At 71.7% G+C, this 57,160-nt stretch carries 49 protein-coding genes (2 of these 49 only partly in view); 20 read left to right on the top strand and 29 right to left on the bottom strand.

From position 1 onward, the window contains the following. From ASG45_RS00745 to ASG45_RS00705, 9 genes are all read right to left on the bottom strand, one after another. Positions 1-938, bottom strand: partial view of an ABC transporter substrate-binding protein gene (locus tag ASG45_RS00745; protein WP_055832049.1) — the 5' portion only. Its footprint begins 40 nt before the window's first position; 938 of the gene's 978 nt are visible here — the first part of the coding sequence; its start codon is at positions 936-938; the stop codon falls past the left edge of the window. 177 nt (positions 939-1,115) lie between these two features. Beyond that, positions 1,116-1,898, bottom strand: coding sequence for an amino acid ABC transporter ATP-binding protein (locus ASG45_RS00740; RefSeq protein WP_055832047.1), 783 nt, complete (start codon positions 1,896-1,898; stop codon positions 1,116-1,118). After that, a complete protein-coding gene (locus ASG45_RS00735; RefSeq protein WP_055832044.1) occupies positions 1,895-2,941 on the bottom strand; it encodes an amino acid ABC transporter permease in 1,047 nt (348 codons plus the stop codon). Before ASG45_RS00735 ends, ASG45_RS00740 begins: the two co-directional genes overlap by 4 nt. A 347-nt stretch (positions 2,942-3,288) precedes the next feature. Beyond that, the gene (locus tag ASG45_RS00730; RefSeq protein ID WP_055832043.1) at positions 3,289-4,605 is read right to left on the bottom strand and encodes a M20/M25/M40 family metallo-hydrolase; all 1,317 of its coding nucleotides are present in this window, start codon (positions 4,603-4,605) and stop codon (positions 3,289-3,291) included. Positions 4,606-4,613: 8 nt separating this feature from the next. Further along, on the bottom strand, positions 4,614-4,967 hold the full coding sequence (locus ASG45_RS00725) for a carboxymuconolactone decarboxylase family protein (RefSeq protein ID WP_055833105.1): 354 nt from the start codon (positions 4,965-4,967) through the stop codon (positions 4,614-4,616). Positions 4,968-5,297: 330 nt separating this feature from the next. Next, positions 5,298-6,482, bottom strand: a complete 1,185-nt coding sequence (hpxO, locus tag ASG45_RS00720; RefSeq protein ID WP_055832041.1) for an FAD-dependent urate hydroxylase HpxO — start codon at positions 6,480-6,482, stop codon at positions 5,298-5,300. Positions 6,483-6,490: 8 nt separating this feature from the next. Beyond that, positions 6,491-6,811 carry a hydroxyisourate hydrolase gene (uraH, locus tag ASG45_RS00715; RefSeq protein ID WP_055832040.1) on the bottom strand — a complete coding sequence of 107 codons (321 nt, stop codon included), beginning with the start codon at positions 6,809-6,811 and terminating at the stop codon, positions 6,491-6,493. Then, the gene (gene uraD / locus ASG45_RS00710) at positions 6,808-7,335 is read right to left on the bottom strand and encodes a 2-oxo-4-hydroxy-4-carboxy-5-ureidoimidazoline decarboxylase (RefSeq protein WP_055832038.1); all 528 of its coding nucleotides are present in this window, start codon (positions 7,333-7,335) and stop codon (positions 6,808-6,810) included. Before uraD ends, uraH begins: the two co-directional genes overlap by 4 nt. Positions 7,336-7,547: 212 nt before the next feature. Next, entirely contained in the window at positions 7,548-8,207 is a 660-nt protein-coding gene (locus ASG45_RS00705; protein ID WP_055832035.1) for a helix-turn-helix domain-containing protein, read from the bottom strand. 159 nt (positions 8,208-8,366) lie between these two features. On the opposite strand from ASG45_RS00705, the gene ASG45_RS00700 reads away from it, so the two are divergent. The 8 genes from ASG45_RS00700 (at position 8,367) to ASG45_RS00665 (ending at position 19,341) form a co-directional block, all read left to right on the top strand. Beyond that, positions 8,367-10,139 (top strand): NCS1 family nucleobase:cation symporter-1, encoded by a 1,773-nt coding sequence (locus ASG45_RS00700; RefSeq protein ID WP_055832034.1) that lies wholly within the window; start codon positions 8,367-8,369, stop codon positions 10,137-10,139. Then, positions 10,136-11,014 (top strand): aspartate/glutamate racemase family protein, encoded by an 879-nt coding sequence (locus tag ASG45_RS00695; protein WP_082516395.1) that lies wholly within the window; start codon positions 10,136-10,138, stop codon positions 11,012-11,014. Before ASG45_RS00700 ends, ASG45_RS00695 begins: the two co-directional genes overlap by 4 nt. A gap of 51 nt (positions 11,015-11,065) precedes the next feature. After that, the gene (gene allB / locus ASG45_RS00690; protein ID WP_235561536.1) at positions 11,066-12,400 is read left to right on the top strand and encodes an allantoinase AllB; all 1,335 of its coding nucleotides are present in this window, start codon (positions 11,066-11,068) and stop codon (positions 12,398-12,400) included. 89 nt (positions 12,401-12,489) lie between these two features. Beyond that, on the top strand, positions 12,490-13,644 hold the full coding sequence (locus ASG45_RS00685) for an acetamidase/formamidase family protein (RefSeq protein WP_082516394.1): 1,155 nt from the start codon (positions 12,490-12,492) through the stop codon (positions 13,642-13,644). Positions 13,645-13,807: 163 nt separating this feature from the next. Further along, a complete protein-coding gene (locus tag ASG45_RS00680) occupies positions 13,808-15,553 on the top strand; it encodes an AtzH-like domain-containing protein (protein WP_082516393.1) in 1,746 nt (581 codons plus the stop codon). Positions 15,554-15,809: 256 nt separating this feature from the next. Continuing rightward, positions 15,810-16,997, top strand: a complete 1,188-nt coding sequence (locus ASG45_RS00675) for a pyridoxal-phosphate-dependent aminotransferase family protein (protein ID WP_200943386.1) — start codon at positions 15,810-15,812, stop codon at positions 16,995-16,997. A 76-nt stretch (positions 16,998-17,073) separates the two neighbouring features. Beyond that, positions 17,074-18,357, top strand: coding sequence for an allantoate amidohydrolase (locus ASG45_RS00670; RefSeq protein ID WP_055832029.1), 1,284 nt, complete (start codon positions 17,074-17,076; stop codon positions 18,355-18,357). Between the two features lie 126 nt (positions 18,358-18,483). Beyond that, on the top strand, positions 18,484-19,341 hold the full coding sequence (locus tag ASG45_RS00665) for a PhzF family phenazine biosynthesis protein (RefSeq protein WP_055832027.1): 858 nt from the start codon (positions 18,484-18,486) through the stop codon (positions 19,339-19,341). Positions 19,342-19,563: 222 nt separating this feature from the next. On the opposite strand, the gene ASG45_RS00660 is transcribed toward ASG45_RS00665, so the two are convergent. The 3 genes from ASG45_RS00660 to ASG45_RS00650 form a co-directional block, all read right to left on the bottom strand. After that, positions 19,564-22,509: a molybdopterin-dependent oxidoreductase gene (locus ASG45_RS00660; protein ID WP_055833097.1), complete on the bottom strand. Its 2,946-nt coding sequence runs from the start codon at positions 22,507-22,509 to the stop codon at positions 19,564-19,566. Between the two features lie 67 nt (positions 22,510-22,576). Beyond that, on the bottom strand, positions 22,577-23,410 hold the full coding sequence (locus ASG45_RS00655; RefSeq protein ID WP_055832026.1) for an FAD binding domain-containing protein: 834 nt from the start codon (positions 23,408-23,410) through the stop codon (positions 22,577-22,579). 1 nt (position 23,411) lies between these two features. Beyond that, complete coding sequence (locus tag ASG45_RS00650) at positions 23,412-24,026, bottom strand: pyridoxine/pyridoxamine 5'-phosphate oxidase (RefSeq protein ID WP_055832024.1); 615 nt, start codon at positions 24,024-24,026, stop codon at positions 23,412-23,414. 107 nt (positions 24,027-24,133) lie between these two features. On the opposite strand from ASG45_RS00650, the gene ASG45_RS00645 reads away from it, so the two are divergent. Then, positions 24,134-25,156 carry a methylenetetrahydrofolate reductase C-terminal domain-containing protein gene (locus ASG45_RS00645; protein WP_082516392.1) on the top strand — a complete coding sequence of 341 codons (1,023 nt, stop codon included), beginning with the start codon at positions 24,134-24,136 and terminating at the stop codon, positions 25,154-25,156. Between the two features lie 392 nt (positions 25,157-25,548). Here ASG45_RS00645 and ASG45_RS00640 read toward each other — a convergent pair whose 3' ends face one another. From ASG45_RS00640 to ASG45_RS16340, 4 genes are all read right to left on the bottom strand, one after another. Beyond that, on the bottom strand, positions 25,549-26,544 hold the full coding sequence (locus ASG45_RS00640; protein ID WP_055832023.1) for an antibiotic biosynthesis monooxygenase: 996 nt from the start codon (positions 26,542-26,544) through the stop codon (positions 25,549-25,551). A gap of 2 nt (positions 26,545-26,546) precedes the next feature. Next, entirely contained in the window at positions 26,547-28,040 is a 1,494-nt protein-coding gene (gene guaD / locus ASG45_RS00635; protein ID WP_200943378.1) for a guanine deaminase, read from the bottom strand. Positions 28,041-28,143: 103 nt separating this feature from the next. Next, positions 28,144-28,851, bottom strand: coding sequence for an SDR family NAD(P)-dependent oxidoreductase (locus tag ASG45_RS00630; protein WP_055832021.1), 708 nt, complete (start codon positions 28,849-28,851; stop codon positions 28,144-28,146). A gap of 126 nt (positions 28,852-28,977) precedes the next feature. Further along, complete coding sequence (locus ASG45_RS16340) at positions 28,978-29,463, bottom strand: pyridoxamine 5'-phosphate oxidase family protein (RefSeq protein WP_055832020.1); 486 nt, start codon at positions 29,461-29,463, stop codon at positions 28,978-28,980. A 193-nt stretch (positions 29,464-29,656) separates the two neighbouring features. Between ASG45_RS16340 and ASG45_RS16680 the strand changes: the two genes are divergently transcribed. The 3 genes from ASG45_RS16680 to ASG45_RS00610 all read left to right on the top strand — a co-directional run bounded on the left by ASG45_RS16680 (position 29,657) and on the right by ASG45_RS00610 (position 33,392). Next, a complete protein-coding gene (locus ASG45_RS16680) occupies positions 29,657-30,754 on the top strand; it encodes an alpha/beta hydrolase (RefSeq protein WP_055832018.1) in 1,098 nt (365 codons plus the stop codon). A 190-nt stretch (positions 30,755-30,944) separates the two neighbouring features. After that, a complete protein-coding gene (locus ASG45_RS00615; protein ID WP_055832016.1) occupies positions 30,945-32,321 on the top strand; it encodes an amidohydrolase family protein in 1,377 nt (458 codons plus the stop codon). 276 nt (positions 32,322-32,597) lie between these two features. Continuing rightward, positions 32,598-33,392 (top strand): alpha/beta fold hydrolase, encoded by a 795-nt coding sequence (locus ASG45_RS00610; RefSeq protein ID WP_055832014.1) that lies wholly within the window; start codon positions 32,598-32,600, stop codon positions 33,390-33,392. A 75-nt stretch (positions 33,393-33,467) separates the two neighbouring features. On the opposite strand, the gene ASG45_RS00605 is transcribed toward ASG45_RS00610, so the two are convergent. The 11 genes from ASG45_RS00605 to ASG45_RS00555 all read right to left on the bottom strand — a co-directional run bounded on the left by ASG45_RS00605 (position 33,468) and on the right by ASG45_RS00555 (position 45,364). Continuing rightward, the gene (locus tag ASG45_RS00605; RefSeq protein WP_055832012.1) at positions 33,468-34,691 is read right to left on the bottom strand and encodes an MFS transporter; all 1,224 of its coding nucleotides are present in this window, start codon (positions 34,689-34,691) and stop codon (positions 33,468-33,470) included. A 103-nt stretch (positions 34,692-34,794) separates the two neighbouring features. Beyond that, entirely contained in the window at positions 34,795-35,574 is a 780-nt protein-coding gene (locus ASG45_RS00600) for a creatininase family protein (protein WP_055832010.1), read from the bottom strand. Next, entirely contained in the window at positions 35,571-36,902 is a 1,332-nt protein-coding gene (locus tag ASG45_RS00595) for an FAD-binding oxidoreductase (protein WP_055832008.1), read from the bottom strand. Before ASG45_RS00595 ends, ASG45_RS00600 begins: the two co-directional genes overlap by 4 nt. 142 nt (positions 36,903-37,044) lie before the next feature. Continuing rightward, positions 37,045-38,223, bottom strand: a complete 1,179-nt coding sequence (locus tag ASG45_RS00590) for a hypothetical protein (protein WP_055832007.1) — start codon at positions 38,221-38,223, stop codon at positions 37,045-37,047. A gap of 132 nt (positions 38,224-38,355) precedes the next feature. After that, positions 38,356-39,246 (bottom strand): ABC transporter permease, encoded by an 891-nt coding sequence (locus tag ASG45_RS00585; protein WP_055832005.1) that lies wholly within the window; start codon positions 39,244-39,246, stop codon positions 38,356-38,358. Continuing rightward, positions 39,243-40,019 (bottom strand): ABC transporter ATP-binding protein, encoded by a 777-nt coding sequence (locus tag ASG45_RS00580; protein WP_055832004.1) that lies wholly within the window; start codon positions 40,017-40,019, stop codon positions 39,243-39,245. Before ASG45_RS00580 ends, ASG45_RS00585 begins: the two co-directional genes overlap by 4 nt. A 29-nt stretch (positions 40,020-40,048) precedes the next feature. Further along, positions 40,049-41,317, bottom strand: a complete 1,269-nt coding sequence (locus ASG45_RS00575) for an amidohydrolase family protein (protein ID WP_055832001.1) — start codon at positions 41,315-41,317, stop codon at positions 40,049-40,051. Between the two features lie 213 nt (positions 41,318-41,530). Next, complete coding sequence (locus ASG45_RS00570) at positions 41,531-42,478, bottom strand: PDR/VanB family oxidoreductase (protein WP_055831999.1); 948 nt, start codon at positions 42,476-42,478, stop codon at positions 41,531-41,533. Further along, a complete protein-coding gene (locus ASG45_RS00565) occupies positions 42,475-43,107 on the bottom strand; it encodes an XRE family transcriptional regulator (protein ID WP_055831998.1) in 633 nt (210 codons plus the stop codon). Before ASG45_RS00565 ends, ASG45_RS00570 begins: the two co-directional genes overlap by 4 nt. Then, entirely contained in the window at positions 43,104-44,402 is a 1,299-nt protein-coding gene (locus ASG45_RS00560) for an amidohydrolase family protein (protein ID WP_082516446.1), read from the bottom strand. Before ASG45_RS00560 ends, ASG45_RS00565 begins: the two co-directional genes overlap by 4 nt. Further along, on the bottom strand, positions 44,399-45,364 hold the full coding sequence (locus tag ASG45_RS00555) for an XdhC family protein (protein WP_055831996.1): 966 nt from the start codon (positions 45,362-45,364) through the stop codon (positions 44,399-44,401). Before ASG45_RS00555 ends, ASG45_RS00560 begins: the two co-directional genes overlap by 4 nt. Positions 45,365-45,415: 51 nt before the next feature. On the opposite strand from ASG45_RS00555, the gene ASG45_RS00550 reads away from it, so the two are divergent. The 5 genes from ASG45_RS00550 (at position 45,416) to ASG45_RS00530 (ending at position 51,604) form a co-directional block, all read left to right on the top strand. Next, positions 45,416-45,985: a nucleotidyltransferase family protein gene (locus ASG45_RS00550; protein WP_055833085.1), complete on the top strand. Its 570-nt coding sequence runs from the start codon at positions 45,416-45,418 to the stop codon at positions 45,983-45,985. 193 nt (positions 45,986-46,178) lie between these two features. Further along, a complete protein-coding gene (chvE, locus tag ASG45_RS00545; RefSeq protein ID WP_055831994.1) occupies positions 46,179-47,300 on the top strand; it encodes a multiple monosaccharide ABC transporter substrate-binding protein in 1,122 nt (373 codons plus the stop codon). Between the two features lie 189 nt (positions 47,301-47,489). Next, entirely contained in the window at positions 47,490-49,019 is a 1,530-nt protein-coding gene (mmsA, locus tag ASG45_RS00540; RefSeq protein WP_055831992.1) for a multiple monosaccharide ABC transporter ATP-binding protein, read from the top strand. A gap of 5 nt (positions 49,020-49,024) precedes the next feature. Next, positions 49,025-50,245 carry a multiple monosaccharide ABC transporter permease gene (mmsB, locus tag ASG45_RS00535; RefSeq protein WP_055831990.1) on the top strand — a complete coding sequence of 407 codons (1,221 nt, stop codon included), beginning with the start codon at positions 49,025-49,027 and terminating at the stop codon, positions 50,243-50,245. Between the two features lie 147 nt (positions 50,246-50,392). Beyond that, entirely contained in the window at positions 50,393-51,604 is a 1,212-nt protein-coding gene (locus tag ASG45_RS00530) for an ROK family protein (protein WP_055831988.1), read from the top strand. Positions 51,605-51,678: 74 nt separating this feature from the next. Here ASG45_RS00530 and ASG45_RS00525 read toward each other — a convergent pair whose 3' ends face one another. Further along, on the bottom strand, positions 51,679-52,782 hold the full coding sequence (locus ASG45_RS00525; protein ID WP_055831986.1) for a glycosyltransferase family 4 protein: 1,104 nt from the start codon (positions 52,780-52,782) through the stop codon (positions 51,679-51,681). 257 nt (positions 52,783-53,039) lie between these two features. Between ASG45_RS00525 and ASG45_RS00520 the strand changes: the two genes are divergently transcribed. Together ASG45_RS00520 and ASG45_RS00515 are read left to right on the top strand one after the other, a co-directional pair. Beyond that, positions 53,040-54,269 (top strand): glycosyltransferase family 4 protein, encoded by a 1,230-nt coding sequence (locus ASG45_RS00520; RefSeq protein WP_055831984.1) that lies wholly within the window; start codon positions 53,040-53,042, stop codon positions 54,267-54,269. Continuing rightward, positions 54,266-55,261, top strand: coding sequence for a glycosyltransferase family 2 protein (locus ASG45_RS00515; RefSeq protein WP_055831983.1), 996 nt, complete (start codon positions 54,266-54,268; stop codon positions 55,259-55,261). The genes ASG45_RS00520 and ASG45_RS00515 overlap by 4 nt, the downstream gene beginning before the upstream one ends. A gap of 73 nt (positions 55,262-55,334) precedes the next feature. On the opposite strand, the gene ASG45_RS00510 is transcribed toward ASG45_RS00515, so the two are convergent. Next, positions 55,335-56,738 carry a hypothetical protein gene (locus tag ASG45_RS00510; RefSeq protein WP_055831981.1) on the bottom strand — a complete coding sequence of 468 codons (1,404 nt, stop codon included), beginning with the start codon at positions 56,736-56,738 and terminating at the stop codon, positions 55,335-55,337. A 176-nt stretch (positions 56,739-56,914) separates the two neighbouring features. On the opposite strand from ASG45_RS00510, the gene ASG45_RS00505 reads away from it, so the two are divergent. After that, on the top strand, positions 56,915-57,160 hold the start of the coding sequence (locus ASG45_RS00505; protein WP_055831979.1) for a lipopolysaccharide biosynthesis protein. It continues 1,215 nt past the right edge of the window; only the first 246 of its 1,461 coding nucleotides appear in the window; it begins with the start codon at positions 56,915-56,917; its stop codon lies beyond the right edge, outside the window.

The following is a 57,160-nucleotide window of genomic DNA, read 5'->3' as shown; positions in this document are numbered from 1 at the left end:
TCGATGCCCTCGGACTCGAGGTTCCACACCTTCAACACGTCGGCGTACTTTCCATTCCGGATGAGCTCCTCGAGCGCGACGTTGACCGGCTCGACGAGCCCGTTGCCCTTCTTCGTGCCCGCAGCGATGTCGGCCTGCAGCGGCCAGCCGCCGGGGACGATCCCGACGATCTTGGTCTCGCCGGTTTCTTTCGCCGCCCACGCGGCGGTGGCGTTCGGACCGAAGGTCGCGTCGACACGGCCCGACTGCAGGGCGAGGGTCGCTGCGGCATTGTCGTCGTAGTAGTTCAGCTCGGCGGGGGCCTTGCCCGCGGCCGTCAGCTCGGCGTTCCAGCTCAGCAGCACCTTCTCTTGGTTCGTGCCCGAGCCCACGACGACCTTGAGGCCCGAGATGTCGTCGGCCTTCTCGATCTTCTCGATCGCGCTGTCGGAGCGCACGGCGAAGCCGAGCAGGTCCTGCCGGTAGCTGGCGAAGTCGTACAGCTCCTTGCGCTCCTCGGTCACGGTGACGTTCGAGGTGATGAGGTCGTACTTGCCCGATTGGATGCCGAGGGGCCAATCCGCCCACGCCACCACGACGGGGTTGTACTCGAGGCCGAGGCTCTCGGCGATGAGCGAGCCGATGTTGGGCTCGGTGCCGGCGGGCAGCGTCTCGCCGTCGGGCACGTAGCTGAGCGGCGGCACGAAGGCTCCGACCGCGACGGTGAGCTTGCCCGGCTCGATGGGCGCGAAGCCGCTGGCTTCGAGCGCGGCGACGGCGTCGGGGATCGGATCGGTGTGCACCCACTCGACGGCGGGGGCGGATGCCGAGGGCTCCGGCGCCGCGACCGCTTCGGCCGGGCGGTTGATGCCGAGGGCGACGCCGCCGCCGCCGACGACGGCGACGACCGCCGCGGCGATCACGCCGATCGCGATGCTCTGCTTCTTGCTGAGGGCCATGCTGTGTCTCCTTGTGAGGGGTGGATGCCGTGGCGCCGGTGTCGCGTCACGGACGGCGGTGTGATGCCTCCGGCGGGCGCCGGACGGCGTTTCGGGTACGGGTCGGAGCGAGCGCGCGGGCGGCGCGGGTCGGAGCGAGCGCGCGGGCGGCGCGGCTCGGGGGGGGGCGGAATGGGCTCAGCCGAGGACTTTGGCCAGGAACTCGCGCGTCCGCGGATGCCGAGGGTGCTCCAGCACCTCGTCGGGCGTGCCCTGTTCGACGACGCGTCCCTGGTCGAGGAACACGACGCGATCGGCCACCTCGCGGGCGAAGCCGATCTCGTGCGTGACGATCACCAGCGTGGTGCCGAGCTTCGCGAGGTCGCGGATGACGTCGAGCACCTCGCCGACGAGTTCCGGATCGAGCGCGCTCGTGGGTTCGTCGAAGAGCAGCACCCGAGGTGTGAGGGCCAGCGCTCGAGCGATGGCGACGCGCTGCTGCTGGCCGCCCGAGAGCTGCCTCGGGTAGGCGTCGGCCTTGTCGGCGAGACCGACCCGGTCGAGCAGGCTCCGGCCGAGCCCGCGCGCCTCGTCTCTCCCCAGCCGTTTCAGGGCCAGGGGCGCCTCGGTGATGTTCTCGAGCGCGGTGAGGTGGGGGAAGAGGTGGAAGTTCTGGAACACGATCCCCACCCGCGTCCGCCGCTGCAGTACCTCGCGCTCGTGCAACTCGTGCAGCCTGCCGTGGCGCAGCTCGTAGCCGATGAACTCGCCGTCGACCGTAATCGAGCCGGCATCCACCGTCTCGAGGTGGTTGATCGTGCGCAGCAGCGTCGACTTGCCGGAACCGCTGGGTCCGAGCAGCGCCACGACCTCGCCGGGCTCGACCGTGAGGTCGATGCCGTTGAGCACTTCGACGCCGTGAAAGCTCTTGTGCACGTTATGGATCTCGACGAGCCCGCGCGTCGCGGTGACGGCGGTCATGCGCGGCCGCCCGTCGACGTCGCGGCGGGCTCGGTGGCATCCGTTCGCCCCGGCGGCGCCGGGGTGTCGCCGAGGCGCGCCCACTGCACGCCGGCCCAGGTGCGCGCCCGCTGCACCGGGGTCGGCGGCAGGGGCCGAGCCGCGCCCCGGGCGTAGTGGCGCTCGATGTAGTACTGGGCGACGCTGAGGATCGTCGTGATGAGCGTGTACCAGACCACCGCCACCAGCAGCAGCGGGATCACCCGGCTGTTGCGGTTGTAGATGACCTGCACCGCGTAGAAGAGCTCGGGGATGGCGATCACGAAGACCACCGACGCGCCCTTCACCAGACCGATCACCTCGTTCGTGGCGTTGGGCACGATCGAGCGCATGGCCTGCGGGAGGATGATGCGGAACAGCCGACGGGATGCCGGGATGCCCAACGCCGCCGCCGCCTCGTGCTGACCGGGGTCGACCGAGACGAGACCGCCGCGGATGATCTCGGCCGAGTAGGCCGCCTGATGAAGACCCAGCCCCAGGATCGCCGCCGCGAACGCGCTGACCAGCTGCACCGTCGGGAACTCCACGATCCAGAAGTCGGTGGTGAACGGGGTGCCCAGGCCCAGTGTCGGGTACAGGTAGCCGAGGTTGTACCAGACGATGATCTGCACCACGAGGGGCACCGAGCGGAAGAACCAGATGTAGCCCCACGCCGCGGCGTTGAGCAGCGGCGACGCCGACAGGCGGCCGAGGGCGAGGACCGTGCCGAGCGTGAACCCCACGACCGTCGAGATGGCGGTGAGCGAGAGCGTGTAACCGATGCCGATGAGCACGGGCTCCGAGAAGAAGTACTGCGCGAAGGTGTCCCACATGTAGCGGTCGTTCGTGACGAGGCTCCACGCGAACTGTGCGACGACGAACACCAGCAGCGCGCTGAAGATCCAGCGCCACCAGTGACGCGTGGGGACGACGGCGATGGTGCCGAGGTCGATTCGGGCGGAGGCGGGCGTGCCGGTGGGTTCGGCGTTCGGGCGGGCGGCGGACGCCGGCGCGGTGGTGGTCATGGGTGCTCCTCGGACTCCGGACCGGCGGGGACGCCGGTGGGTGACCGAAACGCTATGACGGGGTCGGAGGGCGCGTGCGGCGCGGTTTCACACGCCGCAACGCCCCGATACGCACCGCAACCCCGCGCCACGCGGGGTAACAGGCTGGCGCGTGACGGCTCGTCGAGGTACGGCTGGGGCGGGCCGGGTTACCGGGCCGGGGCGGGCCGAACTCCTGAGGATCGCGACGGCGGCGCGGCGCGCGGCGCGTCGTTTCGCGGCGGAGTCGGCCTCGGCATCCGGTTCCTCAGGAGTTCGGCCCGCCGCAGCGGGGGCCCTGCGGCGACCTCGCCGCCGCCCGGCCGACCTCATGCCTCGCGCAGGATCCGCGCCGTCACCCGCGTGCCGAAGTGCAGCGCGTCGACGGGCACGCACTCGTCGGCGGCGTGGAACTGCCCGAACACGTCGAAGTCGGCGGGCACCCGCAACGGCACGAAACCGTAGCCCCGGATGCCGAGGTGCGCGAGGTGCTTGTTGTCGGTGCTGGCCGGCAGCAGGTACGGCACGACCGTGCCCTCGGGGTCCTCCGCGGTGATGGCGTCCTGCAGCACGTCGACGAGCCGCGCGTCGACGGGCGACTCGATCGCGTGCACCGCGCGTCCCCACGCGATCTCGATGTCGGGTCCGACGAGCGCCGTGAGCTCGTCGCGCAGGGCGTCGTCCTGCCCGGGCAGCACGCGGATGTCGAGGCGCGCCGAGGCCGACGAGGGGATGACGTTCGTCTTCGTGCCCGCCTCGAGCACGGTGGGCGAGGCCGTCGAGCGGGTGCTCGCGCCGATCAGCGAGGCGGCGAAACCCAGCCGCTCGAGATCGTCGTCGAGGTCGGCGCCGTCGAAGGGACGACCGCTGGCGCGTCCGTAGACCTCGAGGAAACGCTCGAGGGTGGCCGTGCGCACGAGGGGGAAGCGGTGCGCGCCGACGGCGGCGACCGCCCGCGACAGCCGCACGATGGCGTTGTCGGCGGTGGGCCGAGAGCCGTGGGCCGCGTGGCCGCGCGCGGTGAGGGTGGCCCAGGTGACGCCCTTCTCGGCGGTGGCGACGAGGTAGGCGCGGCGGTCGTCGGGCAGCGGCAGCGAGAAGCCGCCCACTTCGCTGAGCGCTTCGGTCGCTCCGGCGAACAGCTCGGGGCGGTTGTCGACGATCCACCGTGCGCCCCAGACGCCCCCGGCCTCTTCGTCGGCGAAGAACGCGAAGATCAGGTCGCGCCGCGGCACGATGCCGTCGCGGCGGAAGGCGCGGGCGATCGCGAGCAGCATCCCGGCGAAGTTCTTCATGTCGACGGCCCCTCGGCCGTACAGGACACCGTCGTCGATCTCGGCCCCGAAGGGCGGGTGCGTCCAGTTCTCGGCCTCGACGGGCACGACGTCGAGATGGGCGTGGGCGACGAGGGCTCCGGCATCCGGATCCGACCCCGCCAACCGCGCGATCACGCTCGCGCGTCCCGGCACCGGCTCGACCAGCGTCGTGTCGTACCCGGCGTCGCGCAGCTGCTCCTGCACGAACAGCGCGGCCCGGGTCTCGCCGTCGCCGATGGTCGCGGCCTCGCCCGTGTTGACGCTGTCGATGCGGATCAGGGCGCGGATGAACTCGAGCGCTTCGGCCTCGAGGGGGGATACGTCGGCCACGGCGCGGGTCAGTGCTGGTGGTCGGGACGGGCGTCGTCGGCGAGTTTGAACGCCAGGCGTCCGTGCGCGTAGCCGCCGCCGGCGCGGATGGCGGTGGCGACCCACGCCGCCTCGGCGAGCTCGGCCTCGGTCGCGCCGGCCTTCACGGCGTTCTGCGAGTGCCCGTCGATGCAGTACACGCACTGCGTCGTGATGCCCACCGCCAGCGCGATCAGCTCGCGGTACTTCAGCGGGATCGCGCGCCCGTCGGGAGCGAAGACGGCCTGGTCGAAGGCGGCGAACGCGGCGAGGATGTCGGGCGTCTCGGCCTTGTAGACCTTGGTGTAGGTCTTGTCGGCGGTGCGGTCGAAGTACTCGGACATGGTGCCTCCCGAAGGCAGTGCGGGGTCGGTGTGCGTCGGTCCCACGGTGCCACGGCCCTCCGCGCTCGTCCCCGTCCCGCCGTCACGCGAGGTCACACGCGCGGCTCGGCTTCGCGTCGCGTCCGTGCGGCCCGCGTCCCGCTTTTGGTGGATCGTGTCCCAGAAGTGGCTGCCTGCGCGGCTCCCAGGCCGCCGAAAGTGGGACGAGGTCGCGGGCGTCGGCCGCGTCGGCGGCGGATCGATGTCCCGCTTTCGGTGGACCGTGTCCCAGAAACAGCTGCCTGCGCGGCTCCCAGGCCGCCGAAAGTGGGACGAGGTTCGTGGCGAGGCTCAGCCCAGCACGCTCGCCCCGAGTTCCACCGGGCTGCCCTCGATGTTGCCGACGATGCCGCGGATGACGCCCGTGCCGTCCTCACGGCGCAGTCCGTCGTACCAGGCCTGGGTCGCGTCGATGTCGAAGGCGTGCGTCTCGTGGGCGCGTTTGCGGGCGCGCAGCACCAGGTCGCCCGCCCGCTCGGTGCGGATGCGCTCGTACCGCTTCAACGCGTCCTCCACGCCGAGGGTCGAGGTCGCGAACACGATGCCCAGGGCGAAGCTGTCTTCCAGGGCCGAGCAGGCGCCCTGACCGATGTCGGGGGCGGTGTTGTGCGCCGCGTCGCCGAGGATGGCCACGCGACCGCGCACCCAGGTGTCGAACGGGTCGATGTCCCAGATCTCCACGCGGTTCAGGGACTCGTCGGCGTCGATGCCGTCGAGGAGCGCGCGCACCCCGGGGGCGCCCCACGAGCCGAACGCGGCCTCGAGAGCCGACATGCGGTCTTCGACCACGCCCGAAGGCCCGGGCACATCGACGAAGAAGTAGAAGCGGTCGCCCGCGACGGGCATGACGGCGCACCGTTTGCCGTCGCCGACGTAGGTCGTCCACTGGTCGAGCGGCCCGATGCGCTCATCGGCGGCGACGAGGCCGTTGTAGTTGACGTAGCCCGAGTACGAGCGTTCGGGGCGGATGCCGGTGGGCTCGGTGACGTAGTCCCGCACGAGCGAGCGTGCTCCGTCGGCGCCGATGAGCAGGTCGGCGGTGTCGGTGGTCCCGTCGGCGAAGGTGGCCGTCACCGTCTCGCCGTCGTCGGACACCCCGACCAGCTGACGGCCGAGGTGGATGTTCGCGGGTCCGACGGCATCCATCATCAGCTGCTGCAGGTCGGCGCGCGCGACCGGGTACGGACGCTGACCGGTCTGGGTGGTGACGGGGGCGAGGCTGAAGCGGCAGAGCTCGTCTCCGGTGTGGCCGTCGTAGTAGGCCATGTCGTCCATCTGCCCGCCGAGGGCGGCGACCTGGGGTCCGAGGCCGAGCCAGTTGAGCACCTTGACGCCGTTGGACCACAGCGACAGGGCTGCTCCGACCGGGCGGTTCTCGCGCATCCGGTCGTAGACGACGACGTCGTGGCCGAGCTTCTGCAGGGCGAGGGCGGCCGAGGTGCCGCCGACGCCCGCGCCGATGACGATGACTCTCATGGTGCTCCTCAGCTGCCGCGGTAGGTCGAGTAGGCGAACGGGCTCAACAGCAGCGGCACGTGCAGGTGCGCGTCGCCCGCGACGGTGAACGCGACGCTCGCCACGGGGTGGAACGACGCGACACCCCGGGATCGGAAGTACGCCCCGGTGGCGAAGGTCAGGCTGTAGTCGCCGTCGTCGAGGCGGTCGGGACCGAGGGCGAGGCGGCCGTCGGCGTCGGTCTCGGCCGCGTCGATCGTCGCGCCGTCGAGATGGGCCAGCGTCACGGCGACGCCCGCGGCGGGGGTGCCCGCCGTGGCATCCAGGATGTGGGTGGTGAGGTGGCTCATTCGGCGGCCTCCGGTTCGGCGGGGGCGTCGTCGGCGAAGGTCGTGCGCAGGCGCAGCAGGGCGATCTCGGCGAGCTGGCGCGTGGCTTCGATGGTCTCGCCGTCGGGGTCGTTGCCGAGGCGGCGCTCGAGTTCGGCCCGCAGCTCGCCCGGGGTGCGGCCGGCGGCGCGGATGAGGAAGACGCGACCGAAGCGTTGCTCGTACGCGGCGTTGCCGGCGGCGATCGCGGCGACGTCGTCATCGGCGGCGGCGGCCATCGAGCCCTGTTCGCGACGGGATGCCGCGGCCTCGGCCCCGTCGCCGGAGACGTTCGCGCCGATGCGGGGGTGGGCGTGCAGGGCGGCCTCGAGGTCGGCGGGCGACCAGGCAGCGGCGAGGTCCGCGGCGTAGGCGGCGAGGGCGTCGACGCTCGCGTACGGGCGGCCGTCGACGACGGCGTCGACCCAGCCGGGCACGTCGGCCCAGACGCGGACGACCGCCGTGGCATCCGCGTCGTCGAGGGCATGGAAGTCGTGCAGGTGCATGTCGGCCAGGTTAGGGGTGCTGCGTTACGGGGCTGTGGCGCGATGTGTCGGCGATGTTGCTGTGGGGAACATTCCGGTGGCGGAGGCGGGCCGGACGCGCCGCTGCGGGGCGCGTTCCGTGCACCGGGGCGCGCAACGACCGCCCCGGTGCACGCATCGCGCCCCGGACCCCACCCGGCCGCGACCCGGCCGCGCCCGGCCCCGCGGCGGACTCAGCCGTGCACGATCAGCCAGTGCGCCACGGCATCCGCGTCGCCGGTGTTGTGCAGGCGGTGGGGGACCGAGCAGGGGTAGCTGATCGCGTCGCCGGCGCGCAGGATCACGCGCTCGGCCTCGAAGTCGATGGTGAGCTCGCCCGCCACGACCGTGCCGACCTCGTACCCCTCGTGATGGAAGAGGCCGTCGGCGCCGTGGGCGGCGGCTCCGGGCGGGTAGATCGATTCGAAGTAGTCGATGCCCGGTGACGAACCGGGGGTGAGGCGGCGGAACGACACCCCGCTGTCGAGCACGATGTCGGGCGTCTGCCCCGCGCGCTGCAGCGTGAATCCCGAGGGGCCGGCGGGTTCGACGGGGCGGTCGGATGCCGGGTCGAAGGCCGCCACGAGCGGAACCCCGAGGGCGTCGGTGATGGCGATGAGGCGCGAGACGCTCGGCTGCATCACTCCCCGCTCGATCTGAGAGACGGCGCTGGGGGAGATGCCGAGGGTCTTCGCGAGAGCGCGTGCGGAGATGCCGCGGGACTGGCGCAGGTCGCGGATGCGTCCGCCGACGGATGCCTCGGCGGGTACTCCCGCGTCCGTCGTGGGCGCGACGTCGGTGCGGGCGGCGGTGGGCGTGGCGCGGGCGTCGTCAACGGCGGCGGGCTGCGTCATGCCCCGAGTCTAAGGACGCCTCGCTCGTGAAGACCTGACTTCACATGTCTGTTACATGAGCGAAACCCAGCGCACGATGTGAACCCATAACTTCACATCAGAGCTCCACTCCGGCCGCGGACTCCACGTCGTGGCAGCCATCGTCCTGAGAGGAATGACATGACCACGACGCCGCTCACCGGTCCCCACGATCTCGTGGAGGCCGCCGGCCACCCCCACGGCGGGGGCAACATGAAGCCGCACTACGACGACCGTCTCGCCAACGAGGACCTCGCGCCGCTCCGCAAACAGAAGTGGTCGAGCTACAACATCTTCGCGTTCTGGATGAGCGACGTGCACTCCGTCGGCGGCTACGTCACCGCGGGCTCGCTCTTCGCGCTCGGACTGCAGTCGTGGCAGGTGCTGGTGGCGCTGATCGCCGGCATCGTCATCGTGCAGATCTTCGCCAACCTGGTCGCCAAGCCCAGCCAGAAGACGGGCGTGCCCTACCCCGTGATCAACCGCGTGGTCTTCGGCATCCGGGGCGCGAACATCCCCGCGATCATCCGCGGACTCATCGCCATCGCCTGGTACGGCGTGCAGACGTTCCTCGCGGCCGAGTCGCTGAACATCGTGTTCCTGAAGTTCATCCCCGGTTCCGCGGCCCTGCTCGACGTGTCGTTCGCGGGGTTGTCGGCCCTGGGCTGGATCTCGTACGCCATTCTGTGGACGGCGCAGTTCCTGCTGTTCTGGAACGGCATGGAGGTCATCCGCCGCTTCATCGACTGGGCGGGACCGGCGGTCTACCTCGTGATGATCGTGCTCGCCGTCTACCTCGTGTCGCAGGCCGGCATCCAGAACATCTCGTTCACCCTCTCGACGACCCAGCTCGACTTCTGGGCCTCGATCCCCGTGATGTTCGCCGCGGTCGCGCTCGTGGTGTCGTACTTCTCGGGCCCGATGCTGAACTTCGGCGACTTCGCCCGCTACGGCAAGAGCTTCGCCGCGGTGAAGAAGGGCAACTTCTGGGGTCTGCCGATCAACTTCCTCTTCTTCTCGCTGCTGACCGTCATCACCGCCTCGGCGACCGTGCCGGTGTTCGGCTCGCTCATCACCGACCCGATCGCGACGGTCGAGCGCATCGACACCCCCTTCGCGATCCTGCTCGGCGGCCTGACCTTCGTCACCGCCACGGTCGGCATCAACATCGTCGCCAACTTCATCTCGCCCGCGTTCGACTTCTCCAACGTCGCCCCGAAGAAGATCTCGTGGCGCGCGGGTGGCATGATCGCCGCCGTCGGTTCGACGTTCCTCATGCCCTGGAACTGGTACTCCAACGCCGACGCCATCCACTACTCGCTCGGCGTGCTGGGCGCCCTGATCGGTCCGCTCTTCGGCATCCTGATCGCCGGGTACTACATCGCCGCCCGCCAGCGCGTGAAGGTCGATGCGATGTTCACGATGGACACCGCCGGCCCCTATTGGTACCGCAACGGCTTCAACCCGAACGCGGTCAAGGCGGTCATCGCCGCGGGTGTTCCGACGGTCGCGATCGCGATCTTCCCGAAGCTGTTCGCCGATCTGGCCCTCTTCAACGTCTCGTGGATCAGCGACTACAGCTGGTTCATCGGCTGCGGCCTGGGCTACGTGCTGTTCCTGCTGTTCGAGCGCCGCGACCCCCGCATCCCGACGTTCGAGGGCGAGACGGAGGGCATCTCCGACGGCACCGTCGACGCGGTCGCCGAGGACGCGGCATCCGAGGCTCCGGTGCTCGCGCAGACGGTTCAGGATGCCGGGACCGCAGCGTCGGCGTCGGGTGCGGTGCTCGCGCAGAACGCGGCGGCCGCGCCGGACTCGGCGCCGGTGCTCGCGAACGAGGTTCCGGATGCCGCGACCCCCGCGTCAGCGCTCCGGCGACCGACCGCCGGACCCTCCCGCGAGGCGCTCGCGTGAGGATCCTGCTGATCAACCCCAACACCTCCCGGGCGATGACCGAGAAGATCGCCGACGCCGCCCGGGAGGTGGCGGGACCCGACGTGCTCATCGAGACCGTGTGTCCCGCCACCGGAGCCGAGGCGATCGAGAGCCACATCGACGAGATCGCGGCGGCGGCGGCCGTCGTCGAGGCGATCGCGGCCGATCGCGACGGCCACGACCCGGCCGACGCGTACGTCATCGCGTGCTTCGGCGACCCGGGCCTCGACGCGGCGCGCGAGATCGTGGAGGCTCCGGTGGTCGGCATCGCCGAGGCGGCGATGCACCTGGCCGCCGTCTCGGGTCGGCATTTCGGGGTCGTGACGACACTCAGCCGCACGCTGGGCCGTGCCGAAGACCTCGTCGCCCGGTACGGCATGGAGCGCGCGTGCGTGTCGCTGGCGGCGACCGGCATTCCGGTGCTGGATCTCGAGGACACGGGGTCCGAGGCGGTCACGACCATCGAGCGGTACGGTGCGCGCGCCGCGGCCGACGGCGCAGACGTCATCGTGCTCGGCTGCGCCGGCATGGCCGATCTCTGCGCCGAGCTCACGGCGCGCATCGGGGTGCCGGTCGTCGACGGCGTCGCGGCGGCGGTGGGCATGGCATCCGGGATGGTGCGCATGGGGCTTCGAACCAGCAAACGCGATGAGTACGCGCGGCCGCCGCGGGAGCCCCGCCCCGCGGGGGTGTCGGGTGGCGCGGGCGGCCGCGAACGGGGCGCGTTCCATGCACTGGGGCGGTCTGTGGACGCCCCGGTGCACGGCGAGCGCCCCGGTATGGCGGCGGACGGCGCGGCGGGGTCGGTCCCCGCCCCTTCTCCCCACGCGGGCGATTTCGCAGTTTTCGCATGAATGTTGATGACGGTTACATTCAGGAAATGCGGGGCGCCTAGCGTGAACGACATGAGCACACGGATCGCCGCCCGACGGGTCTACCTCGACGGCGCCTTCAGCCCCGCCACCGTCGTGATCGACGACGGTGTGATCACCGCCGTCGAGGCCTTCGACGCCGCCGCCGGCACCGTGCTGCCCGGCGACGCGGTGCTGCTGCCCGGGCTCGTCGACTCGCACGTGCATCTCGACGAACCGGGCCGCACCGAGTGGGAGGGGTTCGCGACGGGCACCGCCGCCGCGGCGGCCGGTGGGGTCACGACGGTGGTCGACATGCCGCTGAACAGCCTGCCCGTCACCACCACCCCCGAAGCTCTGGATGCCAAGCGCCGGGCCGCGGCGAGAAAGCTCGCCGTCGACGTGGCGTACTGGGGCGGCGCCGTCCCCGAGAACCTCGGAAAGCTGCGCACGCTCTCCGAGGCCGGCGTCGTCGGGTTCAAGTGCTTCCTGTCGCCGAGCGGCATCGACGAGTTCGGACACCTCGACACCGACCAGCTCGAGCGGTGCCTCGCCGAACTCGCCGAGTTCGACGGCCTGCTCATCGTGCACGCCGAAGACCCCGCGCACCTGCACCCCGATGGCGCACTCGGACCCCGCTACAGCGACTTCGAGGCCAGTCGCCCCCCGCTCAGCGAACGGGCCGCGATCCGCCGGGTGATCGACGCCGCACGCCGCACGGGCGCCCGCGCGCACATCGTGCACGTTTCCGACGGCGGCGCGCTCGACGACGTGCGGGCGGCGAAGGCCGAGGGCGTGCGCCTCACGGTCGAGACGTGTCCGCACTACCTGACCCTCGAGGCCGAAGACGTTCCCGACGGTGCGGGGGCGTTCAAGTGCTGCCCGCCGATCCGCGGCGGCGCCAATCGCGACCTGCTGTGGGCGGGGGTCATCGACGGCACCATCGACGCGATCGTCAGCGACCATTCGCCGTCCACCGTCGAGCTGAAGGGCAATCCCGACTTCGGCCTCGCCTGGGGCGGCATCGCGGGGCTGCAGACCGGCCTGTCGGCTGTGCACACCACCGCCCGCGAGCGCGGGCTGGCCTTCGAGAGCCTCCTGCCGTTGCTCACGACGGGCCCCGCGCGTATCGCGGGCCTCGAGGGGCTCGGCGTCATCGAACCGGGAGCGCCGGCTCACCTCGTCGCCTTCGCTCCCGACGAGACCTTCGTGGTCGATGCCGCGGCGCTGGAGTACCGCAACCCCGTGACGCCGTGGCACGGCAAGACCCTCACCGGCGTCGTACGCGAGACCTGGCTGCGCGGTGAGTCGGTGTACCGCCGCGGCGCCGCCGTGACCGAGCGTGAGGGCCGCGAGATCCTGCACACCCCCGCGGCGGTGGAGGCGTGAGCGCCCCCGCGGCCGGGGTCCCCGCCGCGACCCGTGCTGCGGCCGGGGCCAGGGTTCAGGCCGAGGTCCCTGAGCCTGTCGAGGCGACCGTGCCCGGTGCCGCGTCGCCGGTGCCCATCCTCCAGCCCGGCGTCGGCGCCGTCCCCGGCGACCACTACCTCCGCGCCACCCCCGACACCGTGCTGTGGGGGCGCCTGCCGTGCGCGAGCGACACCGCCGTGCTCGAGATCGCGTCGGGTGCCAGCGTCACGTTCGACACCGTCAGCCACGAGGGCATCCTCGACGACCAGGGCAAAGACCCGGCCGCCTACTTCGCGGCACACGGGGTTCCGCGGGAGCAGGTGCTCGACGACGCCGTCGAGATCGCGGCATCCGTCTCGCGCGATGCGATGGCCGACGGACCCCACGTCGTCGTCGGTCCCGTGCACGTGCGCGATGCGCACCCCGGCGACCTGCTCAAGATCACCGTCGAGACGCTCGTTCCGCGGGTGCCCTACGGCGTCATCTCGAACCGCCACGGCAAGGGTGCGCTCGTGGGCGAGCTGCCGCGCGGCGAGCACAACGTCAGCGTCTTCGCCGCCGTCGCCGAACGCGATGGCATCCTGCACGGCACGCTCCCCGTCGTCGAGGGCGGCGACCCGGTCGTCGCGTTCCCCCTCGCGCCGTTCCTCGGCACGATGGGTGTCGCTGTCGCAGGTGAGCAACGCCCGCACTCGGTGCCGCCGGGCACGCACGGCGGCAACATCGACATCAACCTCCTCGTCGAGGGGACGATCCTCTACCTCCCCGTGCAGGTCGAGGGGGCGCTCGCGTACGTCGGCGACCCGCACTTCGCGCAGGGCGACGGCGAGGTCGCGCTCACCGCCCTCGAGGCGTCGCTGCGTGCCACACTGCGCTTCGAGGTGATTCCGGCGGCCGCCGCGCGCGCGGCGTTCGGCGAGGTCACCGGGCCGCTCGTGCGCACGCCCGACTACCTCGTGCCGACGGGGATGGATCCCGACCTCGATGCGGCGATGCGCGCCTGCGTGCGCTCGTCGCTCGCGCTCCTGCGCGGCCGCTGGGGCATGGACGAGCACCTGGGCTACGCCTACCTGAGCGCGGCGACCGACTTCGACATCTCGCAGGTGGTCGACATCGTCTCGGGCGTGCACGCGCGCATCCGCGAGGCCGACTTCGCGGGTGTCCCGGCCGTCGAGCCCGAGCCCCTGGCATCCCGCCCCATCCCCGACGGAGGCACCGCATGACCCCCGCACTGGCCGCCGCACTCGCCCGCGTCGAGTCCGCCCTCGACCCCACCCTCGAGCCCGCTGAGGGTCGAGTGTCCACCACACGCCGTGAGGCGCCGCCCCGGAACGGCGTGTCTCGGACACTCGACGGGCGCGACGACAGAGGGCGTGGGGTCGCGCGATGACGGATGCCAGCAACCCGGCCACCGGAACCGGCGACGCCGGCACCGCGCCCGCCGCCCGGACGGCCGAGACCGCGCCCGGAGCCGCCGTCCCGGCCACTCGCCCGACCGAGACCGCGCCCGGAGCCGCCGGCGCCCCGCCCCTCCCCGCCGACCTCCGTGCGGCCTTCGACGCGTACGAGCGCGCGATCGTCGCGAACGACCTCGATGCCCTCGACGCGTTCTTCGCGCCCGGCCCCGACACCCTCCGCGGTGATACGGCGGGGCTCCTGATCGGCCACGACGCGATCAGCGGTTTCCGCTCGCTTCGCGGCGGCGTCCCCCCGCGCGACATCGCCGAGATCCACTACCGGCCGCTCTCGTCCGCGACCGAGGGGGGGAGCACCGACGGTGACGTCGCCCTGCTGATGTCGGTCTCGCGCTTCGTCGGCGGTGGGCGCGGCCTGCAGACGCAGGTGTGGCAGCGGATCGACGGACGCTGGCTCATCACCGCCGCGCATGTCACCCCGCGTACCCCGGCGCTCGACCGCACGATCTGGCGCAGTGTCGGCGATCCGTTCTTGCAGGGCGCGTGGGAGGGGCCGCTGGCGGGGCTCACGGTCGCGGTCAAAGACCTCTTCGCGATCGCCGGGTTCCGCATCGGCGCCGGAAACCCGACCTTCCTCGAAGAGGCGCGCCCCGAGAAGGCCACGGCTCCCGCGGTCGCCGACCTGCTGCGGGGCGGTGCATCGCTTCGCGGGATCGCCCGCACCGACGAGTTCGCCTACTCGATCGCCGGAGACAACGCGCACTACGGCACCCCGCCCAACGGCGCCGTCGTCGGCGCGCTCCCGGGGGGATCGTCGAGCGGACCGGCGTCGGCGGTCGCCTCGGGGCACGCCGACATCGGCCTCGCCACCGACACCGCGGGTTCCATCCGTGTGCCGGCGTCGTACCAGGGCCTGTGGGGTCTGCGCACGACCCACGACCTCGTTCCTCGCCAGGGCATGCTGCCGCTCGCGCAGTCCTTCGACACCGTCGGGTGGCTCACCCGCGACGGTGCGACGCTGCAGAAGGTGGCCGACTGGTGCCTCAGTTACGACGGCTCCGACTCGACCGAGAACGTCTACGGAGCTTCGGGTGCCGACCTGCCGTGGCGCTTCCTCGTGCCCGAGGAGATCCTCGACCACGTCGAACCCGCCACCCGCGCGGCGTTCTCGCGTCTGTTGGCCGCGCTCGCGGCATCCGATGATCCGCCCCCGTTCCGTGCCGTGCACACGGGCGATCTCGATGCCACGTTCACGGCGTTCCGCACGGTGCAGGGCGCCGAGGCGTGGCGCAACGACGGCGACTGGCTGCGCGCGCATCCCGGCGCCGTCGGCCCGGCCGTGGCCGAACGTTTCGAGATCGCGTCGCGCATCACACCCGAGGCGGAGGCGGGAGCCCGCGCCGACCTCGAGCCCCTCGCCGAGCACCTCGCCGAGCTGGTCGGCGACGCCGTGCTGATCTTCCCCACGGTGCCGGGCCCCGCTCCGCTGCGGACGGCCGACGTCGAGGCCGTCCGCGCCGCGACGTTGCGCATGACGGCCCCGGCGGCGGTGGCGGGGCTCCCCGCCGTCTCGGTGCCGTTGCTGACGCTGCCGACATCGGCCGGTCCGGCGCCGGTCGGTATCTGTCTGGTCTCGCGCGCGGGCACCGACATCGCCCTCGTGCGCCTCGCGCGTCGGCTCGCCGCCCTGGTGGGCGCGGGCGTGGGCACGTCGTGAGGCTGCGGATGCGGTTCCGGGACGGCCAGCCCTCCCGTGCGAAACTCCTGAGAAAACGCGTCGCGTGCGGCACCCGACCCCATGACGACGGGGCGCGAACCGCGGGCGCCGTCGGAAACTCAGGAGTTCTGCGCGGCGCGTCCCTCCGCCCCGGCCCCTCCCGCTCCCGTCGCCCCCGTCCCTCCCGCTCCCGCACCATGGAGACCTCGTGAACACCCAGATCCCCGGCCCGATCGACCCGCCCGCGCGTCTGCTGATGGGCCCCGGGCCCATCTCGGCCTACCCCAGCGTGCTGCGCGCGATGGGTGCGCCGCTCGTGGGCCAGTACGACCCCTTCATGACCGCGACCATGACCGAGACGCAGGATCTGTATCGGCAGGTCTGGGGCACCGACAACGACGCCACCGTGCTCATCGACGGAACGAGCCGCGCGGGCATCGAGGCCGCGATGATCTCGCTGATCCGTCCCGGGGACCGGGTGCTGGTGCCCGTGTTCGGGCGCTTCGGCCACCTGCTCGCCGAGATCGCCGAGCGCGCGCTGGCCGAGGTGCACACGATCGAGGTGCCGTGGGGGCAGGTGTTCCCGGCCTCGACGATCCGCGAGGCGATCGAGCGGGTGAAGCCACACCTGGTGGCCTGCGTGCAGGGCGACACCTCGACGACCATGCTGCAGCCCCTCGACGAGATCGGCGAGATCTGCCGCGCCCACGGCGCCCTGTTCTACACCGACGCGACCGCCTCGCTCGGCGGCAACTCCTTCGAGATGGATGCCTGGGGGTTGGATGCCGCCACCGCCGGGCTGCAGAAATGCCTCGGGGGCCCCTCGGGGTCGGCGCCGCTCAGCCTGTCCGATCGCGCGGTCGAGATCGTGCGGTCCCGCGCGCGCGTCGAGGCCGGGATCCGCGAGGAGGGCGATGCCGTGGCCTCCGACTTCATCCGCTCGAACTACTTCGACCTGGCGATGATCCTCGACTACTGGGGCCCTCGGCGCCTCAACCATCACACCGAGGCCACGACCATGCTCTACGGGGCGCGGGAGTGCGCGCGCGTGCTGCTGCTCGAGGGTCGGGACGCCGTGATCGAGCGACACGCCCTGCACGGTGCCGCGATGCTCGCCGGTGTCGAAGGCCTGGGGCTCACCGTGTTCGGTGACGTGGCCCACAAGATGACCAACGTCGTGGCGGTCGAGATCCCCGATGCCGTCGTCGGCGACGCCGTGCGCAGCGAGCTGCTGAGCGACTTCGGCATCGAGATCGGCACGTCGTTCGGCCCGCTGCACGGGCGCGTCTGGCGCATCGGCACCATGGGCTACAACGCCCGTACCGATGCGGTGCTCACCACCCTCGCCGCCCTCGAGGCGGTGCTGCGTCGACACGGGGCAGCGGTGCCCGCGGGCGGCGGTGTCGAGGCGGCGCAGGGCGTGTACGCGGGGGCGGTGGCGTGAGCCGCGCTCTCGTTCCCGGTGCGGCCGACGTGGTCGGCCGCGGTCGCCGCGGCCCTCGTTCGCGCGGGGAGCGATCGTGACCGCCGCCACGCGCCTCGCCGTCGATCCCGCGCACATCGACGCGGCCGCCCGGCGCGTCATGGGGCGGTGCGAGGAACTGGCGCGCATCACCGCGACGCCCGGCAGCATCACGCGCGTCTACCTCTCGCCCGAGCACGCTCGCGTCAACCGCCTCGCGGCTGAGTGGATGCGCGAACTCGGCATGACGACGCGACAGGACGCGGCGGGCAACCAGGTCGGCCGACTCGCCCCCGCGGGGGCGCCCGACGCCCCGGCGCTGTTGATGGGCTCGCACCTCGACACCGTGCCCGACGCCGGCCGTTTCGACGGCATCGTCGGTGTGCTGATGGCCCTCGAGGTCGTGCGGCTCGTGCGACGCATCGACGACGACGGCGTGGCATCCAGTCCCTTCCCGTTCGCTCTCGAGGTCGTCGCGTTCTCCGACGAGGAGGGCACGCGCTTCGGCAAGGCGCTGCTGGGGTCTTCGGCGGTGGCCGGCCAGTGGGATGCCTCGTGGTGGGAGCTGACCGATGCCGACGGCGTCACTCTGCGCGACGCGTTCCGCGACTTCGGTCTCGACCCCGGCCGTATCGGCGAGGCCGCCCGCGAGCCCGACCACCTCGTCGCCTACCTCGAAGCCCACATCGAGCAGGGACCCGAACTCCACCGCGCCGGGCAGGCGCTCGCCGCGGTGTCGTCGATCGCGTCGGCCAGGCGCTTCCAGCTCGTCGTCGAGGGCGAGGCGCGGCACGCGGGCGGCACACCCTACGACCTGCGTCGCGACGCGCTGCTCGGCGCGAGCGAAGCCGCCCTGGCGGTCGAGCGCATCTGCCGCGGCGAGCACCACATCGTCGGCACCGTCGGGCAGCTCGAGGCGTTCCCCGGCGCGGTGAACGTCGTGCCCGGTGAGGCGCACCTCTCGCTCGACCTGCGCGGTGAGTTCGACACCACCCGCGACGACACGTGGAACGCGATCTCGGCCGAATTGGATGCCATCATGGGCCGCCGCGGTCTGCGGTGGAGCGCCCGCGAGGTGCACAGTGCGCCCGCGGTGTTCTGTGCCCCGCTGCTGCAGGACGTCGTGCGCGCGGGCATCGGCGGCGAGGCCCCCACCCTCTTCAGTCGCGCCGGGCACGACGCCATGGCGATCGGCGCCATCACCGATGTCGGCATGCTGTTCCTGCGCAATCCCGACGGCATCAGCCACCACCCCGACGAGGCGGTCGCGGGCGGCGATGTGGCGGTGGGGATCCGCGCGCTCGCCGAGGCGGTGCTGCACCTGGGGGCGGAGCCCCGCTGAGGCGGTACGGCGATCGCGTGCGCGGCGAACGTCATCCGACGTGCGGCGTCCCCGGAGTGCGGCGACCGATCCACTCACCCTGGATTGGCTGTCAGACGATCGCCGGTCCTGCACGAGAATCGTGGCATGACCGACACCTCCGGCATCCTGCAGTTGCTCGCCTTCGCGGCCGAACCCGGCGGCGGCAACCCCGCGGGTGTCGTCCTGGACGCGACCTCCCTCGACGACGCGCAGATGCAGCGCATCGCGGCTGACCTCGGCCACCCCGAGACGGCGTTCGTGACCGCGCGCGAGGGCGACCGCGTCGCCGTGCGGTACTTCTCGCCCGACGACGAGGTGCCCTTCTGCGGCCACGCCACCATCGCGACGGCGGTCGCGCTCGCCGAGATCGAGGGCGCCGGCAGCTACGTCTTCGACACCGCCGCGGGCGCGGTCGACGTGGTCACCGAGCGCGACGCCGAGGGCGCCATGGTCGCCGGGTTCACCAGCGTCGAGCCGCGGGTCATCGACCTGGAGCCCGAGGTGGCCGACCGCCTGCTCGGCCTGATGGGCCTCACCCGCGACGACCTCGACGAGCGGATGCCGCTGGCGCAGTCCTTCGCCGGCAACCTGCACCCGGTCGTCGCCGTGACCGCGCGCGAGGTGTTCGACACGTTCACCTTCGATCCCGGTGGGATGCGGGAACTCCTCGATGAACGCGGATGGAAGGGCACCGCCATCGTGGTGCACGTCGAGGGCGGCCTCGCCGACGGCCTAGTCGCCGAGGCTCGCAACCTCTTCCCCGTCGGCGACATCACCGAAGACCCCGCCACCGGCTCCGCCGCCGCCTCGCTGGGGGCGTATCTGCGCGACCGCGTCGGCGTTCCCGCTCCGTTCGGCTTCACGGTGCGGCAGGGGCGGCACATCGGCCGGCCGAGCGTGCTGAAGGTCGACGTCCCGGCATCCGGCGGCATCGTCGTGCGGGGCGGCGCGACGCCGCTCTGACCGCCGGACGCGGCGGCGGCGAGCCGAGGAGCCACGCCTGAAATGGGGCGGCAACGGTGCAGTGGGGCGGGTCAAGGACGCCCCACTGCACAATTCGCGCCCCGAACCCCGCAAGCGCGCGCCACGCTGACCCTGCCCCAACGGCGAGCCCCCGTGTCCCACTTCGTGCAGGTTCCGAGGGCGTGAGTCGCACGAAGTGGGACACGCCGCATCCGGCCCCGCTCAGGCCCCGCCCGCCAACCTCCACACCCGGTCACGCGAGAACGGCAGCTCGTACCCCCGGCGACCCAGGGCGCGCGAGACCGCGTTGCCGACGGCGGCGCCGACCGGGTTGTAGGGCGATTCGCTCATCGACTTGGCCCCGAACGGCCCCAGGCTGTCGTCGGTCTCGGCGAAGTACACCTCGGTGTCGGGCACGTCGGCGAACTGCGGTACGCGGTACGTGCGGAACACGGGGTTCTGCACGACGCCGTCCTCGAGCATCACCTCTTCGTAGAGGGCGCCGCCCAGGGCCTGGGCGGCGCCGCCCTCGATCTGCCCGCGGCACTGCGCCGGGTTGATGACCACCCCCGCGTCGGCGGTCTGGATCGACTGCAGCACCGCCACCGTGCCCGTCTCGGGGTCGACGGCCACCCGCACGGCGTGCACGTTGAATGCGAGCGAGCGCAGGTCGCCGAACTCCGCGCCGTCGGCCGTGAGGCCCTCGGCGTCGACGTGGTCGGCGGGGGCGGCCGCGATGATCCGCTCCCACGTGATGATTTCGTTCGCGACGCGGACCCCGGATGCCGTGAACTCCACGTCGTCGATCGTCTCGGCCGCGGCGGACTCCCCGCCCGCGAGCTCGGTCGCGAGGGCGATCATGCGGCGGCGGAGCGCCGTGCACGCGCCGTACAGGGCCTTGCCGGCCACGACGGTTCCGGCCGAGGCGAAGGCGCCCGTGTCGTGGCGCACCGCGTCGGTGTCGGCGGCCCACAGCTCGAGGCGCTCGGGAGCGGCGTCGAGCACGGTCGCGGCGATCTGGCGGTGCACCGTGGAGGTGCCGTTGCCGAACTCGGCGGTACCGACGCGCAGCAGGTAGGTGCCGTCGGGCCGTAGCGTCGCCGTCGTGTGGGCGATGTGCCCGCGCGGGGCCATCGTCGCGATCATCGCGGCGGCCATGCCCTCGCCGACGACCCAGCCCGCGGGGGCCTCGACGCCGTTGCCTCGACGCAGGGCGTCCTGCGCGAGGTCGAGACACTGGTCGAGGCCGTAACTGCCCCAGATCAGGTCTTCCTCGTACTTCTCGTCGTCGTCGGGGTGCAGCGGGTCGCCCTCCTTCACCGCGTTGATGCGGCGCAGGTCGAACGGGTCGATGTCGAGCCGCTCCGCGAGCGCGTCGAGCGCCGACTCGACGGCGAAGACCACCTGCCCGAGGCCGTACCCGCGGAACGCCCCCGACGGCGGGTTGTTCGTGTACACGGCCTCGGCGTCGATCCACTTCACCGGAACGCGGTACAGCGTCGTCGACTCGGCGCACGAGTGGAACAGCACGCCGATCGCGTGGTTGCCGTACGCGCCGGTGTCGCTCAGCACGTCGAGCTTCATCGCGGTGAGTGTGCCCCCGGCATCCGCCCCCAAGCTCACGCGTACGCGCATCGGATGCCGGAGGGACGCCCGCACGAACTGGTCGGTGCGCGAGAACTCGTACGCGACGGGCCGGCCGAGTCTCAGCACGGCGAGGGCCGTGAGGTCTTCGGTGAACAGCTCCTGCTTACCGCCGAAACCGCCGCCGACACGGGTGGCGTAGACGCGCACGCGGTGCGGCTCGAGGCCGAAGATGTGCGCGAGTTCGTTGCGGGCGAGGAAAGGCACCTGGGTCGACGAGCGCACGACGAGGCGCCCCTCGTCGTCGAGCCATCCGACCGAGCCGTGCGTCTCGAGCGCGGCGTGCGTGACGCGCGACGAGCTCCATTCGCCGGTCACGGTCGTGTGGCTCGCGGCGAGGGCGGCATCGATGTCGCCGCCGTGCCCGGTGTGGAAGCCCGCGACGACATTGCGTTCGGCCGCCATCACGCGCTCCGCGGGCGTGCGGTCGGGGTGCAGCAGCGGGGCGCCGGGGCTCCGCGCCTCGTCGGGGTCGAAGACGGCGGGCAAGACGTCGTAGTCGATGCGGACGGCCCGGCATCCGGCATCCGCTGCTTCCGCCGTCTCGGCGACGACCGCGACGACGCGCTGGCCGACGTGGCGCACGACGTCGTCGAGCATGCGGGTGTCGTCGGGATCGTCGGCGCGGTGCTCGTGGCGCCCGGTGGAGTAGCGCACGTCGGGGACGTCGGCGTGGGTGAACACGGCGACGACGCCGGGTACGGCGAGGGCGGCGGCGGTGTCGATGGAACGCACGCGCGCGTGGGCGTGGGGCGAGGTGACGACGCGCAGGATCAGCGGCGGGCCGCCCGGCACGGGCTCGTCGAACGTGAAGGGCTCGCGGCCCTGCACGATCCGACGCGCCGCTTCGGGGACGACCGAGGTGCCGATGCGTCCCGCTGCCGCGGCGTCGACCCCCGCCTCGGCGTGGGCGTCACGCGGCGAGGTCGCGCCGTGTCCCGCGCACGATCCGGCACCGGTCGCCGGGGCGCACGACTCCTGCACATGCGGCTGCCCCAGCGATCCCGGCACGGTCGGCGACGGTACCGCCGGAGTCGTGCACGTCGACCGCGGCGCACGCGTCTCGGCGACCCCACCCGTCTCGCGCACGGGACCCAGCACCGACGCCCGGATCGCTTCGCGGATCGAACGGTACCCCGTGCACCGGCACAGGTTGCCCTTCATCCGGCGGTCGAGGTCGGGGAGGTCGTCGGGGGTGAGCGTGGATGCCGTGACACTCATCCCCGGAGTGCAGAACCCGCACTGGAACCCGAAGCCGGCGGCCAGGGCCTCCTGCACCGGGTGGAGGTCGTCGCCGGGGGCGAGGCCCGCCGCCGTCGTGATCGACCGGCCCTCCAACCGCACGGCCGGCACGATGCACGAGTGCGTGGGCGCGCCGTCGAGCAGCACCGAACAGGCGCCGCAGTCACCCGCGTCGCAGCCCTTCTTCACCTCGACGTGGCCCGTCTCGCGCAGCAGCGTGCGCGCGCTCTGCCCCGGGCGGGGATCGGCCTCGACCGTCGCCCCGTTGACCTCGAATCTCACGCGCGGCCCCTCCGTCGAGCGATCGAAACCGTGACGGTCGCGCGACGCGCGGGCAACGCCCGGGCCCTCACGCGGCACCCGCCTGCAGATCCCGCGACAACGCCGTCCGCAGGCGCTCGGCGAGCACGACGCTGACCCCGCGCCGCCAGTCGGCGCTGCCGAGCGGGTCGGTGTAGAAATCGGGGGCGGAGGCCACGGCATCCCGCAGCTCTCCGGCGCCGGGCAGGCGGCCGAAGCGCAGCACGCGCGGTCGACGCACCGCGGCGGTCACGACGAACACGGCCGCCCCGTCGGGGTCGACGCGGGCCGTGACGACGGCGCCCGAGCGCCCGAGCTCGGCCAAGGCGATCTTCTGCAGCCCGACCCGCGAGCGCAGCGCGTGCGCGGGAATGTCGAGGGCGCGCACGACCTCGCCCGGTGCGAGCGAGGTGGCGGCATTGTCGATGACGAGATCGGCCACGGCGATCACGCGCTCGCCGCCGTCGGGCGTCCACACCAGGGCCGTGGCATCCAGGGTCGAGAGCAGGGCGATCATGGCCCCCGCCGCGAACGCCTGGCACACGTTGCCGCCGACGGTCGCGGTGTTCCAGATCTTGAACGAGGCGAGAAGCGCGTCGGCGGCCGGGCGGGCGAGGGCGAGCGAGGTCCAGTCGAGCGGCGCTTCGTGCTCGGCCCACGCGAGCAAGCGCGCGATCGTGCAGGTCGCGCCGATGCGCAGGCCCTCGGCGGTGATCTCGAGGTCGGGCCAGTCGAGGGTCGTGAGGTCGACGAAGCCGGTGGTGCCGGGCTGCGGCTCACTCATGATCCAGGTGCCGCCCGCGATGACGGCCTCGCCGGGGGCGAGGGCGAGGTCGGCGCGCGTGCGGGCGGGGCGGTACGAGGTGACGGTGGTGATGTCCATTTCAGCCCGCCAGGATCCGGCCCGACCAACGGCCGTCGTCGAGCGTGTAATGCTGCCGGACGCTCTGGCCGACTGGGTCGCCGCGCCAGAACGTGAGGGTGAGGGGACGCAGGCGGAATCCCACCCAGCGCGCGGGCGGCTCGAGCTGGGGGTGCGCCTCGTCGAACTCGGCCCAGAGGTGTCGGCGGGCGTCCGCGGGGAGGTGGGCGTTCTCGCGCGTGTTCACCCAGGCCAGCAGCTGCAGGTACCGCGAGCGCTGGGCGTACACCGTGGCGGCCTCGGCGGGCGTCACGCGCTCGACGATCCCGCGCACGACGAGCTGCCGACCGAGCTCGGGCCACGCGACCGCCATCGCGGCGACGGGGTTCGCGCCGATCTCGGCGACCTTCGCGCTGGCGGCGTCGGTGTGGAACGTCAGCCCCGCGGCATCCCGGTCGCTGATGAGCACGTGCCGCAGCGACGGGAGGCCGTCGAGGCCGAGGGTCGAGAGGGCGGCGAGCGGACGCAGCTCGCTGTCGTGGGGAGGAAGCCACTGCACCATCAACGCGAGCGGATCCTCGACGAGCGCGTCGGTGTCGTCGACGTCGAAACCGAACGTGGTGCCGGCCGTGATCATGGGTCCTCCGGGAGGCTGCGGGTATCGCCGAGCGTAGGCATCGCGCATTTCGGCGATGTTGCCGCCATGAACATTCGTGGAAACACGCGCTCCGTACACTCCCCGCCATGACCTCGCTGCCCCTCATCGACGCGTGTCCCAAGCGCATGGAGTACGGCCCTTGCGGCGGTGTCGGCTTCGACGGTTCGTGCGAGATCGACGCGGATCACCGCTGCGCGTTCCTGCACCGCCCGACCGTCCCCTGGACCGGCATCGACCGATCGACGGTGCCCGCTCCCGCCCCGCGCACCGCCGGAGCCCTCGCGACGCTGGACGCTCTCGGCACGCGGCCGTGGGTCGTGGCCGATCTTCCCGCGCGCGCTGTGAGCGTGGCATCCATCGACGCGTGCGCCGCCGTCCTCGCCGGAGAAGTGGATGCCGTCCTCGCCGGCGACGCGGGGAGCGCCCGCGTGCAGTTCCCACCCGCGTACCGCGCGTCGCTGGTGCAGCGCCGGGGGCTGCGCGTCTGGACCGGGCTGAACATGCGCGACCGCAACCGCGTCGCGATCGAGGGGGAGCTGGCGGCGCTGGCCGTCGAAGGCGTGGCCGGGGTGCACTGCGTCACCGGCGACCACACCGCGACCGGGCATCGACCCGATGCCGCGCCCGTGTTCGACCTCGACTCGACCGAGGCGACGGCCCTCGCGCGTGCCGCCGGGCACGTGGTGTCGGTCGCCGCGTCTCCGGCCGCGCCGCCCGTCGAGCGCCGGGCCGCCCGGCTGCGCGAGAAGCTCCGGGCGGGCGCCGACGTGTGCTTCGTGAACCACGCCGGTGGCGCGGCGCCCGTGCGCCGGTTCGTCGACGAGGTCGCCGCCGAGGCGATGTACATCCCGTGCGTGCCGGTGGTGGTCGATCACGAGTCCGCCGCGCTGCTGGAGTCGTTCACCACGCTCGTGCTGCCCGAGGACTTCCTCTCACGGGTGCGAGAAGCCCACGACCCGCGGGCCGAGGGCATCGCCCTGGCCGTGGCGCTCGCCGAGGAGATGCTGGCGCTCCCCGGCGTCGTGGGGGTCAACCTCTCGGGCGGTCGCGAGGGTGCCGAGGAGTCGTTCGCCGAGGCGATGGCCGAGGTGGCCCGGCGGCTGCGCTGACGCGCTCGTTCGCCGGCGGCACGTCGCCGCCGCGCGCCGCGGGCGACACCTCGCCGCCGAGCGCGCTTCGTCGCCGCCCCGCTCCCGGGCGACACCTCTCTGTTGAGTGTCCAGAACACGCCGCGCCGACGCGCTGCGATGCGGCGTGTTTCGGACACTCAACGCCTGGGGGCGGGGGCGCGGAGCGGACGCGCGGTCCGGGGCACTTCCCTGTCGAGTGTGCCGGCGCGGCCGCGTCGCCGTGCCGAGCGCATTGCCCCGGCGACACCTCGCTGTTGAGTGTCCAGGACACGCCGCGCCGACGCGCTGCGATGCGGCGTGTTCCGGACATTCAACAGGGGGGAGACGCGGGGGAGACGCAGGGGAGGCGCGGGAGAGGCGCGGGGGAGGGACTACGCCGCGAGCGACAGCAACCAGGCGTAGAGCGCCATCGACGCGCCGTAGACGACGATCAGGATGCCGAACCCGAGGAGTTGCGCGCGCCAGCCCGGCTTCGGCTTCAGCCACCAGGCGAACATCTTGAACACCCGGGGCATCACGAACCAGCCGAGAAGTTGCGTGCTGACGAAGTTGCCGACGAACAGCGACAGCCAGAACGGGATGGCGTGGGGTCCGTCGAAGAGCGGGGTGCTGACGAAGTAGCCCCACCCGAACACGATCGGATACAGCGCCGCCAGCACGAGGAGGTTGTTCTTCATCACCGATTCGCGCGCGGTCTCGCCCTTGGGCGTCCAGAAGTCGAAGCCGAAGCTCGACGTGGCGACAGCGAGGTCGGCGTTGAACCGCTCGCCCTCGCGCAGCAGACGTTTCCGCTCGGGCGAGTCGATCCAGACCGCGAGGTTCTCGGCCGAGTCGAACGTGAGGATGACGACCCACTCGTCTTGGACGCCCGGCACGGGGCGCTGGATGCGGTGCCCTCGAAAGCCCCGGAACTGCGCCTCGGTGTCGGAGATGCGTTTCTGCCACGCCAGGTAATCCTGCTCGAGCGCCGCGTGAACGGTGGACGAGATGAGCACCGAGACCTCGTCGCCGTGCGTCGGGTCCTCCCGGAACAGCGTCACTTCCTCGTCGAGCACCTGCACGTCGGCGATCTGGGCGTAGAGCGAACGCCGAGCGGGGCCGTCGAGCCAGGCGCGCGCCGAGGCGGCATCGGTGAAGCGCTGCACGAGCGTCCAGTCGCCTCGCGCGTCGGTCGGCGTGATCACGGTGCTGCCGAGGTACCCGGGCGTGCCCGTGAGGGACCGACCCGACTGCTCGACCCATCCCTCGAAGGCTTCGACGTCGTGCGCCGCGACCTTCCGGTGGGTCACGAGAGTGACGGCGGTGTCGTCGGCGCCCGACACCTCCCCGGCGACCGGTCGGCCGTCGATGACGGCGAGGCGCTCCACCCCTAGCTCTTCTTGTAGCGGCGCATGCCGGAGACCCAGGTCTCGTCGACGTTGCGGTCGTCGCCGACCATCATCACCGCGAACAGTGCGTGCGCGGCCTGTTCCATCGTGGTCGGGCCCTCGTCGCCGAAGAACAGCGACTGGTGCCACGGCATCGCGGACGGACCGGCGCTCCAGTCGAGCGCCACGAAGTCCGCGGACTTCCCGACTTCGAAGTTGCCGACCTGGTCGTCGATGTACAGACCCTCGGCGCCGCCGAGGGTGACCGACCAGAACGCGCGGTAGGGCGAGAGCTTGCTGCGCTCGGCCGCGGCCAGATCCTGGGTGATGCGGTTCGTCGTGCCGTCGAGCAACGTGTTGCCCAGCATCCCGACCTTGTAGGCCTCGTCGAGCACCTGGATCATGCTGAACCGGTTTCCGCCACCCATGTCGGTGCCGAACGACATCTTGACGCGCTTGTCGGGGTCGGTCGCTTTCGCCAGGCGGAAGATGCCGCTGCCGAGGAAAAGGTTCGAGCACGGGCAGAAAACCACCGCGCCGCCGCTGTCGGAAAGACGCCCGAATTCGTTATCGGAAAGCCAGACCGCGTGCCCTCCCGAGAATTTCGGGCCGACCAGATCGTATTTCTCATAGACGCCGAGATAGTCCGTGCAGTCCGGGTGCGCCAGAAGAAGGTTGGAGATCTCCAAGGGGTTCTCCGAGATGTGGGTGTTCACCCAGAGGTCGGGGTGCTCCTGCTTCAGCCGCTGGCATGCCTTCAGCAGGTCCTTGCTCGCGCCGAGGGCGAACCGCGGGGTGATCGCATAGCGGTTACGGCCCACGCCGTGGTACTTGGCGATCATCGCCTTGCTGTCGTCGTAGAACTCCTCGGGCGTGCTCGTCGAGCCCTCCGGTGCGAACTGGTCGATACCGGTGACGCCGCTGATCACCAGCATGTCGCGCCGGGCGGCGGCCTCGAAGAACTCCTCGACCGCGACGGTGGAGGTCGTCGTGAACGCCTGCACCGTCGTCGTCCCGCCCGCGAGCATATTGTCGAGGAAGCGATCCGATCCGGCGCGCGCGTACTCGCGGTCGCTGTAGCGCGCCTCCTCGGGGAAGACGGTGTCGAGGAGCCACGGCAGGAGCTGCTGCCCGAAGGCACCGAGCGCCCGCGTCTGCGGAACGTGCACGTGGCCGTCGATGAAACCGGGCGTGATGATGCGCCCGCTGATCTCGGTGATGTCGAGACCGGGGTACTGGGGCGAGATGTCGTCGAAAGGTCCGAAGGCGACGATCAGGCCGTCGTCGACCACGAGCAGGCCGTCACGGAGGAATCGCGCCGATTCCTCTTCTCTGCCCACGTGCTTCCACGGGTCGTCGATGAAATCGAAAAACGTGCCGCGGATTCCAGAACTGACGATGATCGCGCCTTTCAGAGAGGGCTGTTCAACGTCCGCGCCTCGGCATCTATACCATCGGCGGGCCTTTATCGGACGACTGACGACATAGTGGCACAAAACAGTTTTGGTCCGAGGAAATTATCTGCGAACAGTCCGAGGCGGGTTATTCGGAGCCGGAAGGCCCTTTCCCATGCCCGCCTCATCGGCGTACCCGCGCGGCTCAGTGCATGACCATTCCGCCGGTGACGTTGATGGCCTGTCCCGTCAGGTAGCTGCCGGACGGCGACGCGAGGAAGTGCGTCACTCCCGCGACGTCCTCCGGAATGCCGAGTCGTCCCAACGGAGACTTCGCGCTCCACGCGGCGACGTCGGCCTCGGAGCGGGTGTCGGCGCCCATGTCGGTGAGCACGTATCCGGGGCACACGGCGTTGACGGTGACGCCGTGGCATCCCCATTCCTGCGCTCCGGCACGCGTGAGGGCCACGACCGCGGCCTTCGACGCCGCGTAGTGCCCCTCGCCGCCGCCGCCCTGCTTGGCCGCCATGCTGGCGATGTTCACGATCGCGCCGCTGCGGGCCTCGAGCATCGTGGGCGCGACCGCCTGCATGGTGACGAGGGTCGCGCGGGCGTTGATGTCGAGCACGCGATCCCAGTCGTCGACGGTGATGTCGAGCAGCGACGCGTGCTGGAAGACTCCCGCGCAATTGACCAGCACGTCGACGCCGCCGAGGGTCGCGACCGCTTCGCTCACCGCTCGCCGGGTGTCGAGCGGGTCCCGCAGGTCGACGGCGAAGAAGTTGGATGCCGCGCCCTCGGCCGGAGCGCGTCGATCGAGCACGACGACCGTGGCGCCGTCGGCGGCGAACCGGGCGACGATGGCGGCACCGATGCCGCCGGAGCCGCCGGTGACGATGACGCGGTAGGACATGGCACTCCTTCTGGCGAGGTTCGGGTCGCCCTCGGGCGTCACCGTACGCGGAGCGTCGTACGCCGTGACGTCGGGGCTGTTTCGGCGGCGTAACGCTCTCGCCGACCCGCGTCGGCGGTCGTCATCTCACGTGAGCCGTGCCCAGACCGCCGCCGCGTCGACCTCCAGCCGCGCGTCGGTTCCGCGCGTGCGCCACGCATCGCGGTCGAAGACGAACACGCGCTCCACCTCGAGCACGTACAGGCGCTTGTCGGGTACCGCCAGCACCGCGGCGGCGTCGTCGTCGGTTCCGGCATCCCTCGGCAACCGCTCGGCCAGCACGGCGCTGATCGCCGAGGCGTCGGCATCCACCTCGCTCGCTCGGAACGACAGCTGCACACCGTCGGCGTCGGCGATCGCGGCCGACGAGTCGTACACGACCCCGGATGCCACCCCCGACGCCGAGATCGCGCGGGCGTGCCGTGAGGCGCGGCCGGACTCCACGTACATGCCGCGCGCGAGCAGACGGTACTGCGCGGCGGCGGTCCACGGCCCGTCGGCATCGGCCGTGCCGATCACGACGTAGCGCTGCGCGGCGAGGATCGAGGCGGCGCGCTCTTCGGGCACGGTCATGTCGCCATCGTGCGCGTGGCGCGCGACGTCGGTGTTTCGGCCCCGTAACGCTCTGGCGAACCCGCCCTCGCCGCGCGATCGCGCCCCGTACTCTCGCTCTCGCCCGCATCCCCTCTCGTGAGTGTCCAAGACACGCCGCATCCCGCCGCACCGGCGCGGCGTGTCCTGGACACTCGACCTGCCTGGAGACCCCGTGACCGACACCGTGCACCCGGCCATCACCGATCCCGACGTGCGCGCACACCTGGCCCGCCTCGCCGCGAGCGCGGGCACGATCCCCTCGGGAGCGACCGATGCCGACGGCGACGACGCCGCGCGCATCGCCGAGTTGCGCGCCAACCCGTCGTGGGTGCGGCTGCCCGACGACGAGGTCGTCGAGTCGATCGACACGGATGCCGACGGCCTCGCGCTCCGCCTCTACCGACCCCGCACCGGCCACCGGGGCACCCTCGTCTTCGCTCACGGCGGCGGCTGGGTCGCCGGCAACCTCGACAACAACGACGCCCTCTGCCGCGCACTCGCCGCGGCGACCGGCACCCAGGTGCTGAGCGTGGACTACCGACTGGCGCCCGAGCACCCTTTCCCGGCCGGTCTCGACGACCTCGACCGCGCCCTGCGCTTCGCCGCCGAGGGCGCGGGCGGTCTGGTCGCCCCCGACCTTCTCGGCGTCGCCGGGCACAGCGCCGGGGGCAACCTCGCCGCGGCTCTGGCGCTGCGTTCGCGTGAGGGCCGGGCTCCCGGCATCCGGTGCCAGGTGCTGCTGTGCCCCGTGCTCGACGCGCCCGATCCCGACCGCCCGAGCTATCGCGCGCACACCGAGAACCTGCCGCTGACCTCGCGCGGCATGCAGTGGTACTGGGGACTGTACGTGCAGGATGCCCCGGCCCCGACCCCGGCCCCGGCCCCGGCCCCGGCCCCGGCCCCGGCCCCGACCCCGGCCCCGGCCCCGGCCCCGGCCCCGGCCCCGGCCCCGGCGCCGCAGCCCGGCCCGGCGGCAGCGGTGCCCGGGGCAGTCGCCGCGACGACCATGTTCGCGGTCCCGGTCGAGGCCGCGCCGCTGCGCGCCCCCGACCTCACCGGCTCCGCGCCGGCGGTGATCGTCGCGGCGGGCGTCGACCCGCTGTCCGACGAGGCGGAGGAGTACGCGGGCGAGCTGTCGGCATCCGGAGTCCCCGTCGAGTTCCTCCGCCGCGAGGGGGTGCCGCACCTCTTCCTGGTGTTCCCGTCGACGCCCGCGCGCGACGAGGTGCTCGCCGCCATCGCCCCCGCCGTGCGCCGCGCCTTCGCCTGACGCGCGTCCCTCTCGCCCGCCCCCCCCGCCGCCCTTCCCGGCGTTGAGTGGCCACAACACGCCGCACGAGCCCGCCCCCACACGGCGTGTCCTGGACACTCAACGGGGCCGCGCGGCTCGGCGCGGCGCGCACACAACCCGCTACCCGCTCGGAACACCGCGGAAACACGCCATTGTTACCGTCATCAACATGTCGCTTCTGGTCATCAACGCACGGCTCATCACGGTTCCCGCGGGCACCGACGACCCCGGTTACATCGAGCGGGGCTTCCTGCTCGTCACCGACGGCCGCATCGCGGCGATCGGCGCCGGCGACCCCGATCCGGGCGTCACCGCCGACGAGATCCTCGATGTCGACGGCAAGTTCGTCGCTCCCGGGTTCGTCTCGTCGCACAGCCACCTCTTCACGAGCGGCTCGCGCGGACTCGGCGTCGACCAGACGCTCTACGGCTGGTGCACCTCGATGTTCAGCGTGCTGAACAACGCCTCACCCGACCAGATCTACTGGGCGACCCTGCACGGCTCGCTCGACTTCCTCGCGAACGGCGTCACCACGGCGTACAACTTCACCGACCCGCTCCTGCCGTGGGAGCCGATGGTCGAGGGCAAGCGCAGCGACGGCGGCGGACTGCTCCGTGACCAGTCCTGGCACACGCGACAGGCCGATGGATGCCACGACGCCGGCCTCCGCTTCGTCGACTCGATCGCGTTGGATGCCACCGTCGGCACCGACGACGAGATCTTCGCGCGCTTCGACGCCTCGCTCGACCATGTGCTCGCGATGGACCCCGACCTCGCCCTCGGCGCCTCGATCATGGGCCAGGTGCAGTGGTCGACGCGTCCCGACGCCGCCGAGATCGAGGTCGCGGTCATGGACCGCTTCGGCGTGACCAACCAGGCGCACTTCCTCGAGACCTACGAGGCGATCGAGCACCAGCAGACCAAGTTCCAGCTGTACAAGAACGCCGGTGCTCTTCGCCCGGGCATGATGTTCGGCCACTTCATCCAGACCACGCCCGAGATCATCCAGGATGCCGCGGCCGGCGGCGCCAGCATGTCGTGGCAGCCGGCATCCAACGGGCGTCTGGCGTCGGGCATCGCGCACGTGCCCGAGATGCTCGATCTCGGCATGAAGGTCGGCATGGGTCTCGACGACCAGGCCTGCACCGACGTCGCCGACCCCTGGCAGAACATGCGCATGGGGATGTTCATGCAGCGCGCCCGCACCCACGATCCGCTGTCGATGATGCCCGAGCGCGTGCTGCGCCTGCACACCCTCGGGGGAGCCGAGATCATGGGCGTCGACGACCGCGTCGGCAGCCTCGAGGTGGGCAAGTTCGCCGACTTCGTCGTGGTCGACCCGCGCACCCCCGACATCGGACCGCTCTGGAACCCCGTGCGCGGCTACGTGCTCGCCTGCGGGCTGCGCAACCTGCAGCAGGTCTACGTCGGCGGAAAGCTCGTCAACGACCGCGGCGTCTCGACCAACCCGCTCGCCGCCGAGGCATCCCGCGTGCTGCACGAGGAGCTGCCCGCGCTGGCCGACGAGTTCGGCGTCATCCTGTAGCCCCACGGCGCGGCATCCCCCGTCCCCGTCCCCCGTCCCCCCCCCCCCAAAAAAATCCCCCTGTTGAGTGTCCAAGACACGCCGCGCCCCGCCCGCCGGGGGCGGCGTGTCCTGGACACTCAACGTCTTTCGAGGCGCGGCGGGCGCGCATGAACACGCTGAGCGTCCACGACACGCCGTACGGCCGCCCCGCCATCGTCCGGGTTTCGGCTCACTGCTTCGGCAGGCGGCGGTCGCACCCTCGCGCTCGCGAGGCGGCCGTGCCAGCGTGGGGATATGCAGAGGATCATCGCGGGGCTCGACGTCCACACGTCCCACGCCGACATCGCCGGACGCGACGTGCTGCTCTGGCATCACGGTTCGCCGCAGACGGGGGCGATCCTCCCCCCGGTGCAGCGCGCGGCCGACACCCGGGGTCTCGCGGTCGTCTCGATCGCCCGTCCCGCCTACGCCGGTTCGCCGCGGATGCCCGGACGCACGGTCGCCGACGTCGCTGCGGGCACCCGGCCGGTGCTCGACGAGTTGGGCGTGGCATCCGTCGTCTCGGTCGGAGCCTCGGGTGGCGGACCGCACGCCCTCGCGTGCGCCGCGGCGATGCCCGACCGTGTCCGCGCGGTGATCACGTTCGCCTCGCCCGCGCCGTTCACCGGCGACGACGACTGGTTCGCCGCAATGCAGGCGCCCGGCGGCCTGCGCGCCGCGCTGAAGGGCGAGGCCGCCCGGCGCCGCTTCGCCGAGACCGATCAGTTCGATCCGGCTCAGTTCGTGGATGCCGACTTCGCGGCGCTCGAGCATGAGTGGGCCTCACTCGGAGCCGACGCCGGAGCGGCCGAGGAGTTCGGACCCGACGGTCTGATCGACGACGACCTCGCTTTCACCCGGCACTGGGGTTTCGAGCTCGCGGAGGTCACGGCATCCGTCCTCCTCGTCCAGGGCGAACGCGACCGCGTGATCCCTCCCGCCCACGCGCGGATGCTGGCGGTCGCTCTCCCGCACGCGAGGCTCGACCTGCGTCCCGACGACGGTCACGTCTCGGTTCTCCGTCACCTCGGCGCGGCACTCACCCGTTGAGCGTCCAGAACACGCCGCTCGCGAGCGGTCGGGGGCGGCGTGTCATGGACACTCAACGGGGGTGGGAGTCGCGCGTCAGGGCGTCGGGTCAGACCGCCCCACCCGCAGCACCGCCTCGCCCACCGCGGCGATCCCCGCGGCCAGCGCCAGCGACACCGCGATCGTGACGAGGGCTGCGGCCGGGCCCGTGGCATCCAGGGCAGCTCCGGCGATCACACCGCCGATCGGCACACCGAGCGACATCGCGGCGGTCGGGTAGGCGAGGGTTTCGGTGACGCGTCCTTCGGGGGCGCGGGCCGAGGCGACGAGGATCCCCGACACCATCACCGGCGACACCGCCAGCCCGAGCAGCAGGATGACCCCGAACAGCACCGGCACGGACCCCTGCGCGAACGGGAGGCCGACGGCGACCAGGGCCGCCAGCGCCGCGAAGCCGATGTAGCGCGCGGCGGGCGAGAGACGCCACGTGCGCGCGCCGGTGACGACCGAGCCGATCGCGATCGCCACGGCCAGGGCGCTGAACGCCGGTCCGGCCAGCCACGGGCGCCCACCCACCTCGGCCCAGCCGACCAGGCCCACGTCGAACGCGCCGAACACGCCGCCGAGGGCGACACAGGCCAGAGCGATGGGAATCACCCCGGCGGGAGGCAGCACCATACCGCGCCGCTCGGTCCGCGGAGTCGACGCGGGTTGCGTGCCGCGCTGCGAGGCGAGCCACACGCCGCCGATCAGCCCGAGTCCGAGCGAGCCCAGCACCGCGACGGCCGGATCGAGGGCCGCGGCGACCGCCGTGATGGCGGGGGGACCGGCGATGAACACCATCTGGTCGGCGATCGTCTCGAGGGCCAGCGCGGCCGTCCGCTGCGACGGCGGGGCCAGCACCGTCCACCGCGCCCGCACGGCCGAGGTGAGATCCGGGGTCGCCGCCCCCGTCACGAACGCCGCGATCAGCCACGTCCAGAACGGTGACCCCGTCAGCACGAGGGCGAGGAATGCGGATGCCGCGAGCACGAGGCATCCGAGAGACACCAGGATCACGCGCGACTGCCCGTGCCGATCCATGCGCGACGACCACAGCGGGGCCGCGATCGCCATGCCGACCACGAGCGGTGCCACCACGAGCCCGGCCGAGGCGAAGCTGCCGGTCGCGGCCGAGACGAGGAGGATGATGCCGAGCGACAGTGTCGCCCGCGGGAAGCGCGCGAGGATCCCGGCGGCGACGAACGTCCGCGCCCCGGGCAGGCGCAGCACCTGGCCGTAGGCCCGGACGCCCTGGCCGGTTTCGGCGGCGACGCTCATGCGCGTCCCTCGGGCCGCGCACGACTCCTGCAGCCCGCCAGCTCGCCCGCGCGAAGCGAACGCATCCGCCCGTCGTGCAGGAGTCGTGCGCGCCTCGCCCGCATCACGCGGTGTAGTCGAAGCGGCTGATCTCCTCGAGCGCTTCGACGACGAACGACACGCTCTCCTCGAACATCCGCGCGCCGGCCTCGGCGTTCGCGCCGGTCGGGTCGCCGAGCACGCCGGTGGGACCGAAGTCGTTCGACAGCCAGCCGAAGGTCACCGGCTTGGAGTTGAAGCCGATGTGGCGGAACTCGCCGATGTGCGCGGGCACGGTGGCGTGGAATTCGGCCGGGTCGACCAGCTCGGGCCGCAGGTGCATGATCATGCTCGTCTCGCCGTAGCCGGCGTGGATGCCGGTGCCGTGCTCGTCGGGGGTGCCGTCGGTGCCGTCGAACGAGGGCACGCGGGCGGCGGGCATGAAGAAGGTGCGCAGGCCGAAGCGGCGACGCAGCTCACGGTTGGCCACGTTCAACAGGGCGACGTTGCCGCCGTGCCCGTTGAGGAAGACGACCGTGCGGGCGCGGGTGGTGAGGATCGAGCGACCGATGTCGACGACCGTCTGCATCATCGTCTCGGGCGTCAGCCAGAGCGTGCCCGGCGCCCACGAGTGCTCGTCGGACTTCGTGATCGACAGGGTCGGCAGCTGCCAGACGTCGAGGCCCTGGGCGGCGGCCCGGGCGACGGCCGCCGTGGCCGAGGCCTCGGCGACGATGGCATCGGTCGCGAGCGGAAGGTGCGGACCGTGGTGCTCGATGGCGCCGGTGGGCAGCACGAGGATCGAGTCCTCGGTGAGGGCGGCCGCGGCGGCGGGGCCGCTGAGCTCGGCGAGAAGGCGGGTCATGAGATGATCGCTCCCTTTCGGGGTCCGCCGTAGGCGGGGTCGAGCTTGCCGGGGTTCAGCAGGCCGTTCGGGTCGGTGAGGCGGGCGGTGGCGGCGGTCTGCTCGACGTTGAAGTCGACGTTCCACTGGTGCGGGTTGTGCACGCCCACCCCGATCGCGTTGAGGTCGGCGATGCCGCGGTACACGTCGTCCTCGCTGACGTAGGGAGCGGCGAGCATGCCGATGGGGTACTCCTTGGTCGATTCGATGTGCAGCTTCCCGCCCGGGAACACGGCCTCGACGGCGTCGACGTCGTCGGCCAGGGGAGCGCCCGCGACCTCGAGGTGGAACACCTCGTGCGGCTGGCTCTTCTGGTACCACTCGATGGGGTGGTTGTAGCTCAGCATCGACAGGCGGATGCTGGCCTGCGGTCCCTCGCGCACGGCTTCGACGCGGCCGCCGGCGCCCTCGATGATCGCGGTGACGGTCTCGATGAGCGAGGCGTCGATGATGGCCCGCAGGCTCGACCGGCCCTCGGGGATGGCCTCGTCGGCGGGGAGGGAGGCCGAGATCTCGGGTCCGTCGCCCGACACCAGGCGCGGTGAGGGGTCGAGGTTGCCGATCGTCTGCAGCACCGCCAGCGTGCCGGCGTAGTCGGGGAAGCTCGCCCAGAGCCCTCGCCACTCGCGCAGCGGCTCGAGGCGCACGGTCGCGCGCACGATGACGCCGGCGGTGCCGTAGTTGTGCACGTACTTCTGAGCCTCGTCGCCCTCGAAGTGGTGGATCTCGGCGCTGCCGTCGGCGTGCACGACGTCGAGGGCGGCCACGAAACCGCGGTCGTTCGAGCCGTGCGCGATCGAGCCGGTGCCGCCGGAGCCGCCCGAGAGGAACCCGCCGATGGTGGACTGCGCCGTCGAGGGGTACATCCACAGGGCTTGGCCCGCGGCCCACGCGGCCTGTTCGAGCAGCACCATCGGGGTGCCGGCCTCGGCCGTGATGTAGCCGTCGCCGACCTCGACGATGGCCTTGGCGCGGGTGGTGTCGATGACCAGGCCGCCCTGCATCGGAATGCCCTGGCCGTAGTTGCCGGTGCCCTTGCCGCGCACGGTCACGGGAACGCCGTGGCGCGAGGCCGCGGCGACGGCGGTGGCGATCTGCTCCGCGTCGGCGGCGAAGACGACCAGGTCGGCGAGGCCGAGGGGGAGCTTGGCGGCGATGATCGGCGACATCGGCGAGCCGTCGATGCTCGCGCGCTCGCGCACGCGCGGTTCGGTGCTGACGGCGGCGGGACCGAGCAGGTCGAGCAGCTCGTCCTCGAGGGAGAGGACGCGGGTGGCGGTGTCGCTCATGGGTGTGTCTCCGGGTGGAACGGGCGGAAGGGATGCCGGGGGCGTGGGGGAGGAAGTGGTCGGGGTCCCGTTGCCGAGCTCGGGGACCGGGGCGACCCGACCGAACGGCCCGGCCCGCGCGAAGCGGACCGGGCCGGGGCGGTCAGAACGAGATCGAGGTGTCGATGAACTCGTTCGTGTACAGGTCCTCCGCGGTCTCGCCCGCGGCGGGCGGGGTGCCGAGGTCGGAGTAGACCTTGCTGGCCTTGGTGTAGAAGTCCGCGAAGCGGGTGTCGTCGAAGTTGCCGTAGGTGGAGTCGGGGCCGTTGCCCACCAGGCCCAGGTCGACCTGGGTCTTGACGGAGTAGTCGGCGACGCCCTGCGTGTAGGTCCAGCCGGTGGCGTACTCGTCGACGAGCTTCAGCACGAGGTCGTTCGCCGCCGAGGGGTCCTTGTAGTACTCGACGCCGGCTTTCTGCAGCACGGGGACGAGCTTCGACAGGCACGGGGACAGCTCGTCGAACTTGTCGGACTTCACCGACACCGACGACTGGTACGTCTGCCATCCGGCGTCGTGGATGAGGGCGAAGTCGACCGGCTTGCCCCAGGCCGAGACCTCGTTCTGGTAGACGTAGGGCTCGGCCGAAGCGAAGCCCTGCTGCATGTCCTTGCCGCCGGCGGCGACGAAGTTCGAGGGCGTCCCGTCGTACGAGCCGTCGAGGATCGAGGCGTCGGCCAGGCCGGCGCTCTTGAGGTACTCGATGTAGGCCGAGCCGTCGAAGTAGCGCCACACGCCGCCGTTCGACGACAGCGCGCCCTTGACGTCGTCGATCGTCTTGACGTCCGGGTAGGTGGCGGGGTCCCACATGACCATGGTGGGGCTGATGTCGAGGGGAGCGAAGACGGCCTTGGTGGGCGTGGTGGCCGACAGCTGGATCGCCTCGTCGGTGCTGATGTAGCCGAGGGTGATCTTGTCGTCCTGGTACATCTGGGCCGAGACCGTCTGAAAGCCGATCGCGGGACCGCCGGCGCGGATCTCGAGGTTGACGCCGGTGTACTCGCCGTCCGACATCAGCGGGCCGGTGACGGCCTTGGTATTGGCGTCGATCGTGTAGTCGTCCTTGATCATCTCGTAGAGGTGACCGTGCTCGGCTTCGGGGTTCCAGTCGGTCTGCACGACGACGGTCGCGGGGCAGTCGGCCGAGAGGTCGACGGCGCCGATGGGCATGTCGGTGGCGGGGGCGGCCTGCTCCCCGGCGCTACCGGCGCAGGAGGTGAGGGTGAGGGCGATCGCGAAGGCGCCGGTGACGGCGGTGCCGCGAAGAAGGGTGGAGCGCTGCATGCTGGTTCGCTTTCTGTGACGGGTGGAGCTCTCGGGTGCGGGTGTTCGGGTGCGGGTTTTCGGGTACGCCGGATGCCGCTCCCCACCCGTTGCGGAGTGGGGAGCCGTGGCATCCGGAATGCGGGGAGTCGGTCAGAGCGTGCTGTCGTACCAGCGGCCGACGGCCGCCTTCGAGAGCCAGCCGAAGAAGACGAAGAGTGCGACTCCGAGCAGGCACGCGGCGAGGATGGCGGCGAACAGCTCGGCGCTCTGCAGACGCGACTGGTAGTTGGCGATGAGCGAGCCGATACCGGGCTCGCCGCGTCGGAAGAAGTAGTCGCCGACGATCGCGCCGACGACCGACAGGCCGGCCGAGGTGCGCATTCCGACGAACATCGAGGGGAGCGCGGCCGGGAGGGTGAGCTTGGTGAGCACCGTCCACTTGTTGGCCTTCTGCAGGCGGAACAGCTCGCGCTGGGACTTGTCGACCGACTGCAGGCCGAACAGCGTGTTCGAGACCATGGGGAACAGGGCGATCAGCACGCAGACGATGACGCGGGCGAGGAATTCGTAGCCGAACCAGAATCCGACCAGCGGCACGAGCGCGAGGATCGGGATGCACTGCAGCATCACGGCGTAGGCGTAGGTGGAGCGCTCGACCCAGCGGGCGAGCGACATCGCGATCGCCCAGCCGATGCCGAGGACCATGGCGACGATCAGTCCGGTGAGGGCGACGCCGGTCGTTCGGAAGAGCGCGATCCAGATGTCGGCGCCCACCTGCGGGTCGAAGAAGCCGAGGGTGAACATCTCGTGGGGCATGGGCATGAGGAAGCCCTTGCCCGAGGCGCTGAGCCCGATCGAGATGGCGTACCAGACGCCGAGCAGCACCACCAGCACCGCGAACGGCGGCGCGATGACGGCGAGGCGAGCCCCGAACCCGCGACGGGCGCCGGTCGCGCGCGGGCGCGGTGGCGTGGGCGGGGGAGTGGATGCCGTGGGCGCGGGCGACTCGACGGCGACCGGCTCTGCAGAAGTGGTGCTCATGAGTGTCCTTCCCGAAGGGCGTGGGAGACCTCGCCGACGAGCTTCGCGTACTCCGCGGTGTAGCGGATCTCGGGGTCGCGCGGCATGTCGAAGGGGATCTCGAAGGTGTCGACGAGGTGTCCGGGTCGCCCCGACATCACGACGACCTTGGTGGAGAGGTAGATGGCCTCGGAGACCGAGTGGGTGATGAAGAGACCGCCGAACTTCTGTGCGACGAAGATCTTGATGAGCTCGTCGTTCAGGCGTTCGCGGGTGATCTCGTCGAGTGCGCCGAACGGCTCGTCGAACAGGAACAGTTCGGGGTCGAGGGTCAGGGAGCGCGCGAGCGAGGTGCGCATCTTCATACCCCCCGACATCTGCTTCGGCAGGTGCTTCTCGAAGCCGTTCAGGCCGACGAGGTCGATGGCCCACTTGGCCTTCGGCACGCGCACGCGCTTGGGCTGCCAGTTGAGCTCGGCGAGCAGTTCGACGTTCGACTGCACGTCGCGCCAGGGCAGCAGGGTCGCGTCCTGGAAGACGTAGCCGATGCGGTCGGTGTTGACGGTCGCGGTGCCTTCGCTGGCCGTTTCGAGGCCCGAGGCGATGCGCAGCAGAGTCGACTTGCCGCAGCCCGAGGGGCCGACGACGCTGACGAACTCACCGGGATGGACGGTGAGGTCGACGCCGGAGAGGGCGGTCGTGCCGTTGGGGAATGTCAGGGCGACGTTGCGAAAGTCCAGGATCGGCGCGGTGGGATCCGCGACGGATGCCGGGGCGGGAGAGGCCAAGGTCACGGGGGCGCTCACTTTCCGTTGGGGGCGGGTTACGACGCCGTCGCGGGTGCGGCGGAGCGGGTTCGGACGGGCAGGGCGACGGATGCCGCGGTCTCGGTCGAGACGGTGGTGCGGCTGACGAGTCGGCCGCGGTGGAGGACGACGCGGTCGGCCGACGCGAAGGCGACGGCGTCGCCGAGCGAGTCGGCACGCACGGCGACGAGGTCGGCGCGGGCGCCCGGCACGGGACCGGCGACGGGCAGGCCCATCACGTCGCGGGCACCGGTCGTGACGGCGTCCATCGCCGCCTCGGGTGCCAGGTGACCGGCCGAGACGAGCAGCGAGGCGGTCTCGAGGTGGTCGCAGCGGCCCACGGGGTTGAAGGGGTCGCGCACGTTGTCGGCACCGGCCGCGACGCGCACGCCGGCGGCGCGGAGGCGGCCGAGGGGCGCGATCCCGCGGGGCACCGCGTGCGCGGCATCCCATCCCTGCAGGTACAGGTTGGTGATGGGCAGGGCGATCACGCCGATGTCGGCGGCGCGGATCTCGTCGGCGAGCAGAGCGAGATCGGCGGCGGGCATCATGCTCAGGCGGACGCAGTGACCGGCCGTGCGGGGGCGGTGCCACCCGGTGACGGCGCGGGCGTACGCGGCGAGGGTGTCGGCTCCGGCGAGGCTCTCGTCGGTGTGCAGGTCGAGGCCCACGTCGCGGCGACGCGCGAGGGCGATGAGGCGCTCGAGGTCGGCGAGGGGGTCGTCGGCGAGGTGCGGCGCTCCGCCGACGAGGTCGACGCCCGCGTCGAGCGCGGCGTCGAAGACCGCGTCGGGCACGGTGGGGCCGCCGAGGGCGACGAGCTCGATGTCCATGAGGCCCTCGAGCTCGTCGCGCAGGCGCACCAGGGCCCGCACGCCGATGAGGGGGTCGGAGCCGTGCAGCAGATCGACGTGGGTGCGGATCGACGTGATCCCGGATGCCAGCATCCGCAGCGCCGTCGACCGGGCCCGACCGAGCGTCTCGTCTTCGTCGAGGGTGACGGCGAAGGCCTGCCAGCTCTCGATGGCACGCACGAGGTCGCCGAACGGGGGCTGGATGGCGTCCCACGACTGCGACTTGTCGAGGTGGGCGTGCGGCTCGGCGCCCGCCGCGGTGACGAGGTACCCGGTGAGGTCGAGCGTCTCGCCGTCGGTGTCGGGGAGGGGGCTTCCGGCCGGCACGACCGCAAGCACCTCGTCGCCGTCGAGCGCGATGTCGACGACGGCGCCCGAGGTCAGGCGCACGCCGCGCAGCGCGGCGATCGAGACGGGTGGAACGGCAGACACGGGGTCCTCCGGGGAGTCGGGCAGACAGACGTCGAGACAGGGGCCACGGCATCGGGGCGGGCCACCGGGAGTGGCCGGCCAGTGTTGGTGTGACCAACATCCGGCGATGTTCCGATGCTAGGAACCGCGCGTTTCCGCTGTATTTCCTGGGCGTGACCCTCGTGACAAACCTTGCGCGCAGCCGTGTCGGCGCGGCGAACGCCCGTCCTGCTCCTACAGCTCCAGCGTGATCCGCCCGCACGCCGCCCGTGACACGCACACCATCATCGACCGGTTGGCATCCTGTTCCTCCGGCGAGAGGACGGAGTCACGATGCTCCACCTCGCCGTCGACGACGGCGACCTCGCAGGTGCCGCACGTGCCCACCCGACAGCTCGACGGGACGACCGCGCCGTGCTCCTCCACCACGTCGAGGATCGATCGCTCCGGGGGCACGGTCACGGTGAGGCCCGACATCATCAGGTCGACCTCGAACGGCTCGGCCCACACCGGCGGGCCGAGCACTTTCGCCTCGAACCGCTCGACGTGCAGGCTCCCGCGCGGCCACCCCGCCATCGCGGCATCCAGGGACTCCAGAAGGCGCGCGGGTCCGCACGAGTAGACGACGGTGCGTGAGACGGGGGTGCCGAAGTACTCCGCGAGGTCGAGCCGGCGTCCCTCGTCGGCGGCGTACACCTCGACGCGGTCACCGTACTGCGCGACCAACTCGTCGACGAAGGCCATCGTGCGCCGCGACCGGCCGGCGTACAGCAGCGTCCAGGACGCCCCGGCGGTCTCGGCTGCCTCGATCATCGGGACGATCGGGGTGATGCCGATGCCCCCGGCGACGAACACGTACGCGCGGCCGGCGGTGGGGGCGAACAAGAAGTGGTTGGCGGGACCGCGCACGCGAAGCGGTGCACCGACGTGCGCGTTCTCGTGCAGCCACACCGAGCCCTCGCGTTCGCGGAGCACCCCGATGCGCCACGTGCCCCGCTCGGTCGGCGACCCGCAGAGCGAATACTGCCGCTCGACACCGTCGGGCAGCACGACGTCGATGTGCGCGCCGGGCGACCAGTGCGGCAGCGTGCCACCCGTGCGCTCCAGGTCGAGCACGACCACGCCCTCCGCCGCATCGCGACGGGCGCGGACGACGGCTTCGAAGCTGACGCCTCCGGTCATGACTCTCCTTCTGCGGTGTCGTCGACACCGCCGCCGTGCACGAGTTCCTTCACGATGAGCAACCGATACGGCAGCCCGCCCGGCGAGTGCCACCGGTGCGGGGTCCCCGAGCGGCAGTAGACCGAGTCGCCGACCCACAGGGTGCGCTCGCCGAAGTCGCCGAACGAGATCACCACCGACCCTTCGAGCACGGTGAGGAACTCGTCCTCGTCGTGCACGTAGTGGTCTCCCGGGTCGGGGTTGGCGCCGGTGAACTCGAGGGGTTCGAAGCGTCGGGGGCCCTCCGCGAGCAGACGCGCGGTGCCTTCCGCGTAGGGGCCGATCACGCCCTCGTCGGCGCCGACGAACGAGGGGTGCGCGTCGTGGTCGGGGCGGGGCGGCTCCGAGGCGGCGATGAGTTCGACCCGGCTGGTGCCGAGCGCTCGCGCGAGTCGTTCGAGGCTCGCCATGCTGGGCCGCGCGAGACCGCGTTCGAGCTGGCTGAGGAAGGGATGCGACAGCGTCGCCGCCTCGGCCAGCTGCGTCAGCGTGAGTCCGCGCGCTTTGCGCAGTCCGCGCAGGTGCGCACCGAGCCGTTCGTCGCCGGTGGGGGTTTTCTCGGCGGGGATCGCGGGAGCCATGGTCGTCATCGTCCCACCCTCTCGAACAGCCGGGCGACGACCTCGTCCTCGTCGGCGGTGACCAGTCGGCCGCCGGCGACGACGACACGGCCACCGACGACGACGTCGCGCGGACGCCGGCCGGGTGCGGCCCACAGCAGTCCCGCCACGGCATCCGCGACTCCGGCGTCGGCGACCCCCGAGACGTCCCAGAGGCACAGGTCGGCCGCGGATCCCGGGGTGAGTCGCCCGAGCTCGGGGCGGCCGAGCCCGTCGGCCGAGCCGGCCGTGGCCATCGCGAGCACGTCCGCGGCGGGCAGCTGCGGCCCGACGAGCGCCGAGACCTGCATCGCCAGTCGGGCGTCGGCGAGCAGATGCCCCGCGTCGTTGCTCCCGCCACCGCTCGTGCCGAGCCCGACGGAGATCCCGGCGTCGAGCAGTCGTCGCACGGGGGCGACGCCCCACCCCATCGGCACGTCGCAGCCGGGTGCGTGGGTGGCGGAGGCCCCGGATGCCGCGATCCGGGCGATCTCGTCGTCCGACACGTCGCACAGGTGGGCGAGGGTCACGTCGGTGTCGAGCCAACCCCACTCCTCGAGAAGGTCGAGCGGGCGGGCACCGTATCGCTCGAGGGCGATGGCGACGTCGACGACCTCGTTCGCCTGCGTGCGGCGGCGCAGACCGTGCACGCGGGCGACCTCGCCGAGCGCGTCGAAGGTCTCACGGGGATCGCTGTGCACTCCGGCTGGGCCCACGGCGACCTGCAGCGCACCATCGGCGCTGATGCCGCCGGGCGCCCCGGGAACGAGGGCGCGCACGATCGCGTCGGCCGAGGCCGCCGCCTCGGCGGGATCGTCGCGCGCGGCACCGCGCACGAACACGAGTCGGGCGCCGAGGTCGCGGGCCGCGGCGGCCGCCGCGCGCGCCATGCCGACGGTGTCGGCGCCCCTCGGCCAGGTCAGGTGGTGGTCGGCGACCGTGGTCACCCCGCTCAGCAGGGCTTCGGCGAGCCCCGCCCGGGCGGCGAGCCCGGTGAGCTCGGGGTCGACGCCGGCGGCGGAGTACGCCGCGGCCATCGCCGGCAACCAGTCGCGCATGGGGATGCCGCGGGTGCCGGGCAGCGTGCGGAACGCCGTCTGCAGGAGGTGGTGGTGCGCGTTGACCAGCCCGGCGGTCACGACGCACCCGGTGGCGTCGATCACGGTCGCCCCCGAAAGATCGGCCGAGGCGACGATCGTGCCGTCGACGCTCACGACGTCGCCGGTGTGCACGCGCCCCGTCCCTTCGACGACGGCGACCGCGCCGCGCACGACGAGCACGCTCATGCGCTCCTCACCGCGCACGATGCGTCGAGGTCCATCCCGTGCAGGCGTGCGCCGCGCCGGTCGCGCAGCGGACGGGCGTCGGCGGCGTTGCGGGATGCCACGATCTCGGCGATCACCGAGAGCGCCGTCTCTTCGGGGGTGACGCCGCCCAGGTCGAGGCCCAGAGGGGAGTGCAGGCGCGCGAGCTCGGCATCCGTGACCCCCGCCGCGCGCAGGAGCTTCGCGCGGCGCGCGACGGTGGCCCGCGCCCCCATCGCGCCCACGAACCCCACGGGCAGACGCAGCGCCGCGCGAAGCGCCGGCACGTCGAGCCGTTCGTCGTGCGTCAGCACGCAGACCGCCGTGCGCGCGTCGGGATCGTCGAGGGTGGCGAGGTAGTCGTGGGGGGCCGCGACGACCAGCTCGGTCGCGTCGGGGAAGCGTTCGCGCGTCACCAGCAGCGCCCAGTCGTCGCACACGGTCACCGCGAATCCGGCGGCGGCCCCCAGTCGGCAGAGCGCCGCGGCGTGCTCACCCGCGCCCAGCACGATGAGCCGGGGCGGTGCCGGGCGGTGCAGCACGAGGGCCTCGCCGTCGAGGTCGAGGCGCAGGGTCGCCGCGCGGCCGGTGCGCGCGTCGTCGAGGGCGGCGCGCGTGGCGTCCGCGTCGATCCGGTACGCCACGACGTCGACCGCACCCCCGCAGGCGAGCCCCGCGGCGATGGGGGTGACCGTGCCGTCGTCGCCGAAACCGAACCGCGCGCGGCGCACGGTGCCGGTGCGCAGGGCATCGAGCCCGAGCATCACGGCGTCGCTCTCGACGCAGCCTCCCGAGATCGATCCGATCACGCGGGCGTCGCGGGTCACGGCGAGAGTGGCCCCCACCCCGCGCGGTGCGCTGCGCACGACGGCGGTCACGGTGACCGCCGCGACGGGCACTCCCGCGTCGAGCAGGGGCACCAGGTCGGCGGCCAGTTCGAGCATGGACGCGACGGTAGTCGGGGCGTGTTTCGCGCACGCTACGCTGTCGTGACCATGCCCGCCGACCCCCTCGTGCCCCCGTGCGGACTCGTCCTCGCCGCGGGCGCCGGGCGTCGTTTTGGTGGTCCCAAGGCCCTCGCCCGCACCCCCGCCGGCGTCCCCTGGATCGCGATCGCCGTGCGGGCTCTGCGCGCGGGCGGGTGCGGCGACGTCCTCGTCGTCGTGGGCGCGGCCGCCGATGAGGCGGCCCTGCTGGTGCCCGCCGAGGCGACGGTGGTGAGCGTCGCCGACTGGCGGACGGGGGTGGCCACGTCGCTGCGCGCGGGCCTCGAGGCCGCGGCATCCGGACCCGCATCCGCCGTCGTCGTGCTGCCGGTCGACACCCCCGACGTCGTCCCGGCCGCGATCGCCCGCCTCGTCCGGCGGGCGGCTCCCGACGCCCTCGCCCAGGCGGCGTACACCGGCGAGCCGGGGCATCCCGTGCTCATCGGGCGAGCGCACTGGGCGGCCGTGGGGGCGTCGGTGCGGGGCGATGTCGGGGCGCGGCCCTACCTGATCGCTCAGGAGGCGGAGTTCGTCGAATGCGGCGATCTGTGGTCGGGCGCCGACCGCGACGAGCGCTGAGTCACGGTCTGATCACGGCCGCGGGGAATTTTGACGTGCCTCTAGACAAAACCCCCCTCGATGGATAATTTTTCGGAGCCGTCATAATTCGACGGACCAGAGTGCCGGGACGACGACGTACCCGATCCGACGCCGGGGAGGGCGCGGGTGCGGACCACGAGGTCCCTGCTGTTCAGAGAGGAACGCAGATCACATGCTGAAGAAAATCCTGACCGGTGCGGCTATCGCCGCACTCGCCGTCGGCCTCGGAGCGTGCAGCTCCACCCGTCCGGCCGACGGAGGCGGCGACGCCGCCGGCGGTGGCTCGACCGAGTGCAACGTGGGCATCGCGATGCCGACCCGCAGCCTCGAGCGCTGGATCAACGACGGTGAGCAGCTGCAGAAGAAGCTCACCGACGCCGGGTGCACCGTCGACCTGCAATACGCCGACAACAAGACCGACCAGCAGATCAGCCAGATCCAGAACCAGATCTCGGGGGGCGCGAAGATCCTCGTGATCGCCGCGATCGACGGCTCGACCCTCGGCCCGGTGCTGCAGGAGGCCAAGTCGCAGAACGCCACGGTCATCGCCTACGACCGCCTGATCAACGGCAGCGAGAACGTCGACTACTACGCCACCTTCGACAACTACAAGGTCGGCACCCTGCAGGGCCAGTACATCGAAGAGCAGCTGGGTCTGAAGGACGGCAAGGGCCCCTTCAACCTCGAGCCCTTCGCCGGCAGCCCCGACGACAACAACGCCAAGTTCTTCTTCGCCGGCGCGTGGGACGTCCTGCAGCCGTACGTCGAGAAGGGCCAGCTGGTCGTTCCCAGCGGCAAGTCGCCCGCCAACGACGACGCGTGGGCGTCGATCGGCATCCAGGGCTGGGCATCCGACAAGGCGCAGTCCGAGATGGACAACCGCCTCTCGTCGTTCTACGGCGACGGCAAGAAGGTCAACGTGGTGCTCTCGCCCAACGACAGCCTCGCCATCGGTATCGAGGCGTCGCTGAAGTCGGCCGGGTACACCCCCGGCGCCGACTACCCGATCATCACGGGTCAGGATGCCGACAAGGCCAACGTCAAGGCGATCCTCGACGGCGCGCAGTCGATGACGGTCTGGAAGGACACCCGCGCCCTCGGCGACCGCGTGTTCACGATGGTGCAGGAGATCAAGGACGGCAAGACCGTCGAGGTCAACGACGAGAAGACCTACGACAACGGCAAGAAGGTCGTCCCCTCGTACCTGCTGACCCCCGAGGTCGTCGTCAAGGACGACGTGCAGACGAAGCTCATCGACTCGGGCTTCCTGAAGGCGTCCGACGTCGGACTCTGATCGATCCCGGACGGGGCGGGCTCGCCCGCCCCGTCCTCTTCTCGCGGCGGGGCGGCTCAGCCCGCCCCGCCGCTCGATCCTTCACCGCCCGGTGAAGGGCATCGGTCGCCTCCGGCGACGATCACACGAGTCGCTTCGGCGGCCCACTTTTGCGTCGCCCTCGGCGACGGTGAAGGGACGACACACACCATGACCGAACCGATCCTGCGCATGGCGGGGATCTCGAAGTCCTTCAACGGGGTTCCGGCTCTCGCCGACGTGTCGATCGACGTGCACCGCGGAGAGGTGCATGCCATCTGCGGCGAGAACGGCGCCGGCAAGTCCACCCTCATGAAGGTGCTCAGCGGGGTCTACCCGGCAGGCAGCTTCGAGGGGAGCATCACCCTCGAGGGTGAGCAGATGGCGTTCCGCTCGATCAACGACAGCGAGGCCGCGGGCATCGTCATCATCCACCAGGAGTTGGCGCTCAGCCCCTACCTCTCGATCGCCGAGAACATCTTCCTCGGCAACGAGAAGGCCCGTCGCGGCGTCATCGACTGGAACGCCACGAACACCGCGGCGGCGGAGCTGCTCAAGCGCGTGGGGCTGCGCGAGAACCCCGCGACCAAGATCTACGAGATCGGCGTCGGCAAGCAGCAGCTCGTCGAGATCGCCAAGGCCCTGGCCAAAGAGGTCAAGCTCCTCATCCTCGACGAGCCCACCGCCGCGCTGAACGACGACGACTCCGCCCACCTGCTCGATCTGATCGACCAGCTGCGCGACCAGGGCATCACCTGCATCATCATCAGCCACAAGCTGAAGGAGGTGCTGCGCATCTCGGACCGCATCACGATCATCCGCGACGGCCGCACCATCGAGACGATGCACCGCACCGACGCCGACACCGACGAGGGGCGCATCATCCGCGCCATGGTCGGCCGCGATCTGAACAGCCTGTTCCCCCCGCGCGAACCCGACATCGGCGAGGAGCTCTTCCGCGTCGAGAACTGGACCGTGCACCACCCGGTCGACACCGAGCGCGTGGTCATCGACGACGCCTCGTTCATGGTGCGCGCGGGCGAGATCGTCGGTTTCGCGGGCCTCATGGGCGCCGGTCGCACCGAGCTCGCCATGAGCATCTTCGGCCGCATGTACGGCACGGGCATCTCGGGCGAGGTCTACAAGAACGGTCAGCAGATCGACGTGCGCACGGTCGACGCGGCCATCAAGCACGGCATCGCGTACGCCACCGAGGACCGCAAGAAGTACGGGCTCAACCTCATCGGCGACATCCAGGTCAACGTCTCGGCATCCGCCCTCTCGCGCCTCGCCCGCCTGGGCGTAGTCGACCGCTACCGCGAGTACAAGGTCGCCGATTCGTACCGCTACAAGATGAACATCAAGGCCCCCAGCGTCGCGGCGATCACCGGACGGCTGTCCGGCGGGAACCAGCAGAAGGTCGTGCTGTCGAAGTGGATGTTCACCGGTCCCGACGTGCTGATCCTCGACGAGCCGACCCGCGGCATCGACGTCGGGGCGAAGTACGAGATCTACGGCATCATCAACGAACTCGCGGCCCAGGGTAAGGCCGTCATCGTCATCTCGTCGGAGCTGCCCGAGGTCATCGGCCTCTCCGACCGCATCTACACGATCTCCGAGGGACGCATCACGGCAGAGGTCAGCCGCGACGACGCCACGCAGGAGACCCTCATGCGGCACATGACCGCCGGAAGGAACTGAAAGACATGGCCACCGCATCCACCCAGACGGTCGAGGCGCCCACGCAGCCGGGACCGCGCCGCCGCGGCATCCTGTCGCGCATCAACTTCCGGCAGTTCGGCATCCTCGCCGCCCTGGTCATCATCATCGTGCTGTTCCAGGTGCTGACCGGCGGCCGACTGCTCATGCCCGGTAACGTCAACAACCTCATCCAGCAGAACGCCTACGTGCTGATCCTCGCGATCGGCATGGTGATGGTGATCATCGCGGGGCACATCGACCTGTCGGTCGGCTCGGTGGTCGCCATGGTCGGAGCGATCGCGGCGATCTCGATGAACTCGTGGGGGCTGCCCTGGTGGGCCGCCGTCATCCTCTCGCTCGCCGTCGGCGCGGTCGTCGGTGCGTGGCAGGGCTTCTGGGTGGCGTTCGTCGGCATTCCGGCGTTCATCGTCACCCTGGCGGGCATGCTGTTGTTCCGAGGTCTCACCCTGGTGCTGCTCACCGGCGGCACGATCGCGGGTCTGCCCGACGGCTTCACCGCCATCGGTGCCGGCTGGCTGCCCCCGGTGCTCGGCTACATCGGCAACTGGGACTCGCTGACCGTCGTGCTGGGTCTCGTCGCCGTCGTGGCGCTCATCGCCCAGCAGCTGCGCACCCGCGCGACGCTCCGTCGCCTCGAGCTGCCCCGTGAGGTCGCGTGGTCGTTCTGGCTGAAGAACCTCATCGCCGCGGTCGCGATCATGGCGATCGCCCTGACGCTCGCCACCTACAACGGCACGCCGATCGTTCTGATCATCCTCGCGGTGCTCGTCCTGGCGTACACGTTCGTGCTCAACCGCACGACCTTCGGCCGCCACGTGTACGCGATGGGCGGCAACCTGTTCGCCGCCGTGATGAGCGGTGTGAAGACGAAGTGGGTCAACTTCTTCATCTTCGTCAACATGGGCGTGCTCGCCGGTCTCGCGGCGGTCGTGAGCACCGCGCGCGCCGGCAGCGCCGTGGCGTCCGCCGGTCAGAACTACGAGCTGGATGCCATCGCCGCGGTCTTCATCGGTGGCGCCGCCGTCCAGGGCGGCATCGGCACCGTGGTCGGTGCGGTCGTCGGTGGACTGGTGATGGGCGTGCTGAACATGGGGCTGTCGATCCTCAGTGTCGACGCCGCCTGGCAGATGGCCATCAAGGGCATCGTGCTGCTGCTGGCCGTCGCGTTCGACATCTTCAACAAGCGGCGCAACGGCGGTGTCTGACCGGATGGGGAGCGTGGCCCCGGGGCCCGCTCCCCATCCGCGTCCCGGGACCGCGGCATCGACCGTCGGCCCCGCCCCCGTCCTTCTCGACGGCTGCGCGTACCGTCCGTTCCTGCGCGATGGGATGATGGGGGAGGTGCCCCTCTCATGACCCCTGCCGTGTTCGAGCCCGCAACGCCGCTCGCACCCCCGGTCGGTCGTACCACCAACGACCTGATCCGCCAGCAGAACCTCGCGTCGGTGCTGTCGTTGCTCCATTCCCGGGGAGCGCTCTCACGCGCGCAGCTGGGCGCGACGACGGGACTGAACCGCTCCACCGTGACGGGCCTGGTCATGGAGCTCACCGAGCTGGGCCTCGTGCGCGAGGCGGCCAGCACCGAGCGCACCGGCAAGGTCGGGCGCCCGACGCTTGACCTCGAGCCCGAAGACCACGTCGCCGCCCTCAGCGTGCGGGCCGAACCCCACGCCGTCACCGTCGCCCTGGTCGGGCTGGGCGGGGTGGTGCACGCGCGACTGCGCCACGACACGGCCAGTCCGCCGTCGCCGCGCCGGTTCGTGCAGATCGTCGCCTCGTCGGTCGAAGCCATGCGGGCCGACATCGACCGGCACTACCGGGTGGTGGGTGCGGGCCTCGCGGTGCCCGGACTCGTCAACGCCAACGGCTCGGTGCTCGTCTCGCCCACCCTGGGATGGAAGCGCGACCCCGTGTCGGCGCGCCTGAGCGACGAGCTCGGCATGCCGGTGGCCGCCGGCAACGACGCGAGCATCGGCGCTCTCGCCGAGTCGCGCTTCGGTGTCGGCGTCGGTGTCGGCAACCTGCTCTACCTGGGCGGGGCGATGCACAGCATCGGCGGCGGTCTCATCATCGACGGCACCCTTCTGCGCGGCACCTCGGGCTACGCCGGTGAGCTGGGGCACACCGTCGTCGACCCTCGTGGGCGCGCCTGCGTGTGCGGACGCCGGGGATGCCTCGAGGCCGAGGTGAGCCTCGACCTGCTCGAGCCCCTGCTGGGTCGGCGCAAGCTCGACGAAGACGAACTCGACGTCGAGCTGGGCGTGGCTCGCAACCCTCGCGTGATGGCGGAGGTGACGCGCCAGGTCGAGGTGCTCTCGATCGCGCTGACCAACTTCGTCAACGCCTTCAGCCCCGAGACGGTCGTTCTGTCGGGCTACCTCGGCGCCCTGCTCTCGGTCAGCCGCGAACGACTGGCCGATGCCGTGCGCGTGCATCCCCTCGGCGCCGAGGGGCGCACGATCCGCCTCGAACGGGCGCACCTGCGCTCGCGCCTCATGCTCGTCGGCCCCGCCGAGCTCGCCTTCGCCGACCTGCTGTCGAACCCCGGCGGGTTCCGCGGCTGAGGGCGGCGGGCTTCAGGGTCCGGATGCCGTGACCCCGGACGCCCCCGCGGTCGCCGTCGCCGCCGGTCGGTCGCTCAGGACTCCAGGGCGTCGCGGTAGGCGTCGAGCGTGCGCGTCGCCATCCACCGCCACGAGAACATCTCGGCGCGCGCGACCCCGCGCTCCCGCAGCGTCTGTGCGAGCGCGGGGTCGGTGAGGACCCGGGCCACGGCATCGCGCATCCCGGCGGTGCTCGTGGGGTCGAAGTAGATCGCGGCGTCGCCGTAGACCTCGGGCAGGCACGTCGCATCGCTGCTGACCACGGCGCACCCGTGGCGCATCGCCTCGAGACCCGGCAGTCCGAACCCCTCGAAGAACGACGGGAACGCGTACACCGCCGCCGCCTCGTACAGCCCGCGCAATTGCGCGTCGGTGACGAAACCGGCGAAGTGCACGGCGCCCCGCTCCTGCTCGTCGAGTTCCCGGATCAGGCGCGCCCCGTCGTCGTCGATCTTTCCGGCGACGACGAGGCCGATCTCTTCGCCGGCGTCGCGCAGGTGCACGACCGCGCGGATGAGCCGTTTGAGGTTCTTGTACGGCTCCTGCCGGCCGACGTACAGCACGAAGCGCGGGAACGGCGTCTCGACCGGGATCGCGGCATCCGCGATCACATCGGCCGCGGGCGAGGTGACGTACAGGCTCGACGCGCGCACGCGGGTGTGGGCGACGAGGTCGCGGCCCCCGTGCGCGCTGATGACGAGGTTCACGCGGGAGCGGTGCGCCGTGACCACGAACGCCCCCGCGCCGATGACGCGCTTCACGGCAGAGACGGCCCAGTGCTTCTTGCGGTTGCGCACCTTCAGCAGCGTCATGTCGAGAAAGGTCGTCACGCGGCGCGCGCCCAGGTAGAGCGGCTGCTGCGGCATCGCGAAGTGCACCAGATCGGGGCGGAGCGCCCGGAGCTCGCGCCCGAACGAGGTCTGCTCGCGCCACGAGAAGTACGGGGTCTCGGTGGCGACCTTCTCGAAGAGCGGACTGGTCGGCGTCCAGTCGTCGAACCGGTCGCGGGGGAGCACGATCGTGTAGCGGTGCGCGGTGTCGATCTGCTCGAGGTGCGCGATGAGGTTGCGCGTGTAGCGCCCGGTGGAGGTGAACATCGAACGGGCGTCGATCACGATGTGCGGCGGGGATGTGGGCACGGAGTCCTCTTCTCGGGCGGGGTCCGCCGCCGAGTATGACCGCCCCCGGCGCCGATGCTCTCGGCGGTCGGCGCGAGCCGCGAGGAAGCGTTGGGGTGAGGCGACGGGTGAGGTTCGCGTCCGGAGCCGCCCGTCGCCGCCACCGGCGGGGGATGCCGTCGAGCCGGTTGGTACGTTCCCCGGGACACCCGCCTCTCCCCGCGTCGCCCGTCCGGGCGCCCGAGGTCGCCCGTCGAGAGCGGGACCGGAGGAGAACCGTGCGGATCGTCAGTCTCATGGCCCACGTGCCGTACCCCGGCATCCCCCACGCGGGCGGACAGTACGTGCTGTCGCACCTCCGGGGCCTGCGCGCCCTCGGCCACGAGGTCACCGTGGTCGCGCCCGACTGGCGGGGCAACGATGAGGGAGCCCGGCGCCTGCGGGAGGCGATGGACGTCACGGTCCTGGTCTGCCCGCCGCGCTCCTCCGGCCGTCTCGCGGCGTGGCTCGACACGCAGCAGATCCGGCTGTCCCCCGTGCGGCCGCCGCTGCGGTTCCGGCGGGCGATCCTCCGCGCGGGCGCCGTGCGAGACGCGGCAGCGCGCGCCGACCTCGTCGAGGCGCACTGGAGCGAGATGGGATGGATCGCTCGGGCGCTTCCCACCGGCCCGCGCGCCCGTCGCGTGGTCGTGGCGCAGGACCTGATCGTCCAGACCTACGAGCGGATCTTCGCCACGACCCGTCGATGGACGGCGGCGCGGCTGCTCGGCCGGTGGCGGAACCACAGCGTCGCGCGCGACGAGGGTCGGCTGTACCGCGACATGGATGCCGTGGTCGTCTTCAGCGGAAAGGACGCCGGCTACGCGCGACGCCTGGGGGTCGCGGCCGACGACGTCGTGGTCCTGCGGCCGCCGTTCTCGCCGGACGGCGGCGAGGTGGTGACCGCCGACGGCCCGCCGGCCGGGGTTCCGACGGTGCTGTTCGTGGGGGCGTTCTTCCGCGACGTCAACGTCGAGGCGGCCGACTGGCTGATCGACGAGATCATCCCGCGCGTGCGGGTGGCGCGGGCCGATGTGCGGTTCGTGCTCGCGGGCGCGGGGCCCACGGCGCGCATGATCGCCGCGGCGCAGACCGACCCGCTGCTCGAGGTGACCGGGGAGGTCGAGTCGCTCGACCCGGCTTATCGGGCGGCCACGGCCGTCGTCGTCCCGCTGCGCATGGGCGCCGGGCTGAAGTTCAAGACCGTGGAGGCGTTGATGCGGGGGATCCCGGTGGTGGCCACGACCGTGGGCGCGGAAGGACTGGTCGGCGAGGGAGAGACGGGCGGTCTCGTCGTCGCCGACGACACCGAGGCGATCGCGCGGGCACTCCTCGCGATCCTCGCCGATCCTCGTCGGGCCTGGAGCGATGCCACCGCGACGAGGGAGTGGGCGCGATCGGTCTTCTCGGCCGAGACTTATCCGTCGCGACTCGAGGACGCCCTGTTCGGACGGGGGGACGAGCGATGACGTCGGCGGTCGTCATCCCGAACTGGAACGGCCGGGAGGAGCTCGCCGCGTGCCTCGACTCGCTCGCGGAGCAGACCGAACCGGTGGAGGTGATCGTCGTCGAGAACGGCTCGACGGACGGATCGGTCGAGATGATCCGCTCGTCGTACCCCGGCGTCACCCTGCTCGTGCAGCCCGTGAACCTCGGCTTCGCCGGAGGCGTGAACGTCGGTCTGCGCTACGCCCTGCACCGGGGCCACGAGCACATCGCGCTGCTCAACAACGACGCCGTGGTCGAGAAGACCTGGCTCGCCGAGCTCGTCGCCGTCATGCGCAGCGGGGATGATCTCGGCATGGTGGCGAGCAAGTTCGTGACCCTCGACGGCCGCCGCATCGACAGCACCGGCGAGTGCTACTCGACCTGGGGCCTGCCCTACCCGCGGGGGCGTGGCGAAGAGGACCTCGACGCGTACGACGATGCGGTCGACATCTTCGGGGGTAGCGGCGGATCGACCCTCTATCGCGCCGCGATGCTGCGCGACGTGGGACTGTTCGACGAGGACTTCTTCGCCTATTTCGAAGACATCGACCTCAGCTGGCGGGCGCAGTTGCGGGGATGGCGTGCGCAGCTCGCCCCCCGGGCCGTCGCCTACCACCGGATCGGAGCGACGAGCGGGCGCATCCCCGGCTTCACCACCCACCAGACGCTCAAGAACCTCCTCTGGGTCATGAGCAAGAACGTCCCCCTGCGTTTTCTGCCGGTGGTGTTCCCGCGCCTCGCGCTCTCGTACTCGTTCACGTTCGTGCGCGCCGTGCTGCGCGGGCAGGGGGGCACGGCCGTGAAGGCCGTCGGGATCGCCGCGGTCAAGATGCCCCGCAAGCTGCGCGAGCGTCGGGAGATCCAGCGGGGCCGACGCATCGACGACGCCGCCGTGGCGGCACTTTTCACCTGGGATCTGCCCCCGGCCTCGGCCAACCTGCGGCGGTTGCGCGCCGCGGTGCGGCGCTCCTGACGGCCCGGGCGTCGCTCCCGCGGGTCGTGTGATCCGCGGGAGCGGGCGCGCGTCGGAGGACCGCGGGTCCCGCTTACGCCGTCCGGCGGGTGAGCATCGTGAAAGTGGGCGTTTCACCCGTTCGGTCACCCCTTCGACGGGCGAGGGGCGACAGGTCCCGTGCCTGCACGGCGATCACGAACAGCGGCACCACCATCGCCGCGAACAGGGTGTCGGGCGCCTCGACGCGCCACGCCGTCTCGGTGATCGACACCGCCGTGAGCACGCAGAGGAACGTGCTCGCCGCGACCTGGTCGCGGCGGGGAAGATGCTCGGCCGCGCGGGCGGCGGCGGCGAGGACGACGGCGAGGAGCGCGACGAGGACGATGCCGCCCGTGACGACGTACGTCACGAAGACGTTGTGGCCGTGGCTGGCGGCGCTGGAGAGGGCAGCCTTGAGCAGGTCGTAGTGGTCGACGTACCAGCTGTGGCCGAGCCCGACGAGCCATTGATCGCCCGACAGCTGCGACAGGGCGAACCGCCAGATCGCGCCGCGCTTGGTGAACGCCTCGGGGTCGGTGGTGATCAGGGGGAGGGCCACGACGGCGACGACCAGGACGAGCAGCAGGGCGCCGAAAACGCGGCCGACGGTCCGGTTGCCCGCGCGGCCCAGCAGCATGCTCACCAACAGCACCACGGCCCACACCGCGACCCCGAACAACGCCGTGCGCGACGCCGACCACAGGATGGCGACGAGCAGCACGGCGGTGGTCGTCCAGCGCAGATACCAGCGCGAGAAGAGGTGCGTCAGGGGCAGGGCGAGCACCAGGAACAGGCCGTAGCCGTTGGGGTGCCCGAAGAAGCCCGCCAACAGCGGGAGCCCGGTCAACGACTTCTCGGAGTTCGCGTCGAACGTCTGCGGCATGTACATGAGGGCGGGGGCGCTGGACGTCAGCACCATCGAGACCACCGCCAACCCCGCGGCGGCGAGGGCGTACGCCCGCAGGTCCGACACACGCGGTTGGATCGCCCACAGGGTCACGGCGACGCCGATGGGCAGCAGCATCTGCTCGGTGACGGCTCCTCCCCGCGCGAACTCGTTGAACACGATCCACACCCACGGCAACACGACGAGTACCAGCGGCGAGACGTCGTTCTGCACGAAGACGACGCGGAAGATCAGCACGAAGACGGCGGCGGCCGCGGGAAGCAGCAGGGCGATGTGCCCCGCGTCGACGACCGCCTGCGTGTACACGCTCGTCAGACCCTCGGCCGCCTGCGTGCGGCTCATCGTCAGCGTCTGCGCGATGGTGCCGCCGATCGAGGCCGCCCAGAGCATCAGCAGCAGACCGAACGCGACGACGCGGGCCGCGGTGCTGCGCGCCGGTGCCGCGAGCGGCGTGGCCGCCAGGCGCTGTCGCCGCGCTGCGCGCCGTGTGCCCTGCTCGGACTCCGGGGGTACCGAGAGGTCGGACGCGGTGACGGCGGGGGAGGTCATCCGCACAGGCTAGGTGCGCGAGAGCGGTGCTCGATCGCGGCGGGGACCGGGGTGCAACGGGCGACCGAGCGGGTGAAAACGAGCCCCCGAGGGGCGGCGGAGAGGGGAGCAGCGCGCGGTCGAAAATAGTCTGCTCGAGCGCGGCTCCCGCGGCGCACCCGAGGAGGACGACAGACGTGACGCCCGAACGATCTTCGGGCGCACGGGCCCGGGGTGCGACCCTGCTCCTGTCGACGCAATGGCTGCGGTACGTCCTGCAGATCGCCAACATCGTCGTGCTGGCACGCCTGATCGGGCCGGCGGATTTCGGCGTGGTCAGCCTGGGACTGGCGATCGTCGGCATCGCGTCGGTGCTCGGCGACTTCGGGCTCAGCCTCGCCGCCCTGCGCGAGAAGTCGCTGAGCCAGGCGCAGAAGAGCAAC

The organism is Microbacterium sp. Leaf436 (assembly GCF_001424715.1).
Lineage (GTDB): Bacteria > Actinomycetota > Actinomycetes > Actinomycetales > Microbacteriaceae > Microbacterium.
Note: the sequence above shows the minus strand (reverse complement) of the source record. Positions and strands in the feature narration are given on the sequence as shown.

What these genes read in the sequence shown, in the direction of transcription:
- ASG45_RS00740 (WP_055832047.1), bottom strand. Translation starts at nt 1,898, where the DNA reads ATGACCGCCGTCACCGCGACGCGCGGGCTCGTCGAGATCCATAACGTG.
- ASG45_RS00735 (WP_055832044.1), bottom strand. Translation starts at nt 2,941, where the DNA reads ATGACCACCACCGCGCCGGCGTCCGCCGCCCGCCCGAACGCCGAACCC.
- ASG45_RS00725 (WP_055833105.1), bottom strand. Translation starts at nt 4,967, where the DNA reads ATGTCCGAGTACTTCGACCGCACCGCCGACAAGACCTACACCAAGGTC.
- hpxO (WP_055832041.1), bottom strand. Translation starts at nt 6,482, where the DNA reads ATGAGAGTCATCGTCATCGGCGCGGGCGTCGGCGGCACCTCGGCCGCC.
- uraH (WP_055832040.1), bottom strand. Translation starts at nt 6,811, where the DNA reads ATGAGCCACCTCACCACCCACATCCTGGATGCCACGGCGGGCACCCCC.
- uraD (WP_055832038.1), bottom strand. Translation starts at nt 7,335, where the DNA reads ATGCACCTGCACGACTTCCATGCCCTCGACGACGCGGATGCCACGGCG.
- ASG45_RS00705 (WP_055832035.1), bottom strand. Translation starts at nt 8,207, where the DNA reads ATGACGCAGCCCGCCGCCGTTGACGACGCCCGCGCCACGCCCACCGCC.
- ASG45_RS00700 (WP_055832034.1), top strand. Translation starts at nt 8,367, where the DNA reads ATGACCACGACGCCGCTCACCGGTCCCCACGATCTCGTGGAGGCCGCC.
- allB (WP_235561536.1), top strand. Translation starts at nt 11,066, where the DNA reads ATGAGCACACGGATCGCCGCCCGACGGGTCTACCTCGACGGCGCCTTC.
- ASG45_RS00680 (WP_082516393.1), top strand. Translation starts at nt 13,808, where the DNA reads ATGACGGATGCCAGCAACCCGGCCACCGGAACCGGCGACGCCGGCACC.
- ASG45_RS00675 (WP_200943386.1), top strand. Translation starts at nt 15,810, where the DNA reads ATGGGCCCCGGGCCCATCTCGGCCTACCCCAGCGTGCTGCGCGCGATG.
- ASG45_RS00665 (WP_055832027.1), top strand. Translation starts at nt 18,484, where the DNA reads ATGACCGACACCTCCGGCATCCTGCAGTTGCTCGCCTTCGCGGCCGAA.
- ASG45_RS00655 (WP_055832026.1), bottom strand. Translation starts at nt 23,410, where the DNA reads ATGGACATCACCACCGTCACCTCGTACCGCCCCGCCCGCACGCGCGCC.
- ASG45_RS00650 (WP_055832024.1), bottom strand. Translation starts at nt 24,026, where the DNA reads ATGATCACGGCCGGCACCACGTTCGGTTTCGACGTCGACGACACCGAC.
- ASG45_RS00645 (WP_082516392.1), top strand. Translation starts at nt 24,134, where the DNA reads ATGACCTCGCTGCCCCTCATCGACGCGTGTCCCAAGCGCATGGAGTAC.
- ASG45_RS00630 (WP_055832021.1), bottom strand. Translation starts at nt 28,851, where the DNA reads ATGTCCTACCGCGTCATCGTCACCGGCGGCTCCGGCGGCATCGGTGCC.
- ASG45_RS16340 (WP_055832020.1), bottom strand. Translation starts at nt 29,463, where the DNA reads ATGACCGTGCCCGAAGAGCGCGCCGCCTCGATCCTCGCCGCGCAGCGC.
- ASG45_RS00615 (WP_055832016.1), top strand. Translation starts at nt 30,945, where the DNA reads ATGTCGCTTCTGGTCATCAACGCACGGCTCATCACGGTTCCCGCGGGC.
- ASG45_RS00610 (WP_055832014.1), top strand. Translation starts at nt 32,598, where the DNA reads ATGCAGAGGATCATCGCGGGGCTCGACGTCCACACGTCCCACGCCGAC.
- ASG45_RS00605 (WP_055832012.1), bottom strand. Translation starts at nt 34,691, where the DNA reads ATGAGCGTCGCCGCCGAAACCGGCCAGGGCGTCCGGGCCTACGGCCAG.
- ASG45_RS00600 (WP_055832010.1), bottom strand. Translation starts at nt 35,574, where the DNA reads ATGACCCGCCTTCTCGCCGAGCTCAGCGGCCCCGCCGCCGCGGCCGCC.
- ASG45_RS00595 (WP_055832008.1), bottom strand. Translation starts at nt 36,902, where the DNA reads ATGAGCGACACCGCCACCCGCGTCCTCTCCCTCGAGGACGAGCTGCTC.
- ASG45_RS00590 (WP_055832007.1), bottom strand. Translation starts at nt 38,223, where the DNA reads ATGCAGCGCTCCACCCTTCTTCGCGGCACCGCCGTCACCGGCGCCTTC.
- ASG45_RS00585 (WP_055832005.1), bottom strand. Translation starts at nt 39,246, where the DNA reads ATGAGCACCACTTCTGCAGAGCCGGTCGCCGTCGAGTCGCCCGCGCCC.
- ASG45_RS00570 (WP_055831999.1), bottom strand. Translation starts at nt 42,478, where the DNA reads ATGACCGGAGGCGTCAGCTTCGAAGCCGTCGTCCGCGCCCGTCGCGAT.
- ASG45_RS00565 (WP_055831998.1), bottom strand. Translation starts at nt 43,107, where the DNA reads ATGACGACCATGGCTCCCGCGATCCCCGCCGAGAAAACCCCCACCGGC.
- ASG45_RS00560 (WP_082516446.1), bottom strand. Translation starts at nt 44,402, where the DNA reads ATGAGCGTGCTCGTCGTGCGCGGCGCGGTCGCCGTCGTCGAAGGGACG.
- ASG45_RS00555 (WP_055831996.1), bottom strand. Translation starts at nt 45,364, where the DNA reads ATGCTCGAACTGGCCGCCGACCTGGTGCCCCTGCTCGACGCGGGAGTG.
- ASG45_RS00550 (WP_055833085.1), top strand. Translation starts at nt 45,416, where the DNA reads ATGCCCGCCGACCCCCTCGTGCCCCCGTGCGGACTCGTCCTCGCCGCG.
- chvE (WP_055831994.1), top strand. Translation starts at nt 46,179, where the DNA reads ATGCTGAAGAAAATCCTGACCGGTGCGGCTATCGCCGCACTCGCCGTC.
- mmsA (WP_055831992.1), top strand. Translation starts at nt 47,490, where the DNA reads ATGACCGAACCGATCCTGCGCATGGCGGGGATCTCGAAGTCCTTCAAC.
- mmsB (WP_055831990.1), top strand. Translation starts at nt 49,025, where the DNA reads ATGGCCACCGCATCCACCCAGACGGTCGAGGCGCCCACGCAGCCGGGA.
- ASG45_RS00530 (WP_055831988.1), top strand. Translation starts at nt 50,393, where the DNA reads ATGACCCCTGCCGTGTTCGAGCCCGCAACGCCGCTCGCACCCCCGGTC.
- ASG45_RS00515 (WP_055831983.1), top strand. Translation starts at nt 54,266, where the DNA reads ATGACGTCGGCGGTCGTCATCCCGAACTGGAACGGCCGGGAGGAGCTC.
- ASG45_RS00510 (WP_055831981.1), bottom strand. Translation starts at nt 56,738, where the DNA reads ATGACCTCCCCCGCCGTCACCGCGTCCGACCTCTCGGTACCCCCGGAG.